Below are 41907 nucleotides of genomic sequence, written 5' to 3' on the forward strand. Positions count from 1 at the left end.
GTTTTCAAAGAGCATTTTTTCGCAACAACCACTTCATCTTATCAGGTTGTCCAGGTCGTGTCAACAAGTTTTTTTAACGTGTTTTTCAGCGACCTCATTAATCTATCACATACCTTGAAGGAAAAGCAAGAACTATTTTCACATCATTTTTTGTGATCGATTAAGTAAAAAAGAAGAACAGGTATTAATATAACACTTAACCTTTTTAAGTGCAAGTAAAAAAATAAAACCACCTGAGTTTTTCTCAGATGGTTCTATTCAGAAAGACTAGTCGCGGTTACGCATATGAGGGAACAGCAGTACGTCGCGAATAGAAGGAGAGTTGGTCAACAGCATTACCAGACGGTCAATTCCGATTCCTAATCCTCCGGTTGGCGGCATACCGTACTCAAGCGCTTCAATGAAATCATCGTCCATATCATGCGCTTCGTCGTTACCAGCTTCTTTTTCCAAGAGCTGTGCTTCAAAGCGTTCACGCTGGTCAATTGGATCGTTGAGCTCAGTAAATGCATTGGCATGCTCACGAGCTACGATAAACAACTCAAAACGATCCGTGAATCGCGGATCCTGGTCATTTTTCTTCGCCAATGGCGAAATCGCCACAGGATGACCGTAAACAAAGGTAGGCTGAATCAACGTATGCTCCAGCTTTTGCTCAAAGAATTCATTCACTACATGCCCGAACGTATGGTGAGGCTCAACGGATACGCCATGCTCTTTTGCCAAAGCACGCGCTTCATCGTCGCTCATTTCCTTCCAGAAATCGACGCCAAGATTTTCCTTAATCAAATCTACCATGTGTACACGACGCCATTTTGGTGTCAGGTCAATCTCATTGCCTTGGTACTGAATTTTCATGGTGCCCAATACTTCCTGTGCGATATGAGCAACCATTTCTTCAGTCAAGCTCATGATGTCCTGGTAGTCAGCATACGCTTCGTACAGCTCAATCATCGTGAACTCAGGATTGTGACGAGTAGAGATCCCTTCGTTGCGGTATACGCGACCGATCTCATACACCTTTTCCAGGCCACCGACAATCAGACGTTTCAAATGCAGCTCAATTGCAATACGCATATACAGCTGCATATCCAATGCATTGTGGTGCGTGATAAATGGACGAGCAGATGCACCACCAGCAATCGCATGGAGTGTAGGTGTTTCTACTTCCAGATAGCCAAGGTTGTCCAAATAACGACGCATCGAAGTCAGAATACGGCTACGAGTAATGAACGTATCACGAACCTCTGGATTCACAATCAAGTCCACGTAACGCTTACGGTAGCGAGTCTCGATATCTTTGAGGCCATGGTATTTCTCAGGCAGTGGACGCAGTGATTTGGTCAGGTAGGTCAGTTCCTTTGCTTTTACACTGAGCTCGCCGGTTTTTGTTTTGAAAACAACACCAGTTACACCGACCATGTCACCAATATCAGCCAAATCAAATACTTTGCTCAGCTCTTCGCCAACAGTATCCTGACGGACGTAGATTTGAATCTGACCGGAACGATCCAGCAGTTGAGCAAAGCTCGCCTTACCCATTCCACGTTTCGCCATCAAGCGGCCTGCGATCGTAACCACGTTCTCTTCCGTTTCCAACTCTTCCTTGCTCTTTTCGCTAAAAGCTTTCGTTATATCTGCAGCGTGATGCGTTTGCTCGAATTTTTTACCGAACGGATCAAAGCCCCACTCACGCAATTGATTCATTTTGTCGTGACGCACTTGAAGAAGCTCGTGGAGCCCTTCCTGTTGCTGTTCTTCTTGCTGTAGGTCTTGCTCGTTTGCCATTTCACTCACTCCTCTAGAAAATACCTGCATTAACAATTTTGTACAGACTTTTATAATAGCGATACGGCGTACCTCGCAAAAGGTACGCCATAGATCGACTGCTTACAGGTTAATATCAAGAATCTCGTACTGAATGACTCCTGCCGGTACGTTAACGTCAACAATCGCGCCTTTTGCTTTGCCGAGGAGCGCTTGACCTACCGGGGACTCGTTGGAAATCTTGTTGTTCATCGGATCGGATTCAGCAGAACCTACAATCGTGTAATCCATAACATCACCGAACTCGAGATCTTTCAGCTTCACGCGGGAACCAACGCTTACAACACCTGTATCTACATCTTCATTTGTGATGATACGGGCATTGCGCAGCATTTTTTCCAGGGTCAGAATGCGGCCTTCAATGAACGCTTGCTCATTCTTTGCTTCTTCGTATTCAGAGTTCTCACTGATATCTCCAAAGCTAATCGCTTCTTTAATACGAGCAGCTACTTCCTTGCGTTTAACCGTTTTCAAATCTTCAAGCTCTTGTTCCAGCTTTGTTAAACCTTCTGGTGTAAGGATGACTTCTTTTTCAGACATGGTTCAATTCCCCCGTTTTAAAAAATGATTCCATTTATACTGGGTAAAGTACAAAGGATTATATGTAGATGTTCTATACAATATACAGCAGAATGCAATCGTCTGTGAGGTTCAAAGGTAAAGCTGCCAGTGAGGACTGGCAGCTCGGCACCCAATATTACGGAGTATTATAGGATATGAAGGAACCCTTGTCAATGTCTGGAATGAACCACCAGTTTTAGTAGCTGACAGCCTCATCACGTGCTGTTTCCAGCGGTTCTTCGCTGTCATCGGCGTAGTTTTCAATCCAGTCGACAAAGTTCATGAGGACGCGACGAAGCTCCTCTTCTGTCTCAACTGCATTCACGAGATTTTTCGTGTGCGTCGAGCCCTTCAAGCCTTTCAAGTAATACGCCGCGTGCTTGCGCATCTCAAGGACTCCCACTCTCGGACCCTTCAGCGCGATTAAACGCTCTGCATGCAATAAACAAATATTCATCTTTTCACGTGCGGTTGGCTCTGGACCCAGCTCGCCCTTCGTCAGGTATTGAATGGTGCGATACAGCATCCACGGATTGCCAAGTGCAGCACGTCCAATCATGACACCATCGCAGCCCGTTGTATCCAGCATACGTCTCGCATCCTCAGGAGTAGCGACATCCCCGTTTCCGATTACCGGAATCGAAACGGTTTCCTTCACGCGACGGATCCATTCCCAGTCAGCTTGCCCCTTATACATTTGTACGCGGGTGCGTCCATGAACAGCAACCGCTTTGCCACCTGCACGTTCTACTGCCTTTGCGTTATCCAGTACGTACAGATGATCTTCGTCCCAGCCTAATCTCATTTTCACGGTAACCGGCTTGTCGACCGCATCGACCACAGCAGATACGACTTCGTAAATTTTATCTGGATCGAGTAACAGACGCGCACCTGCATCACAGCTCGTAATTTTCGGCACAGGACAGCCCATGTTGATATCAATGATATCCGCATTCGTATGCTGGTCTACATATTTCGCCGCACTCACCAAGGTTTCCTTGTCTCCACCAAAAATCTGCAAACTTAGTGGTTTTTCGCGTTCGTCGACAAACAGCATGTCTATCGTTTTTTTGTTTCCGTGCACGATGCCCTTGTCGCTTACCATCTCGGCGCAAACCAATCCAGTACCGAACTCCTTTGCAATCAGACGAAAAGCAGGATTACAAACACCTGCCATTGGAGCGAGAACTACGTTGTTTTTTAATTCGATATTGCCGATTTTCATCTATTTTCGCCTCCTTATTCCCGCTTAGTCGGGGTCTTGGAGAGGACAATCCTATCCAAACTTCATTACATCACTTATTTATAGCACATAATTCATCGTAGTCTACCTGTAAAGTGCTGGCGATCTTCCGTAATACAGGCTCTGTTGGCGTACGAGTTCCTCTCTCTAGTGATCCAACAAACGACAGTGACACTCCCATCTTGTCCGAAAGGGACTGTTGCGTATACCCTTTTAGCTTTCGGAAGGACCGGATTCGATTTCCCAATTGATTGCTCCCCACTCACGTACCCCCTTGTGATCCTCTACCAATAAGGAAAGATAATGATCAATGGTCTGGTTATGCTCAGGTAAAACGCCGCCTTCCCAAACGTCTCGAAGCGGCACGAGTACAAAAGCACGCTCACTCAGCCCGGGATGAGGAATCATGAGATTGTCTTGCGAAACACGAGATGTCCCGTACAACAGTAGGTCAATATCAATCGTGCGCGGTCCCCATCGAACCGTTCGTACACGACCCAGCTCTCGCTCTACTGACAAAGCCGTATCTAGCAGCTGATCCGGGGTCTGTTCTGTTTCCACAGCGATCGCCATATTCAGAAATGCGTCTTGTTCGACGTTACCAAATGGATCGGTCTCATAAACAGAGGAGACACGAAGCACGCGAATTCCAGGTTGCTCGTTCAATCTCTGTATCGCTAGGCGCAAGTTCTGTGCCCGATCCCCGAGATTGGAGCCTAGCGCCAAATACGCACAAACTGTCATGAAGCAAAATCCTCTCTTCTACGGATCATCTCAATCGCAACCGACTCATAATGCCCATTGATCGGCGGATTCGGCTTGGTCACTTTTGCTTTGACTTCATGCAAAGGGAATTGCGTAAGTAGACGTTCTGCTATCACAGCGGTCAGTTTTTCTACCAGCTGAAACCGTTCACCCTCGACAATTTTTTGCACACAAGTAAAGATATCGGCGTAATTGACTGTATCGTGAAGATTGTCACTAGCTCCAGCTTTGGATAAATCGAGCGATAGCTCTAGATCGACATAAAACCGTTGGCCCAGCTCAGCCTCTGCTCCAAACACACCGTGATATCCATAAAAAGACATGCCATTGAAGTAGATTTTATCCAAGGTTAAAGCCCCCTTTTAGCATCGCGTCCATCATCTTCGTCACTCTCTTCATTTCTTTGACATCATGCACCCGTACCATATGGCAGCCTTTTGCCGCCCCGAGGGCAACTGTCGCTGCGGTACCTTCGACACGTTCATCTACGGGCAAATCGAGAACATGACCGATCATCCGCTTGCGTGAAGTGGCAAGTAGAACAGGATAGCCCAGCCCTACCAGATCATCCAGCCTGCGCATCGTTTCGAGATTTTGCTCAACAGTCCTTACAAACCCGATCCCCGGATCAAGGATGATTCGCTCCTGTTTTACCCCTGCCTGCAAAGCGATCTGTACGGACTCACGCAGGTCTTCGATATAGTTTGGGAAAAAGTCGTGATAGTCCGTGTCTTCGCGATTATGCATCAGGATAATGGGCACGTCGAGACGAGCAGCTACCTCTGCCATCCGCGGGTCACGCTTCGCTCCCCATACATCATTAATGATATGTGCCCCTTCCAAAATAGCCCGTTCTGCAACCGCCGCTTTGTATGTGTCAATGGACAGCGGAACAGACAATTCCTGCGAAAGTGTCCGAATGACTGGCAGCACTCTATCCAGCTCCGTCGCCTCATCGACTGCTTCCGAGCCCGGACGTGTCGATTCTCCCCCGATATCAATCAGGTCCGCTCCAGCCTCAACCATCACACGCGCTTGTGCCAGTGCTGCGTCTACATCGACATAGCGACCGCCATCCGAGAATGAATCAGGTGTCACATTCAAAATGCCCATGACTAGCGTACGCTCTCCCAGTGGCAGGACATACTGGCCACAGTTCAGCTCGCGGCGCGCACGAAGCTTGGCAGGCATAGCTAAAACTTCCCGTACCTCTGCCGCCAACGCTCGTAGTTCTTCTGTTTGGGTTTTCATATGCTCCAACGCCAAATCTATCTTCTTTTGTGAAGCCAACAGCAGCACGTATTTTTTGTCGGCAGTACCTGGTTGGTCTGAAATAATGGCTTCCGCATCGAAAGAGTGCATAATCTCTCTCACACTCTGTGCTGTTGCCACACTCATGTTTTCCGTGTGAATCTTCAGGCTCGTCCCCGCTTCCGCCATGCGTTCGGCTTCTGGAACAGGAACACCCCTTTTGACAAGCTCCGATACCATCTCAGCGAAGGTCGCAGCATGGATTCGAAATGAATTGTATTTCATGATCAAACTCCCTTTTCCCGTCTTCGCACATTGAATAGTAGCATACCATAATTTACTCGCTAGCCGCTACAGACTGACGGTAGGCGCGGTGCAGTTCGCACGAATATGTACCATATGTCGAAGGGACGCAATGCCCGTCAATTTCGGTAATCGGAACGATCTCTTGCACGGAATTTGTCGTAAAGACTTCATCGGCGTTGAGCAGATCTTCCAAGCGATATCGCCCTTCTTCGACAGGCATCGATAATTGCTGTGCCAAAGTCAAAACATGTCGCCGCGTCACTCCATCAAGAATGCCCGTATCAATAGAAGGGGTAAACAACTGGCCGCTTTTGACCCAAAACACATTGCTCACAATTCCTTCCGCCACGAAGCCATCATGCGTCAAAAATAGACCTTCCACATCAGGACGGGCACCGAGTTCTTGGCGAGCAAGAGCATTGTTTAAGTAATTGTGCGATTTAAAGCGCTGGTGGCCTTCTGCTGTCTGCCTAGCCAACGCCAATGTCTGCAATCGTTTTGACGGAGGAGGTACCGCTAGAGGTGCTACGGGTTTGGCAAATACGAATAAGGAAGGACGCTCGTACTCCCCTGCTACCAAGCCCACTCCTTCTGCGCCAGCGGTAATACTCAAGCGGACGTAAGCATCACGCAACTCGTTGGCATCTATGGTCATTAAGATGGTTTCAGCCAGCTCTTCCTTTGTCCAAGCAGGTTGAATCTGCAACGCAAAAAGCCCGGAACAAAGCCGGGCGTAATGAGCATCCCATAAAAATAGCTTGCGGTCGTATACACGTAACGTTTCAAACAAACCAATACCGTACAAAAACCCGTGGTCCAATACCGAAACTGTAGCCTCGTGAGCCGGACAAATCGTCCCGTTAACATAAACGTGCATCTGCGCTCTCTCCCGATAATATAGTCGAGAGCATCATATCATATTTTCCGAGGAAACCGCTGTCTCCTGCACACGTTTGCCGTGTACGAAACGCGAGATAGTAATGGAGATTTCATATAAAACGATGAGTGGCACAATTACCATAATATCGGACAGAAAATCAGGCGGCGTAATGGTAATCGAGATAATCGCGAGCACCAAATAGGCGGGTTTGCGCATTTTAGCCAAGCGATGCGGGTTGAGAATCCCCAAATGGCTCAAAAACAAAACGACAACCGGCAGTTCAAAAAGCAACCCAAACGGCAGACACAGATTGAGCATAAAGGTGAAGTAATCGTTCGCTGTTATGACCAGTTCAAAATTCCCGTTGGATAGCCCTAAAACAAATTTGTACATCATCGGAAAGAGCACAAAGTATGCGAAGGAAAGCCCGAAAATAAACAGCAGGAATAGAGCCGGGATATACATGAGCGCCACTTTTCGCTCTCTTTCTTCCAATGCGGGCACCACGAAGCGCCAAACTTGATACGCGGCAACCGGGATTGTTATCGCAATCGCACCGACTGCGGACAACTTCACATAGATCGAAAGGATATCTCCCGGCCCAAGAATCGCCAGCTTTTCCCCTGAATGATTCGCTAACGCCAAATAAATATGATCCACAAACAAAAAGCAGATAACCATACTGACAACCAGAACGGACAGCACAATCAAAATTCTGCGGCGCAGGTCTGTAACATGCTCAAGTATAGGCATCTCTTTGCTCACTCGAACTCCTCCTCATGCGCGGAAAAAGGCAGTGCGTCACGTGTACGCACCGCCTTCTCTCTGGCTGGATTAGTTGATTCGTTTCAACGCTTCTTCTGGAGCCTTCTCTTTTTCATCATCGTCTTTGGTCAAATCTTTTGCTGCAGTTTTAAATTCGGTCAAGGTTCGTCCAAAAGCACGACCGATCTCTGGCAGTTTACTCGGCCCGAAAATCACCAAAGCAATGATCAGGATCAGAATTAATCCAGGAATACCGATGCTCGACAGCATAATCTGTTACACTCCTTGTCCTAGAAACCTGTAATAGCAATCACGCTCGGCATGGCTACTGCATTTCCACCTTTAGGCCAGTGGCTGGTCGGCTTGTCATACGACTTCAGGTTTTCACCTGGATGCTGCACCGCCAGGAACAGTGTTTTTTCATCAGGGGTGAACCAAGGACCTGTCATTTCAGCGCCTACTGGTGCAGACGCGAATTGTGCGGCTTCTCCCTTGCTGTTACCCGTTGTTGGAATGAAAAACACCCCATTGTTTCCAAAGGATTTATAAATACCGCTGTTCATCGACGAGGACGAGATATCTGTCACGACCCACAGGTTACCCGCGCTGTCGAAAGCCATGTTGTCTGGCGCCGCAAAACCGCTTTGTGGTCCACCTGCTGCAAAAATCTCAAACGTAAACTCCAAGCCTGCATGGTTGTTGTCTTTCTCGAACAGGCGAACGATTTGTCCGTAGAAGTTGCCATGCTTGTCATTGTTGGTCAAGGCAATGAAGACGGAACCATCAATCGGATGCACTTCCAGGTCTTCTGGGCGATCCATCGGGGTAGCCCCTACTGCTTTGGATGCATCTCGGCAGTTGAGAAGCACGTCAGCCTGAGAAGCAAACATCGGTTTGCCATCTGCATCGACTGCTTTTTTCAGTGCTTCGTTAGTTGCGAAATCCAACGCAATCCACTTGCCCTTTCCGAAGTTGGCAACGTACAGTGTACCCTCTTCCAGCAGCTTGGAATTGTTTTTCCCTGCCTTCGGATCGTACTTGCCTTTGGATACATACTTATACACGTATTGGTCTTTCGCATCATCCCCCATGTAGACGACCAATTGTCCAGATGGAGCCAGAACCATTGCCGTGTTTTCGTGGGAGAATCTGCCCAGTGCTGTATGCTTTTTCGGAGTCGATTTCGGATCAAATGGATCTACCTCTACAACCCAGCCATAATGCTCGGCTTCAGGCAGCTTGCAATCACCGACGACGTCCTTGTAGTTTTCCTCGCAGGAAAGAATTGTATTCCACATCGTCACGCCGCCAGAACAATTCGCAAATGTTCCGGTTACTTCTTTGGCAATAGAAGCTGCTGGGCCAGTCAACACATGCTTGGTCAGTCCGCTCACCCGACGGCCATATTCGGAATCGGAAACAAGCTTCCAGCTGCCATTTTCTTTTTTGATTTCAATAATGGAACCGCCCAGTGCATACAAGTACTTCTTGATTTGCTCAGGGGTACGTTTGTTGTCATCTGCATCTGCATTCAGATAGTCATAGCCATTCACGTAATATTCCAACTCACCTAAATATTCGTGATTCACCCACAAGAGGCCATGATCGGACTTGCCTTCGATTGGTAAGAAACAGGTGAAGTCATTGTTGAACCCGAAGGTATCTCCTACTGCATTGATTTTATCGCCATAGGAAGCCACTACATCGTATTTGAAGCCGTCCGGCAGTACAACATCGTCTTTCGTAGTCGGATGAATTTCTTTGAATTTCGGATTGAAGTTATGTTTTTTTGTATCGAGACCAAACAGATGGTCGGCTGTTTTTCCTGATAGGGTATTACCAGCTGCCAGGGCAGGAATTCCTGTTGCTACCGAAGCCAACGCCGCTGTCCCTACACCGAGATAAGTCAAAAACTGTCGACGATTTACATCCATTTACTATCTCTCCTTTTTCGCCTTCTTCTGTTTCATTGTACAATCCGTATATCGAGGAACCATGAATGTTATATAAAGAGTATGTAAATAAAAAAACCGCCCTCGAAAAAAGGCGGTTTTCCTGTTCTATCTATGCGTTAACCTGTCGTTTGGCGCGCGTATGCGGTAAGGAAGTTCTTCAGCAATTGCTTGCCGTGCTCCGTAATAATCGATTCAGGGTGGAACTGGACGCCTTCGATTGGGAACTCCCGATGGCGCACAGCCATAATTTCACCTTCCGCTGTCCGTGCGGTTACTTCCAGCTCACTCGGAATGGACGCTTCCTCAATAATCAAAGAATGGTAGCGTGCCGCCGTAAACGGGGAAGGGATGTCCTGAAAGATGGTTTTGCCATCATGGAAAACTTCTGACGTTTTTCCATGCATCAAGCGCTCGGCCCGAATGACTTTTCCGCCAAACACTTGCCCAATGGACTGATGGCCCAAACAAACACCCAAAATCGGAATTTTTCCGGCAAAATGGCGGATCGCATCCATGCTGATCCCCGCTTCATTTGGCGTGCACGGTCCTGGAGACACCATCAAATAATCCGGTGCCAACCGTTCGATTTCTTCCAGTGTAATTTTGTCATTGCGATACACTTGCAGCTCTTCCCCAAGCTCTCCCACATACTGCACCAAATTGTAGGTAAAGGAATCGTAGTTATCAATCATCAATATCATCGTACACTCATCTCCTCTCAACTCATCGTTCTCTGCTCGCTCAACTCAAGCGCTTTCCACAACGCTTCTGCCTTTTTCAATGACTCGGCATACTCGGCCTCTGGAACCGAGTCAATCACGATACCCGCTCCAGCCTGCACATGGGCTACGCCATCCTTGATCACCATGGTACGGATGGCAATGTTGACCTCGATATCACCATTGAAGCCAAACCAGCCGATTGATCCCGTATAGACGCCTCGCTTGACGGGCTCCAGCTCCTCGATGATTTCCATCGTGCGAACTTTTGGCGCTCCGGTGATCGTCCCTCCCGGAAAAGTCGCTTCGATCGCATCAAGCGCATCCTTGCCTGCTGCCAGCTCTCCTTTGACGTGAGAGACGATATGCATGACGTGGGAATATTTCTCCACGACCATGAATTCGCTGACCTCTACACTGCCAAAGCGACAGACACGGCCCATGTCATTGCGTTCCAAATCAACCAGCATGACATGCTCTGCGCGTTCCTTTTCATTATCAATCAGCTCACGTGCCAATGCATCGTCTTGCTCGTCCGTTAATCCACGAGGACGTGTGCCGGCGATTGGACGCGTATGCACTTCCTTGCCTTTTACCTTTACAAGTAGCTCTGGCGAGGCACTAACAAATTGAAATTCAGGGAAGCTCAGATAGCCCATATAAGGAGAGGGATTCAGCTTGCGAAGCACATCGTACACTTCTGGGGCTGTCACCTGCACCGGCTTGCTTTGCCGTACCGACAGATTGACCTGAAAAACATCCCCTTGGGCGATGTACTCCTGCACCCGACGAACGGCATCCTCGAATTGGTTTTTGGCAAAGGATACGGACGCTGGCACTAGCTTGGCAAGCGGTCTTTTGCGCAAAGCTTCCCAATCTGTCTCATCGCGATCCATTGCCAATGAAGCAATCAAGTCCATGCGTTTTTCCAGGTGGAGTGCTGCTTGTCGATAGCTCTCTTCGGTCAAATTGTCCGCGCGCAAATGCGTCAGGCAAATGATCTCTCGGGTCTCATGATCAAAGACAAGAAGGTCTTGCATTATCATAACATACAGGTCTGGCAACTGTAAGTCGTCAGTCGCTATCTGTGGCAAGCTAGGCTCAAAAAAGCGGTTCATCTCATAGCTAATATAGCCTACGGCGCCTCCAGCAAAATCTGGCATACTTGGAAGCATCGGCGTACGGTAACAAGAGAGCAGCTCTCGTAAAGCATTCAATGGGTTGTGAGTCTCTATGCTCTCCATTTTCCCTTCTGGATACGAAACGATGGTTTCTCCTCGCTGACTGCGCAGCGTAGCGATAGGCTCATATGCCAAAAAGGTATACCGCCCAGCTCGTCCACTTTCCAACAGGACAGCATTTTGCAGAGAAGGCTGTAGCTTTGTGAGCACCTGCCACGGATCAATCGTCGAAGACCACGGTTTACGCAGGGCAAGGGGAACCAACGGATAAGATAACGCATACGTCTGGCAATCAGCAAAGGTAGGGAACATTCTTCCTCTTCACGCTCCGGTTTTCACTATTTATCCGTTCATTATATAGTTGCCTGACACAAAAAGAAAAGACCACGTCGCCAACGTGGCGCTCCGTGGTCTTGCGGTATCTTTTTACCATTAGTCTTCGAACTGATACAGAGGCGTGGACAAATAGCGCTCACCATTCGAAGGAATGACAACGATCACTTTTTTGCCTTTGCCGAGCTTCGCTGCTACTTGCAGAGCCGCATGGATCGCTGCTCCAGAAGAAATCCCGCCGAGAATACCTTCCTGACGAGCAACACGACGCGCGGTTTCAAAAGCGTCCTCGTTTTCTACTTTAATGATTTCGTCGTAAATTTGTGTATCGAGAATATCCGGGACAAAGCCAGCCCCGATACCTTGGATCTTATGTGGACCTGGTTTGCCGCCAGACAAAACTGGCGAAGCAGCAGGCTCAACAGCCACGATTTGAACATTCGGATAGTGTTCACGAAGAACCTGCCCTACACCCGTAATCGTTCCGCCTGTACCAATACCGGAAATAAACGCATCTACGCCGCCGATTTCCTTCGCTTGGTCCAACAGCTCACGCGCAGTTGTCTCACGGTGAATGGCTGGGTTTGCCAGGTTTTTAAATTGTTGCGGAATGAAATACGAGCTATCTTCTTTCGCCAGCTCTTCCGCTTTGCGAATCGCTCCGCCCATCCCTTCGCTGCCTGGTGTGAGAACCAACTCCGCACCATACGCACGCAACAGGTTGCGTCGCTCCATACTCATCGTCTCTGGCATGACCAGAATAGCACGATATCCTTTTGCAGCAGCAACCATCGCGAGTCCAATACCGGTATTTCCGCTCGTAGGTTCAATGATAGTATCACCCGGTTTCAGACTTCCATCTGCCTCTGCTGCCTCAATCATCGACAACGCAATTCGGTCTTTTACACTGCTGCCCGGGTTGAAGAACTCCAGCTTCAAGTAAATGTCTGCAATATCTTCGGTGACAACACGATTCAGCTTCACAAGCGGAGTAAATCCAATCAAATCGGTAATGGAATTAGCCACGCGCATATGTTCTGCCCCTCCTATTTTTAATAACCGAGTAAAACGCTAGGATTTATTGACATAATTATATCAACGGTAGCCTATTTGGTCAATGAGGCATTTGCCCAGAAATCTGGACCCCTACCGATGTTCGCAACCGCTCCAGCACGACATCCAATGACTCGACCTGGGCAAATGCGATCTCTCGGCGTAACTCATCTTTTACTTCTTCAAATGTCCGTTGACTGGCTTCCCTGCGCTCTATCAGTTGGTAAATGACGTATTGATCTTCTATTTTGATCGCTTCGCTATATTTGTCTTTCTCCAGCTTTTCTACGATGGGCTTCGCCTCGTCAGGCAATCGATTATCCTTAATGGAAACCCAGCCTACATCGCCGCCGTTCACAGCTGTATCCGCATCAATCGAACGCTCTTTGGCAATCGTCTGAAAGTCGGCCCCGTTTTTTAAATCAGCCAAAACTTGTTCCGCTTCTTTTTGTGACGCCACGACGATTTGTCCTAAACGCATCTGCATCGGCCGGGTATAGCGGTCAGATCGGCTATTGTAGACGTTTAGCACTTCTTCATCCTTGATGGTCATGTCCTTCGTTGCCAGGGTTTGCAGCAGGATTTGGTAAGAAATCTCCTGCTTGAGGGCTTCCACGGTCGTTCCCGCTTGTTTTAACAGCGCAGCCTCAAACTCGCTGTCTGTCCGACTGCCATAACTGTCGCGAATCTGGGAAAGCTCTTGCTCCAGCTGTTTCTGATCAACCGTAATGCCGGATCGCTTCGCCTCTTGAAAAACGACTTCCCGATTAATCATGTCGTTTAGCACTTGCTTACCGAACTTTTGTTTCAGCACCGTTACATACTCATCGTTGCTAATCGTCTTATCCCCTACGATGGCGGCAGGCTGCAGCTTGCCTGATGCCTGGTACCATGCCCAGGTAACGGCAAGCAGCAACAATACAAGCGCCCCAATGAATGCCCACAACCCTTTTACGTTGGTCATGCCAACACTCCCCTACTTGACGCCGCGCTTACATGTCTTTCAGGATGTCTTCCAACGCGGATCTGTCATAATGGTAACGTTCATTACAGAAATGACAGTGTACTTCTGCTTCGCCCAGTTCTTCAATCAGACCTTCCATTTCTTCGCGTCCCATGCTGATCAGTGCCTGAACCACCTTATCCGCTGTACATTTACAGCTAAATTGAATCTCCGTGCGGCTCAGGATTTTTGGCTCATCCAATACGCGGGCCAAAATCTCTTCCGGAGTCAATCCTTCGCCAATCATGCGAGAAACCTGCGGAAGCTGCCCCAAACGTTCTTCAATTGCTGCTACAACCTCTTCTGGTGTATTCGGCAACAGCTGAAGAATGAATCCACCCGCAGCCAAAACAGAACGGTCCTCAGGATTAACCAGTACACCCACACCTACTGCTGAAGGCGTTTGCTCGGACATCACAAAATAATAAGTGAAGTCTTCCCCAATCTCACCAGAGACGATCGGCGCACTGCCTTGATACGGCTCCTTGAGACCGAGATCTTTCGTTACGTACACAAACCCGTCTGTTCCCACTGCACGCGCTACATCGAGCTTGCCTTTATCGTTTAGCTCAAAGTGGACCTGAGGGTTGGATACATAAGCGATTCCTTCACCATGTGCGTTTGCTTCCGCGATGATCTGCCCGATTGGTCCGCCTCCTTTTACTTTGACATAGAGGCTCTCGTTTCCTTTTAGCATAGCCCCCATCATCAAGGTAATGGTCAGCGTACGTCCCGCTGCTGCTGTCGCTGTATTCCACATGTCGTGACGACGACGCATATCTTCGACAGATTCTGTCGTGCGTGCGGCAAATGCACGAACATGCCCATTAAAACCAGTTGCTCTTATCATATAATCGCCCATGTAGCGATCCTCCTTTTCAAACTACCTCTTTACATAGTGAAAAAATCATGAAGCTATCTTACCAGTTTACCACAAGGAGAAAAAGACTACGCTTCTCCCACTGTGAGTCTGACACTTTGTGAATTCGACCATTTCTGACAGAAAAAACCCCTCTGTATAAAGAGGGGCTGAAATAACCAAATCCTATGTTAGGTTAAATAATCTTTTAATACGTGTGAAGCTTTTTGCGTTCGCAATCGGTCAATCGTCGTCGCTTCAATTTGGCGAATACGCTCGCGGGTAAGACCAAACATTTTCCCCACTTCCTCCAGCGTATACACTTGATCATCATAGAGACCATAACGCATAGAGATAATTTCTTGGGCGCGGGGACTAAGTCGCTCCAACGCTGCACGCATCTGCGAGCGAAGGTCTACCTTTTCAATCCAGTCGTCCAGAGAGGACAACCCATCATCCATGATTTCTGCGTAGCTCAAGCTCTCGTCTTCATGCCAAGCCTGCCATTTCTCACTATCCAGCTCAGCGTCGATGGATTCCATCTTCATCATTAAAGCCAGTTCGATGGCATCCACCTTTTCTAGTGGGATATCCAAGAGTACGGCAATCTCCTGCCGATCAGGCGTACGATTCAAAGCATGGACGAGATGTAGTACTTGCTTCTGATACTGGCGAATCTGCTCATGCATGTGGACAGGAATGCGAATCAAAGTTGCTTTGTCGTTGATGGCACGGGTGATCGCCTGAGAGATCCACCAGTGTGAGTAATGATAGAGACGCACGCCACGTCCCACATCAAATTTGTCAATCGCGGTAAACAAACCTATCGTGCCCTCCTGAATCAAATCCAGGAACGGCATCCCTCTTTTCAAATGGCGCAAAGCGGTACTAACTACGTATCGTAAATAGGCGCGCACAATCGTTTCACGTGCTTCAAGATCGCCATCCCTTTGATAGCGAATCAGGCAAGCAAGCTCTTCTTCTTTGTCCAACATGGGTGTTGCAGCGACGCTTTCCAAAAACAGTAGAGCAGAAGTGTCCGATCGAAGCGATCTAGGGACAACAATTCCCAACTGTGTCTCCACTTCCCGCCAGCGACGGGGAGTTGAATGGAACGAGGAGGTACTCAGAGTCATATGCAACCCTCACTTCTCTGGAATGAAGTTCACGATGAAGTAGGTGAGTCACGGAATGTTTTACTGTATCCGTATTTCGACAAAACCTGTTCGATTCCTGCCAGTTAACAGAATATTAACAGTTCTCCTCTCCGAATAGTTGATGAAAGCCCTTTCATAGGTTAAAGTTAAAAGTTTATGTAGAAAAAGCCATCCCCATTAATCAAGGATGGCAAAAAAACAATGTCGAATCTTCTGATAAAATAGAAGACTATTGATACAAGTGACAGGCGACGAAGTGGTTGATGTCTACTTCCTGCCAGATTGGCTTCTTTTCGGCGCATACTGCTTTGGCTACCGAACAACGTGTACGGAACACACAGCCGCTAGGTGGATTGATTGGGCTGGGAACGTCACCTTCGATAATGGTGCGCTCACGGCTTTTCTCCAAGTCGGGATCGGGGACAGGAATGGCCGACAACAACGCCTGCGTGTAAGGGTGCTTCGGTGATTCGTAGAGAATTTCACTGGCACTCAACTCGACCATATTACCCAAATACATGACGCCAATACGGTCACTGATGTGCTTGACCATCGCCAAATCATGCGCGATAAACAAATACGTCAGCTTTTGTTCCTGCTGCAATTTCTTCATTAAATTAACGACCTGTGCCTGAACCGAAACATCGAGTGCAGAAATCGGCTCATCGGCAATGATGAATGGTGGATTCACGGCAAGCGCACGGGCAATCCCAATCCGCTGTCGCTGACCACCACTGAACTCGTGCGGGAAACGGTTGGCATGCTCTCTCTGCAAACCAACCATCTCCAACAGCTCAATCACACGGTTCATCCGTTCCTTCCCTTTATATAGCCCGTTCAGATACAGGCCCTCCGATATGATTTCCGCAATGTTCATTCGGGGGTTCAGAGAAGCATACGGGTCCTGAAAAATCATTTGCATTTGGCGTGTCAGCTTACTCCGCACAGCAGATGATGCCTGATGGACGTTTTGCCCGTCAAAAATGACCTCACCTGTCGTCGGTTGATACAATCCGATGATTGTACGGCCTGTGGTCGATTTGCCGCAGCCAGATTCCCCTACCAGTCCAAACGTTTCCCCCTCGTATATATCGAAGGAAACATTGTCCGCTGCCGTAAGTGAGAGCCCTTTACCCAACGTAAAGGTTTTTGTCAGGTTCTTTACCTGAACCAGCTTCTTTCGTTCCATCTGGCCACTCCTCCCCGTTATCCGTTTACCAGTATCGTCTGGAGACGCAATGTTCCTTTTCGAGCTTGTAGCCATCTAGCTTGACGATCTCGATGGCACTTCTCGAATCCGGAGAATGAATCATTTCGCCATTGCCCATGTAAATGCCCACGTGATGGACTCTACCTTTCCCTTCTTCATGGGCAAAAAACAACAAATCGCCTGGAAGCAAAGCTTCTTTTTCCACAAGCTGTCCGGCTTTTGCCTGATCAGATGCATCACGCGGAATCTGGAGACCGACAGAACGGTGCATGTTGTACGCAAATCCTGAGCAGTCATACCCGTAAGAGGACATGCCGCCCCATAAATAATGCAGATTGAGGAATCGCTTACCCGCTTCTACGATTGCCTCTCCGCGATTACCGGAAAGCTCGATGGGCTCGTTTGCTTTCACGATTTGGACGTCTGCTTTTGGCAAAAGTCCTGTGCCGTTCGGTGTCGCTACCGTTACCCAGTCCGCGGTTTCCTCGATTAGCGGTAGTTTGGTCAAGAAGGCAAGCTCCATGTCTGGCTTTTGGTCAGGTGTATGTAGACGGGTAAACGCCGCCGTGACCATCGCCAGCTTTTGGCCTTGCTGTACCTCAAAAGCATCTGACCACGGTGCTAGCTGGCGAGACGGCATCCAGCCCGGATAGCCTGTTGTGTTTTTGTTCGTAGTCTGATCAGGAATCAGAATTTGTGACCATTCCCCTTGCTCCTCGACTACCTCCACACGCGTACCGTACAGCGCTTGAGTTTGAATCGCATTTTGGTCGTAAAAACCAAGCTTCTCCTCCACAGTAAGGGAAGCGAGCCAGCTTCGTACATCTACCGGGGATTGGAGTGCTACTTGGTCAATATCACGCGGTGACTCCGGCTTGGTCCACACAGTGGCAACAGAGACAGAAACAATGGCAGATTTCATCTTAGTTCTCCCCCTCCCACAGGCTGACGGAACGAATACCGAGCCCAGACTCTTCTGGCATGCGCATCACGCGGCCCTCGTACGTTACGCCACCTTCTATGCCATCGTGCAAAAGCATCAACGGAGCATCGAAATCAAAGCGGGTGATGTTCTTCTTACTGGCTGCAAAATGTGCTGCTGCTGATACAGCCAGACGTGATTCGATCATGCTGCCAACCATGCATGGAATACCGTACTCTTCAGCCAATTGGTTGATCAATTGTGCTTTGTAAATGCCGCCAGCTTTCATCAGCTTGATATTAATCATGTCAGCCGCACGGTTTTGCAAAACCTGCAGGGCCTGCGCTGGTGAAAACACACTCTCGTCAGCCATGATTGGCGTATCAACCGAATCTGTTACCCGCTTCAAGCCTTCCAGATCATGCGCTTTTACAGGCTGCTCAATGAGTTCGATGCCAAGACCCATGTCCTCCATTTTTCGAATGGATTGCACCGCTTCTTTTACATTCCATCCCTGGTTGGCATCAAGACGAATCTTCACCTGATTGCCCACGGATTTGCGAATTTCCTGGATGCGCAAAATGTCATCCTCGATATTGTCCTTGCCGACTTTGATTTTCAGTACGTTGAAGCCTTGCTTGAGATAGGCAGCCGCATCCTCGCCCATTTCTTTCGGGGAGTTTACGCTGACGGTATAGTCCGTCTCCAATTGGTCACGGTAACCACCCAGGAATTGATACAACGGCATTCCTGCGCGCTGAGAAATGAGGTCGTACAATGCAATGTCTACTGCTGCCTTCGCACTCGTATTCCCTACCATGGATTGATGCAAGGTTTGGAAAACTCGTTCATAGGCAAGCAAATTCAAACCGATGAGCTGAGGTCTCATCGTGTTCATAATCGCCGACTCGATGCTCTCGATGCTGTCTCCGGTAATGACGACAGTAGCCGAAGCTTCGCCCCACCCGACCATACCGTTGTCGCAGGTGATTTTCACCAGAATCGATTCCAAGCTATGCACCGTACGCAAAGCCGTTTTAAAAGGCTTTTTCAAAGGAACAGATATTCGTTTTACTTCGATGGCTTGAATAATCATGTTTTCCTCCATCTTCTCCAGCACTTGTGCTTTCTTTAACTGTTTTTTCTAATAGACATACTAAATTATAGCACTATTAAAAATTCTAGCAAAAAAGGGGGGAGAGTCATTCCAGCCGTCTGAAATGACTTCTCCCAACTCACTCTTGTTACTTCACGACAGCTTTTCTCAGGTCTGTGTAGCTAAGTGAAGAGCTTTGTACCCCACTCACCTTGTCGCTTGAGAGCAAGGAAGTGTTGTAGAAATACAGCGGTGCGATTGGCGCTTCATCCAACAAGAGTTTTTCTGCATCATGCAGCAGCTTCAGACGTTTTGCATCGTCTGGCTCTTTGTATGCGTCTTGGATCAGCTTGTCGAATTGCGCATTGCTCCAACCCGTACGATTGCTTGCTGCCTTCGATTGGAAAATGTCGAGGAAGTTGATCGCATCACCGAAGTCAGGCAACCAGGAAGAACGAGCAATTTGATACTGCAATTGCTTTTGCATATCGGTCAAAACTTTTCCTTCTACCTTTTGCAGCTTCACATCAACGCCCAATGTTTGCTTCCACATTTCTTGTGCGGCTTGTGCCGTTTTTTCGTTAGCCGTTCCGCTGCGGTACGTGAGAGTAACCTCTGGCAGCTTTGTGTAGCCTTTTTCTTTCATTCCTTGTTCCAGGAGCTTCTTCGCTTCTTCTGGGTTGAAGTTTACCAGTTCTCCGCCCACTTCACGGAATTGTCCTTCACCGTTGGCATCAGGCAAACCAAAAGATACGAAGCCTGTTCCCGGTTTTTGCTGACGCATCAGCACCAGGTCGACCAGTGTCTTACGGTCAATCGCCAAGCTAAAGGCTTTGCGAATATTGGCGTTATCAAATGGCTCCTTCGTTACGTTAAATCGATAGAACTCTGTACCTGCTCCGTCACGCACGAATACTTTGCCTTCTTTGAACAATTGGTCCGCCATGTCTGCAGGAACGGTTGTTGTTCTGTGCAGCTCTTCGTTTGTAAACATTTGATACTCGGTATTCTCGTCATCAATCATTTTCCAAACGGCACCAGGAAGAGTTACGTTGGCTGCATCCCAGTAGGTATCGCTCTTCATGATTTTCAGTTCACTGTCATGCGCCCACTCTGTCAGCTTGAAAGGTCCGTTTCCGACAAAGCTTGCTGCTTCTGCTGCCCATTTCGGATCTTTTTCTACTGTTGCTTTGTGTACAGGGAAGAAAGCTGGGTTGGATGCCAACAGGAGCGTCCAAGAAGCTGGTTGAGCGAGCACAACCTCTAGTGTCTTGTCATCCACGGCTTTTACTTTTACGCCATCCGCCGGTCCTTTCCCGCTGTTATATGCCTCCGCACCCTCAATAATGTACGCAAGGGATGCTGCCGGAGATGCCAGGGCAGGATCAAGCATGCGTTTCCACGCGAATTCGAAGTCCTGAGCCTTTACCGGCTCACCATTGGACCATTTATTGTCACGCAGGGTAAAGGTGTAGGTTTTTCCGTCCACAGAGATTTTCCATTCGGAAGCGGCCGCTGGTTGAGGCTTTTGATTTTCGTCCAGGCGAGTCAAGCCTTCCATCAAGTTGTTCAAAATGTTATAGGACGGCTCATCGAAACCAATCGGCGGGTCCAATGACGTCGGTTCCTTGATATTATTCAGCAAGAGGAGCTTTGCCGCTTGATCGCCCGGCGTCGGAGCGTTTGGCTGAGCCGTGTTGCCTGGTGCAGGCTCACTCGGTGCAGCTGGTTGACCCGATGTACATCCAGCCATGAGCATGGACACACCCAGCGTAGCCGTCAGCAACAATGTTGATAGTTTTTTCACTGTTTCTTCCCCCTTATTTATTTGTTTTTGTATGACGTAAAAGGATAGCGCCGTCAGACGACACCCTCTTTTACACGAAAGCACTGCCCTCCAAAGCTATGAATCAGGTCCCCGTTGGCGGTTGCATCGACGCCAGCAACTTCTTCGCCCGTGGGTCCTGCAACCAACAGGAAACCGCGTGTTTGCTATGGACATGGGTCTCCGCAGGCTGGTAATTCCGACATACTTCCAACGCATAGTCACAACGCGCAGCGAATGCACAGCCAATTGGCGGACGAAACAAATCTGGAGGTGTTCCAGGTATGGGGCTCAGCGGAATAGAGCGATCCGCATCCAAACGAGGCATCGACGCCAGCAAGCCTTTGGTGTATGGATGCTGTGGATTGTAAAAAATGTCGCGAACAGGACCGGACTCTACCACTTTTCCGGCATACATGACATTGACCCGATCCGCAATCTTGGCGACGACTCCCAAATCATGCGTGATAATAATGATCGAGACTCCCGTCTTTTGCTGAATGCTTTTGAACAGCTCGATGATTTGCGCCTGAATCGTTACATCCAACGCTGTCGTAGGCTCATCCGCAATCAAAATGGACGGCTTACAGACAAGCGCAATCGCAATCATGATCCGTTGGCGCATCCCGCCACTGAACTGATGGAGGTATTGCTTGAGACGACTTTCTGGATTAGCGATCCCGACCAAGGTGAGAATTTCAATCGCTTGCCGCTTGGCTTCGCTTCTGGCGACCTTTTGATGGCGAATGATTCCTTCCATAATCTGTTCACCAATGGTGATGGTCGGGTTGAGCGACGTCATCGCATCTTGAAAGATCATGGAGATTTCTTTCCCACGCAGCTCACGCATTTGCTTTTCCGGCAGCTTTGCCAGATCCTGCCCTTTAAAACGAATACTTCCACCTGCGATTTTTCCGATATGCTCTGGGATCAGACGCATGATGCTCCTTGCAGTCACGCTTTTCCCACATCCGGATTCACCAACAATCGCCAGTGTCTCCCCTTTGTTCAAGGTAAAGGTCACGTCCCGAACCGCGTTCACTTCACCGCCATGCGTCTTGAATGTGACCCGAAGCCCACTGACTTCCAGCAGCTTTTCCGTTTTATCCATGTTGCCTACCTCCTTGACTTCGGATCGAACGCATCGCGCAAGCCATCACCGAGCACGTTGAATGCGAGCATCGTCAGCGAGATTAGGAAAGCAGGGAAAAAGAGCCGCCACCAATGACCGGACAAAATGGTGGGGAGTCCATCGTTCGCCATCACACCCCAGCTAGCCATTGGCGCCTGAATACCGAGACCGAGGAAGCTCAGAAACGCCTCTGAAAAAATCGCAGATGGAACAGATAACGTGACATAGACAATGATGATGCCAATTGTGTTGGGCAGCAGGTGCTTGCGAATGATGTAGAAAGGCTTTGCCCCCATTGTTTTTGCCGCCAGTACGTACTCCGAGTTTTTCATTTGCAGGACCTGACCACGCACAGTCCGGGCCATCCCGATCCAGCCTGTCGCACTTAATGCGATAATAATGGTTAAAAGTCCCGGTCCCATGACGACCATCAGCAAAATCACAACCAACAAATAAGGAAGGCCGTACAAAATATCGACGAAGCGCATCATGATATTATCGATTCGCCCACCCAAATATCCGGCAATTCCTCCATACAAGACACCAATGAAAAAATCGATAAGAGCTGCTGTCAAACCGACAAACAGAGAAATGCGAGCACCATACCAAACACGTGTGAACACATCCCGGCCAAAATCATCAGTACCAAACCAATTCGTTTCCGATGGCGGTTTGTTTTTCATAATAATCGACTGTTTGGCGTATTCATGACCAGAGATCATCGGTCCAATCGTAGCCATAACCCCAAGCAAGATAATAACCACCAACCCCATCAGGGCCAGCTTGTTTCCTCTCAGACGAAGCCAAGCTTCTTGCCAAAACGTCAGTTGAGGTCGCACAATCGCTTCCGCATTGAGGTTGTCTTTACGCATGGGGATAAATAAATCATCAGAAACGATCATCCTTCGCTCTCCTTTCGATGTAGCTTAATTCGTGGATCAATGATGCCGTACAGGACATCGACGACAAACATCAGGAAAATCAAAAGTGCGCTATAGAAGACAGTCGTTCCCATGATGACGGAATAGTCACGGTTATTAATACCAGCCACGAAATATTTCCCCATCCCAGGAATCGCAAATATTTTTTCGATCACAAAGCTTCCCGTTAAAACGTTGGCAATCAATGCACCTAAAAGCGTGACGACAGGCAAAATTGCATTACGTAGCGCGTGCTTCAACACGATCGTCGCCGGAGACAGCCCTTTTGCACGAGCGGTTTCAATATATTCCTGGGTCAGCACTTCCAGCATGTTGGTACGGGTCAAACGAGCGATAATCGCAATCGGACCAAATGCCAATGCAAGCGCTGGCATAATCACATGCTGCCAAGTACCCCATGTTGCGGTCGGCAACAGCTTCCATTCGACCGCCAAATATTTGATTAATAAGGAAGCGACAACAAAGCTGGGAACAGATATCCCGATAACAGCAATAATCATGGCAAGGTAATCAATGAGACGGTTATGTCGTAGTGCGGCGATCACACCAAGGGCGATACCAGTGACAATCGCAAAGACGACAGAAATCAGACCGAGTTGAAAAGAAACGGGGAATCCACGGGCGATCATTTTGTTGACCGTATCTGAGCTGTTGGCAATCGATGGCCCAAGGTCAAACTGCAACAGCTTTTGCAAATACAGCCCATATTGGACGAGTAGTGGCTTATCCAGGTTGTAGTAGGCATTGAGGTTGGCAGCAACGGCTTCGTTTAATGCCTTTCCTTCCTTTTCAAAAGGAGATCCTGGAACGGCATGCATCAGGAAAAAGGTGAGGGTAATGATGAGCCATAACGTCACGATCATGGAGATAAATCTGCGGAAGACAAAAGATAGCAAGGACTCTCCTCCTTTTCATCAAAAATCCGTAAAACCATGTTGGTGGCAGGGACTTACCTCTCGTAATAAGCAAAAAACCCAGCAAATGCACGCGATCATGGCATTTGCTGGGTTTTACTTACGTGTATGCCGTGCATACGAATAAATAAAGCAGCGGGTGTATTCATTTGGTGACTGTGGCTTTATTTCTCGTGGAAACTGCTTGTTTGTACTTCTTTTGCGCGTCCTTGAACGCTGCGATCAATGTTTTTTGGGAAGATCCAAAATACCGAAAGCGAATCTCTTCGCCAATTTCCTCCGACGCCATAATAGAATGACCGATAAAGATCGACCGAGCAAAATCAGACGTCAGTTGAACCGTGGAGGAACAAGCCGCATCTACGATCTTGTCGTTGGAAGTATCAACAACCAATCCGATAAAAAAAGCACTGAATTGCTGTGTAATCGGATTGTTCGAAGAGGACTGTGCATCGCCTACGATATAAATGGTATCTTTATCAAACAAATCAATAACCCCACTTTTACTATGCTTAACGGACCGGCAAACGGGATGTTCGGAGAGCGACTTCCTCACAATCGCAAGCTGGGTAAGCACTTTCCTACATAGTACCAGAAGAATTTGCAATTTGTAAATAAGTCTGACTAATCTTTCAGTTCTTCTACAGATACGACTGGAAACGAATGTGGGGGCAGCATTGGTAGAAACGGTTGCTCATCGATGTAGGCAACTACTACATGGGATGGACCGACCATTGTTTTCGGTGCGAGCTGCAGTTCTTCCCCATGCTCAGTTACGACGGTAATCTGTAGCATGCCACCTCCAGGACGAGCTGGCCCTTCCGTTGCTCGCTCTGTCACGAGGGTTGTCCCATTGTACTGTAGGCGTAATTGGAGGTCATGGCGCCACGAACGGAAATCCACATAATAGCGCGAGAAAGGAATGGGATCAGTGGTCACACTGTCTGCTTGAGGGACGAACATGGCTTGCTCACGACGGTATCCACCATTCTCGTACATTCTGTCATCAAAACGTTCAAGAGCCTCGTCTTCAAGCAGATCAATCACACCCTCTGTTTTCAATACAGGATCAACAGCAAAGGTGGCGTGATGATTAGACAACTCCAGAAGTATCTTCACTTCTGTTTTTTTCTGCATGGCGATGTCTGCATCGACAATAAACATACCTACCAGCAAAAAGAACAGCATCGTAGAAATCGATAAGATGTTTATACCCGTAACGATAGCCTCCTAACGGGAGCTTTTACAGATCGTAGTCCATGATGTTAACTGTACCTATTCTTTGAACTTGCAAGGAATCAGCCGGCATTGGAATCCATGAGGTAAAGCGGGGGTATGGAATTGCCAGCTCCACAACAAATTCATCTTCATGGCTCCATAGGACGGGATCAAGTGAACGAGTGCGAGTGACACTGACAGACAGGTCCTGATCTGACACGGAAAACTTTTTCTCCCTCAACTCCCGAGTGATCAATGCCCGAACCTCTTGTTGCAAGTTGGCTTCACTCGTCCCCCCGTGGTTGCTGACGTATTTTGTAGCGGCCGCGCTCACTTCCAATAATTCGTTTCTGGCCTGAACAACCGTATGTACCTGTAAAAGTCCTAATGGAACGAGTAGCATAACCATAATGTTCAGAATCACAGCGATTAATTGACCCATTAGCCTGTACCAAAACGCGTGACTTCAGCGAGCAAATCACCGAAAAACTGCGTGCATGCCGAAAGGAGATTTTGCGGACCGGTGAGAAGCAAGCCTACCGTCAAAGGCAAAACAATAGCCATTACAGCCAAAATGCTAATCATTTTATTCATGCACTACCACCCTGGATCAAAGTATTCGGACGGCCGGCTTCCCGTAAAGGAAAAGGATGTATCCCCCTCCACAAATTTGTGCAGCCATTGGGTCACTTTTGAAGGCTGGATGGTAACCGACAAGGTAATCGCCTCCTGCCGCTCTTTGCGAGCTCGCTCTCTCTCAGTTCGAGGCCAGCTCCCAGCAAACGCATCCTCTGTCACTTCCCAACCCAGTTCTTTCATTTTCAGAAGATAGTAATCTGCTAACGTCGGCTCCAAATACCCGATGTCCTGCATATCATCCAGTAAGTCAGCATAGATTCCACGGGCAATCGCCCTTTCCATTGCGTACAAGTGGTAAGCTCCCAATGCGGAAGTGACCAATAGAAGGACCAGTAGACAAATAAGAAAGACTTTTGCTTTCACCATCGTTTTAGAAACGCCAGCTCCTCTTTAATGGAAGATGACCGTCGCTGCTCGATACACCCTTTCTTTTTGTGTCTGTTTAAGCTGCTCCTCTGGCTGGAGATTCCAAAGTACCGCGCACAAACTCCCTACCATAATCGAAATGATGAGAAGAACGTGGATGTGCAGCATCACTTTGACGATGTATAAGATGTGCCGTTTTGCATCCTGAAGTTGATGTTTTCATTTCGGGTATCGTAATTCAGCGATGTGATGGATTGGTTAATGCTCTCGGCAGAATCGTTTGCCGCCGGGCTTAACTCATTGCCATAGCTGCTGACACCGATCCCTAACACCATGACGCATGCTAAAAAAATAAAAAACATTTTCGACATCTCGAATTTCCCCTTTTCTCTTACGTGATTTAAGGTATGGCTTTTTCGATCCACCCAACTGCTCGATCTCTCAGCCCGTCTTCTCTCACTACCGATGTGTTTATTTCGGACAAGCTAGAAACGATTATTCCTAAAGAGAAAACGATGCACATGATGATAGATAATAGCTTGGTCATGAGTTTTCTCCTCTTCAGATTAAATATTTATCCAGAATTTCTGTAAGCAGCTTGTACCAGGGAAACATGGCGACCAATAATCCCATGTAAAATGCCGGGTAGACAATAACCGTGTAGCCGATCCCCAAAGACTTTATCTTTTTTCGATGACGGAACATTCGTCGATGATCGACAGCCCACTCCATTCGTTGCATAGTTGCACTTACTTGTCCTTCGCTCAGCGTCTCAATTGTACGCATGCTCGATACGAGGATAATTCCGTCGTCGACGCCAATCTTGCGTTTAAAGCTCTCAAGTGCTTCATTAGAGTCCCTGTTCCACTCAGATAAAGTAGGGATATACTCCTTTAGCTTTCTAGTCGGTCTTGCTGCCTTGACCATGGCATTGTAAATGGGCACCTGATTTTCTAGAAGGGTCACATAGCGATTGATAAATCTGGCGATATCTGTGCTCAGCATATCCTCCCTGTGATTTGCCCACATCTTCAAGCCCATGTACGGAAGCATGTAACTCCCTGCAGATGCCAGGCACATCGACAGAAGTGGAAATGATTCCATTCGACTCACGACGACCCACATAAGAATCAGGATGCAAACGGTACTTCCAGTCAACAATTGCAGAAACACCCACTCCGGTTTTCCCCATTTAAAAGGCCTTCCTGCTCGTGATAGTAACTGATCCCATTTGTCGTTTTCGTCAGGCTTGAGTGCCTGCTCCCACTTTCCCCACCACGCCCCGTAAACAAACAGCCTCGGCTTTTGCTTGTGAAACAAATACTTCCCGATCATAAACGTCGCACTAAAAACAAATAGAGCGCCTAACCCAAGGTAGGTATACATGACTAGCATTGGCATTAACGATATCTCCTTCCCCAAATAAACGCCAACAGGATCGAAAAAGTCCACACAGTCGCCGCAATTGCTAATATGGCCTGTCCATCTGGCGTGTAGAAATAGAGACGATAGGAATCTCGAAGCAACCCCTGGTTGTAGGGGATCAAACAAATGCAAATCGCTATGACGATAAGCAGGCTGATCCAAATGGAGTATATTTCACTATCACGCTCATGCTTTTCATCTTGTTGTACAAACATCTCATTCGTTAACCGGTTTAAAGGTGATTGAATATCTTCTGTTTCTCCTTCCAAACCGCTGGAAATATACGTTGCAAAATCAAAAGCCCACGGATGGTCCAGTCTCTTCGCAAATTGTTCTACTGCCGCAACCGAGTTTCCCCCATCCGAAAGGCTATTGTTTAGCAGAAGGAGGTCAGGTAATAACTCTTTGGGGCATTCCTCTATCATTTCGCGAAAGGTAAGAACGATGTTTTTGCGACTGTTATAATAACGGGCAAACAACTCTACGAATCGACAGAAGGAGCTGATTTTTTTATTCATTTGTACGGTATAGCGTGCGTATAGAATCAGTGTTGGCAGCAAGAAGAATAAGAGAAAAAGCGACAAGGATACAATCATATTTCCTAACAAAATACCCGAGATGAATCCCGCTATCCCGCCAATCATGGATAGTAATAAGTACCCTTCTGGTGTACCTCCCACGATTTGACACCAACGCTCACAACGTTCATACATCATGCGCCGGGTTGAATGCCTTAAAAATTTCTCTCTCCATACCTCAACTGTACGCGGGAAGAATACGCGTGGACTTCTCCATCCCTTATACAGGTGTAAGCCGAGAAACAGAAAGCCAGAGAAGAGACATAGAAACACCGGGAAAAGAAATGTGTAAATCATAGCTGCCTGCCTATATCGGTAAGACGTAGCTCTTTCAACACTTCAATGTCTGCTTTGCCGACGTAACACATGTATTCAACTAAATGTGGGCTCAGTTGATTTCCCGTCCATTCATAAGCTCCCGTCTGCATGTTGCGACCTACTAGTGGAATAGATTCCACTCGGTTAAAAGATGAATTCCACTCCGTCGTATGAATGGCATCAATAAAACGGTGACCACTGTTGCGGTATGTAAGCGAATTGACAAAATTGACTGCCCTGCTAATCCGCTCCTGGGTCAATTCTACACTCCGCCCTCCGTATTGATAAACAAGATCGGTCAAATCATGTAACGCTCTATGCGCAAATCGTTCGTGCATCGCTCCGATTGTAGCGTCCGTCCCTCTGATTCCGGCATTTATAAAATGGTACGCTTCTATGGGCTCGCGAATTTCTCCAATCAAAATCGTATTTGCGGTTGATCGGTACATGTCTTTGAAGCAATGCTCTAATTCAATGCCGATTTCCTCCACGTTTTGGAGTTCAATCACTTCACCTGGCCAAATATCACCAAATCGCATCTCATGTTCACTTTCAAAGATCGTGACATATTCTGTCTGAGGGTCCTTCAGCTTCATCATACACATCATCAATGTTGTTTTCCCTGCAGCCATCGGTCCAATAACCAGTACATTGCTGCGTCCGTACACTTGCTGTTCCATTAGCCATTGAATTCTTTCGTCGAAGGCTGGCTGTTGCTGTGTACGGAGTTGGTCGAGTGAAAAGGTAGGCGTTGTAAATCGTCTAACCAGAATGGTCGGTACTCTGGAATAAGGGAAAGTAAACATAGTCAGTCTCGCTTTTAGTGAATGTAAGTATCCGCTCAATCTAGGTTTTTTCTCGTTAAAAGATAGCCCCGCTGTATTGGTCAACTTTTGTTGGAGGGTTTCAACCTCTTTCCAGCTTGGTGTGTAAGAGAGAAATTTTTTGACCCCTTGCTCCAAGTAGGCAATGTTGCGATTTGCAGAAATTCGCACTTCCTCTACCCACGGAGACAAATGGAGGACCGCATCGAGTATGCCCCACCCGTATGTAGAAAAGGTGAGCCCTTCGTAACCGTTGACATGCGGCAAAATTTGTTCGGTTACTGGTCGTTGGAGGACTTCCTCAAAATAATGCTGCAAGCGAAGAATAATATGGTTGTGACTATCACGATCTCCCTGTTCTGCCAAAGCGAGAATTCGCTGCATCTCTAGCTTCTCTTCTCGCGTTTTGCCAAAATGATTTAAATAATCTCTTGCTGCTTGTTTAATGTCCTCGATGGTTTGGATGCCCGATCCAACTGGTTGTTCTCGTTCTATCCCTCTCATCAGCAAAACACCGCACTTTTATCCATATATTGTGCCTTAGCAATTTCCTTCAAACTGCTGATGTAGGATTTGGGAGGGAAAAACTCTTCTATTAATACACTGCAGCTCTGATGAGATTGATTGAGCCTGCTCTCCGAAATTCGTGGTACTACACCGTAGACCGAAACATCCTCCCCGATTCGAAAGGGTTGCCCAGGCTCTAAATGACTGAGCAGAACCTCGCATTTCACTCCTCTTTCTCTCCATTTATACAGCCACTCTCTGGCACTATCGATACTAAAGGGATCAGCTCTCACGAATAAAAGATTGCGGTCAACAGTATGAAGCAATCGCTGTAGAGTCTCAGACTCAGGAAAGCAGTAACCCCAATCGACGTAGACAAAGTCAAATTGCATGCGAAACACATTAATTAGATTGCTTAATTCTGAGCTTTTCCATTTGCTAGCAGCATGTGCGTAATACAGATTAGGCAAGTGTGCGCTCTGTTTGCAGACCTTGCTCCAGTTACGCTTGGCAGTTGTTTGTATATCGATAAAGTCAGGACGAAATGAAGATAATTGATGTTGTTGGAGTTTGAAGAAACGTGTTAAATCCGGCTTAGCGTTATTCATATCAAGTACGACAATTCGCTTTTCAGGATGCTGTCTCGCTAGTATGACGGGATAATTAATACAAAAGGTAGTAATGCCAGAAGCTCCGTAGCTCAATAAAGCGTAAACCAGCCCCTTTTCTTTTGACGATCTGATATCTGCACACTCTTGCACAAGGCCTAGAATCAGACTGATTTGATGGCGTATTTCTTCTTGAGATAAATGGGCTGATAACAGGTATACATGCTCTAGCTCAGACTCCTCCGCTACCTTCTCAATCATCTTCTCATCCCGATAGAGAGGAACAATAATTAACGGTGAGTTAGGCGGGAGCTGTGCTTTCAGAGCCGGAAGCCATTCCCAAACGGGAGAGGTGAACATTTCAGAAAAGATCACGGTAGCTTCTGGCATATAAAGCTGCACAAGCCGCGAAAACTCCTCCGCCGACTCAGCTACCAGTACATCACTGTACACAGGCATATACGTCTTGGCGAGTGACTTCATCGGATAACAAACTAAAATTTTCATGACGCTTGCTCCTTTGAACCCATGATATGACCTACCTGAAGCATCCCATATGACATTGCCTCGCTTACTATCACATACTCCTCGTCTGTCAAATTAAAGCCGATAAAAGCTGGTAGTGCTGTTGGCTGAACCCGGTAGTCACGATATCGTTTTTCGCCATTCTGCAACGGTTTTTCTCGTGATCCATGAAAGATGGAATCCATCTGATCAGGCGATGGCAACAAGCTCGGCTTTAATGTATAGATCTCAATACCATTACTGTCCCTCACGCTTGCAAGCTGACTTTCAAATAACAAATCTGCCGTATCATTGGTTTTTCGAAAATGCAGTGGTGCAGGATAGTCTTGCAGCTCCGAGAGATTCTTGTATTTGACCCAAATTTTCACATGATCGCCTTTGCGTAATTCCGTTAAAGGATGAATGGATAGTAGGGGGAACTCGTAGCGCGCCTCCCCTTTTTCCGGTAAAAGCTGCGTATCTGTCAGCTTTTCCACTAATAATTGTTCGCCTTCATATATAGTCTGCGTGCTCCTTTTCCCCAGAACAGTATCCAAATCACGCGCTGAGCCTGGAAGAATTTCATCCACTTCTTCCTGTACAAGTATCACATCATCTTGTGTAATCGGCTCGAAGGCTGATATTTCTTTCCCTGCAGCTACTTTTACAACTGGGGCAAACAGCTTTTCCGCAGCCATCGCGTCAATATATTGAGTGGCTGCATAAAAGGACGACCCTGCTAGCAGAAACGAAATTAAGCAAATAACAAGTAATGTTTGCTTCTTCATAACATCCTTCCTTTATAAGCATGAATCAATGACTGAAACTCAATCTCTTCCTCTGGGAAAAGCTCCAATAGTAGGTTGGCTTTAGCACTTGCCATTGCTGTTTTCTCTCCATCCATCAACGGAATCATGTCAGTTACCTGTGCAGCTCCAGGCTGCTGATCCCATAATGAGAGCGTTCCTTCTACTTTTTTCATAATGCTTGTCCGAGACAATTGGCTATTCCACTTGTTTGCTATCATTTTTATTTTTCTTCTTTCTGTCTTCCACCAAGCAGGGGCTTGATCTACCAGGAACAAACGGGTAAGTCTAGCCAAATCTGCATCAAATACTACCCATATTTCGTCGGCATGCTCAAAAATTTGTTTAGAGTAGAGATCATTCCAGTAGGAAGAAACATCAATGACAACAAGGGGACTATCCTTACAAATCCGTAGTAACCAGTTGGCTGTATCTGTTTGAGAAGATTCGTGCTGAAGTTTTGCTGGGGAATCTATCTGGATGCGAAGATGGTTATTCTGCATGAGGAGCGATGGTGTAGAAGAATCTCTTACTTGTTGTCGAACTCTACGTTCAAAATCAAGTGCAAAATAATAATAGGAAGTCACTTTTGGTAACTCGCAAAGGGTGACAGGAATGCCTTTTCCTGACCATGCATACGCTAGGTTACTTGCAAGAAAACTAGCTCCAGCCTGTGCATACAAACTCATAACAGCAATACATTTACGCTGATACGACTCCTGTTGCTCAACTATTTGTGGCGAAGCAAGCTTTTCTTTAAGCACTCTCCAATGCCGCTCTTCCTCAATTGACTGTGAAAACTCCTGTTGCTCCAAATCTCGGAACCTGGAGACAAAGCGGCTCATTTGGTGAAACATGATTATCCCACCTGGGAATCATTTGATTTATTTTTACTGGCAATGTATTTCTCAAATTTCTCAACCATCTCTCGAACAGTGAGGGACTTGCGATGATAATAGTATATTTTGCGCAGCCGCTCTCGTTCCTGAGCTGTCATTTCTGGTCTCACTTTCATGGCTAGCTCGATTAACAGAGCGAGCTCGACGTTGTTAGGTCTTCCTCTTCTCGGTGGATTGGCAAATAGCTCCTGCTGCTTTTTATTAAATGCGTTTGGGTACTCTACCAGCCACATGTCTACCAACGTTTCAATATCTTCATGTGTACGTACTCCAAGCTTCATCAAGTATTTAAAATATGTGGGGATGGGACGCTCACGTATCTGCCCATTTTGCCAACGGGCAAGGAATCCATTTGGCATAGTAAGGAGCTTGGTTACGTCCCGGATGAGTGCTATCCGATTGGGCGATTGATATTGAACGACTGCTTCCTTTACTAGCGTAAACAAAATGTCATGATAACTGACGCCTTTATACCCGCTTCCATACTCTGTGATGTACCATTCCTCAACTGCTCGATCAAAATCTCTCCGGCAATTCGATAACTGAAGCTGATTCAGATGCTCATAAAACTCTTCCAGATCATACTGAACCATAAACTCTTCCTGGTAATCTCCAAAAACAAAAGCAATAAAGGATTCCTTAAACTCTTCCAATGACAACAATGTCAGCTTGTTTGTCTCCTCATAGCAGCGGTTGACTAATTCGATTGCACTCTTTGCCAACACGTCAATATACCCCCATTTTCCTTATTATAGAGCGATAGATATTCTCCAACAGCATTCTCGACTCGTCGAATCTTATTTAGCCTGATAAACCAGGCATTTCGCTTTATGGGTCGCCTCACACGCACCCGTGCAAGGCGATTAAGAGAACCTACTCAGTTACAAAGTAAAGTTCTTCTCCGGTCGCGAAAAGAAGAGCGATCCTTCCCCCGCGCTCCATGACGGTTGGAGCATTCTCCATTACAATCAGTCCGTCATTGAGTACTACTCTGTCTCCAAATCGATGTACGGATTCGATCTGGAACGCTCCCTGCGGAACTCTTTCCACTGAAAGATACCTGCCGGGTTTGTGCTTCTGGTAGCGTACTTGTCGCCCTAGAAGCTGCTCCACGGATGCTGAGCATTTCTGGTGAGCCTCTACTGTTGCCATACGCAACGCCTCCTTCTCTCACCTGTAGAGTACGGCCGTTTCATCTGCTTATAAGCCTATGAAACTATCTCTACCGTAAAAAAAGACAGCAGGGTTGTGCAAATATTTTTATAACTCTTCCCAATAAGAGGGATCACTAAGTTCGGGATACATTTCAGTGACCATATCAAATGGTGAAAAGTAGAGTGTATCGACGAGAATCTTGAGTTTATATGTTTTCAGGAGCGTATATGCTCTCTCTGTTTTGCTGAAGATACTTGGCAGTTGACGCAAATCTGTCAGCTTTAGTAGATGCCTGCACATATAGTCGACGCAAATTTTTGCCCGTTCCTCACCCTTTATGCTCTGAAAATAAGATGGGGGAAAATGACGTCTTATGCCTGAAAGCACTTCTTGGTAAACCCATAGCACTCGTTGCTCTTCTGAAAGCCGAGGTAAATACGGATAAGCAAATTCGACGAAATAATACACATCCTCAGCCTTTGCCTCGATAGGCGGTTCAATAAATTCCCTTACTAAATGCAGCTTCAATTCTTTAACATCTTGCAAGCTCAATTCACGCCGCGCCTGCTCTGGCGTCCATCTTTTCACATTTTCAATCGCATATCTGACAACTAATTGGACTTTTTGCTTACGGTACTGCACATCTTCGAACTCATACGGGGAAAAACGCTTTTGCTCTCCGTTAAGAATTCGTTTGTACCGATCGACTATTTTTGAAGGCACTGTCATCTCACTCCTATCCCCATTTCTGGAATATACTACTAAATTACCATGCGGGATTAGGACAAAAATAACAGTACCTTTGTTCAAAATTGTGACTTTATTCATAGACTCCAGACTGGGAGACTCTGTTCATTTTTACAAACAGCTCATCCCAAAATACAGGTATATTCTTCTCAACCTTTACTTCTAAATGATAGATTCCTTGCAAGTACAAATAAGGCCGTTCACCTTTTTGGTGAATGACAGAGACCCCATCACTTGTCCCCTCCAGATTCGGCCTGTTTAATCTCCAAAGAATCCCAGCTTCTTCACGTGCCCCGCGAATGATATCTGCATCACGCCGTTCTGCTTCTTCTGTTGTCGCAAACAATCTGATTTGCTTATCACCGTTTGAATCCTCGTATTCCCATTTTCCAGCCGCACGCGATCCTTTGGTAATCAGATCTGCTGTATGTTGCATCTTCATTTTTAGATAATCTGTCTGCTCCAAAAATAACAGGATAGAGAGCAGGCTGCCTAAGCAGAAGAGAAAGAAGAGCATAGTAATCATGGTTGCCCCGCGCTCTTCCCTCACTCGAAACAAAAAATGGTGTAACTGATCATTCATTGCTTCTCCTCCGCATTTTCAACCATCATGTGATAGCTTTCGGTTATCTCGTATAATTCCCCCGTAGCGAGAAGCCGAAATGAAACTGTTGCTTCAGCTTTTACATGACTGCCTTTTCTCCAGCCGTTCCCATCAAGCTCCAGCTGCACATCTTTGTGAAGGACTCCAATACCTTGTTCTAATTCTGATGTACCTCGCTCTTTCGCATGGAATTTGGCCAACCCGAAATTGGGCTGCACTGCAGCAATTCTCCCTGCCTCATACGCAGCCGCCAATGCCTTTTGCTTGTTGTACATCATGCTGAATTGGTCAAAGGAGAATACGATCAAGATCCAAACTAAAGGAAACACCAAAATAAACTCAATCATTTGGCTGCCTCGCTCATCTTTCACCCTCGCACGTATCACTCGTCCCATGCGTGTGATCATCCGCTTGCTCCGATGACATCTCGTACGGATTGGAACACAAAAGCAACCAGCAAATATACCGCGTAGGGGAATGAAAAGGCTGTTTTTTCCCTGCCTGGAAGCCATACTTGTCGATGAGCTGACCATCCGGCTGCTATGATTAGAAGATTGTTGCGTAAGCGAGCCCAATTTTGCGGATAAAACACCATAACAAGCAGGCACAAAACGATGGAATGCAAAAACAAAGAATACACCACACTCCAGCTCGTCCAAGCACCAACAGCCATCAGCAACTTTTGATCCCCCATCCCCATCCCTTTTAAGATTACGGGACCAACTGTCAACAAAAAGGCTCCTGCCACGCCTAACAATGCTCCGGCTAATAACTCACCTTCCCACTGATACCATAAGCCGACAGTAATCGCTGGAAAAACAAGAGTATTCGGTATTTTTCTTTGTCTCCAATCCGTCCATGCTGCCGCTCCTAACACGCCCAGCAAGATTACGTTTGTCATTTGCTTATCTTTTCTTGCAGTTCCTTCAGCTTCTCGTCTTCGGCAGTGCCTAGTTGTGTCAGTGTCGGAATAAGTACAATCAAGATGACGGCAATAATAATGACCATTTCCACGATCGTAACACCGTCCTCCTCATACCAAAAACGCTTGACGTAATCTGCGATGGTTCCCATTCCATTCACTCCTCATTGAGATTTTGGTTCTATTTTCACTCTGCCAAAAGACAGTGCCTCTCGCAAAAATATTTACATTCGCTAATTTTTCTACAAGCTTTCTCCGATGCCGATGAATGCAGGACCCATCACCAAGAACAACAGCGGCAGGCCCATTAACAAAATGACAAAAGGCAATAACCTGATATTTAACCGATTCATATGGGTAGCAGCTTCGTCTTCTTGTTGTCTCACTTGCTCCTCTACTTGGACAGACAACATTTGTGATAGGCTAACCCCTTTTTTCATCGCCTCGTTCATCTCCAGCGCGATGGTAGTCAACGAATCTACCTCCCACCGAAAGGCCAACTCTTCAAGCGCCTTTCTCCAGTTCCCATGCCTTTTCTCTCCCATTTCTAGGCTCGCAAGCTCTCTGCCCAGTCTTGCATCAAACCGTCTCGCTGTCTGCTTAACAGCCTGCTGCAATGGCATGCCTGCTTCCACCAGTGATTGCACAATGCTGAAAAAAATAGGAACCTGCGCACGAATTTCAGCTTTTGCCCGCTTGTCCGCCCAATCTAGCAGCATGTTTGGAAGCAAGTACAAAAATAAGCTAAACGTTAAGGGGAGACCATTTACCGTACCGATTTTTTCACCGTTAACCATGCTTGTTGCCAATGAAGCTAGAGATGAAGCTATGAAACACATACTGATGAGCCGAAACAAGACAATCTCTGTCAGGCTTATCTCGATCCCCAAACGAGCCAATGTTTCCTCTATTTTTTTCTTATCGACACCCGTCCATTTGTAAAAATGCTGTAGCAGTACCTGGTTTTTCTCCAAGCCTCGAACCAGTGTCCACCTTTTTCGTCCATGTTGAAAAGATTGCTCAAGCTTGGCTTGTTTCTCGGAATCAATCCTGCCCAAAAGCGTGGCGGAGAATGGTTCTTCCTTACTCACACATGACGGAAGACCGTACAGAAATATAGCAACACTCACCAATATACTAGTAACGAGAACGAACATTGCACCCTCTCCTATGCTCCCCTGCTTATGCTTTTTTGCGCAACATAACGAATTGCTTCTCCCCCAATCAAAATAGAAGCCAAGCTTCCCAAAATAAGCAATCTTCCCCCCACTGTGGCCGTTAGTGGGTCGAAATGATTGGGATTATTCACATACAACGCAATGACAAAAACAAACGGCATGACACTTAGTAAATTCACTTGTGCGACGATCTGCGCCATTGCTGCTTTTTGTCTACGGAGCGACTGTCGACGCCGCAATATCGAAGAGGCAGCCAAATCGAGCGTTTTGGCCATATCTCCGCCCATCTCACGTTGAATGTGGACAATGGTCGCTAAATATTTGACATCTGCTGATCCTGTACGTTCAAAGAATCGATTCATTACGTGCTCCAACGGGACTTGTGCCCGCAATAGCTCTACAATACGCCTGTATTCCTCTAATACAATTTCTGATAAGAATGGACTAGCCGCTACCTGTTCAAACGCATGCAAATACGATGGAGAAGTACGTAAAGAACTGGCCATGAGACGAATCGCTTTTACATTGCCTGCTTCGAAATCGTCCTTTCGACGAGCTCCCCATACACTCACCAACCGTTCGGTAAACATAATCCCTGCCAGCAAAGCAGGCAATGCCATCCACCAAGACTGTAGGATCTGACTACTCACACCAAAGGACGCGATCCCCAATAAAAAAGAGAGGGTCACATACTGGTTTATCCCCCATCCTGAGCGCGATTTGGCCAACCTCTCCTCAAACTGCTTCCAAATTGTTTTTCTGTCCTGTTGCAGGACTTCTACAATTTCGTGCTTCCCCGTCGGTTCTCGCATATACAATTTGTTGGGCATGATCAATAACAGGATGGCCATCCCCATCCCTATCGCAATAGGTAAGCTAATATCCATGCCTTCTCCTCCTATAGTGGTATTGGTGTGGTGAAAAAGACTTGCTCAATCTCCTCTCGTGACAGGCCTTTCTCTAGCCATCGCTTAATCAGTCGCTCTGGGCGATAGCCTGTCCATTTGAAGTGGCCCTTTACTCTCCCATTCTCCACCCCAGTTGCTTCGTACACGTAAATATCCTGTAAGTACACCCGATCAGGGAGAACCTGTTTAATGTTGCAAGCTCGTTTTATCCATTCTTCATGCGATTGACCCGTCCCCACTACCTCCGTTATCGCAACCACCTTGCGACTGCCGTCTTCTTCAAAACGTTTTACTTGAACAATCAGATCCAGTGCTGAACCGATCATTAAATTGCGCTCCTCAGCACTATACCCTTCATCTGCTTTTCCAAATAAAATGGGCAATGTTGAATCGACCAAAGCTCGCGGTGAGTTTGCATGTGCTGTGCTCCAGCTACCAGGGTGATCCGTATTCATCGCCCAAAGCATATCTACGATTTCGCCACCTCGTGTCTCACCGACCATAATGACATCCGGCCTTTTTCTTAAGGACAAACGAACACAATCCTTGATCGAAAACCCACCCTTCCCCTCATAATTCGCAGGTTTCGCTAAAAATCTGCGCACGAAAGGATGCTGAAGCTTCATCTCCAAAACATCCTCGATCGTAATAATACTTAAATGATTAGGAACATATTGGGAGATGAGATTGAGCATATGTGTCTTGCCTGAGCCTGTTCCTCCACTAACAATGCCAGATGCACGAGATAATCGGACGGCTCTGTTTAAAAAGAGAAGCATCGGCTCGCAAATGGAACCATACCGCAAATAGTCGGACTCGCTGAATAACTCACGGTGTTTTCTGATCGTGAGCATATGACCATCAGGAGAAATAGAGCGATGCGTAGCAGCAACCCGGGAACCGTCCGGAAGCTGTGTATGCAGCTCTGCTTTTGTTTCATTAAACTCACGCCCCATTGTCGCTGCAATTTGTTCCAATAAGCGCAGCAGCTCTTCCTCATCGCGAAAAACAGCAATGTCTGGCGATTCAAGACGACCAGTACTTTTTCTTTCAATGACGAGATAGTTATAGCGATGAAAAAGAATCTCCGTAATGTCGTTATCCTCTAACAAAGCATCTAATGGCCCCCAACCCGTCAAAGAATGCAGCAATCGTTTTACTTCTGCTTCCATTTGTATGGATGTCAGTGTCGTTTGCGACTCCAACAGCATTCGAAGATCTGTCATCAACTCATCTAAAAAGAGTGGGGACTGCTTTTCCTCCCATAATCGTTTTCCGTATTTCTCAACAATCTGGGTACGAATCGATGTTTCCCTATCTGTCCCGACCCATTTTTCATTCGTCCGCTCGTGGTCGGGGGCATGCATTTTTTCGTGAAGCGTCGAAGGTACTCCCGCCATTCCCCTCCCCGCTGACCGTAATTCTTGCGCTGTGCGGACTTGATTAGAAATGCCTAGTAACTGTTTTTTATCGAACATGATACCCTCCCTTATCCCCATAACCACTTGAAGAGAGATGTTTTCTCTTTTTGTTTCTCTTTTCCAATAGCCTTAACTTGTTCCCCATCTACAGGAAACAGTGCTTTTCCTAGTGTCTCAATGGCTTCCTTGGCCGGAATTCTCCCTGACTGGAGCATGACTGGCGTTCCGGTGTTAATCGATTTTTTTACTTCTACATCGTCAGGTATTGAGAAGATTTTTTTGCTAGGGTGAAGTTGAAAGTAGGCACGAATTTCATCTAAGGTAAACATTTCTTTCCGTTGCAAACGATTCATGCAAATTTGAATGCGTTCTTCAGGGTACTCTGCTTCTCTCAACAGTTTCAGCAATCGTTGAATATTTTCAATGGAGTCTACCACCGGATTTCCCACCATCACGACATGTTCTGCAAAAAACAGAGCTTGAATCGTTGCATCTGTTGTATCAGGAGCCGTATCGATCAGAATGACGTCGTAGTCGCTTTGTTTTAACGTTTCGAGAATCAGATATAAATGATAGTCACGGATTTCAAAGCTTTGTCGAATATCACGGGGGGAGGTAAGTACATGCAATCCCGTATCAGGATGAGCAACCACATATTTCTCGATTTGTTGTGGAGATAACGGCAAGGCTTGTGCGTATTCCTGCCATTCCTCACTGCTTATGGAATAAGGGTCATTTTCTTGACTCTGAATAAACGAATGCAACTGAGCATCAAGATCCTTTACCCACGTAAAAAGATTAGGGGTACGAGGGAGATTCAAGGTAGTTGCAAATGTACCGAGATCCAGATTGAAGTCAACAGCAATTACCCGCAATGGGAGACCTTCTTTTTTTTGCATGGAAAAGAAAACCGCTAGCTCACGAGAAATAAATGTTTTTCCTACGCCACCTTTTGGACCGTAAACAGTAATAAGCTGTTTGGAACGAGTCATTTCAGGGACTTGTCTATCTGTAATCGGCTCTGAGAATGAAGGCGGCTGGCTCGGATAGCTCTTGGTTTGTTCCTGGATTACATACTGGTGTTGTTGTGGCGTAGCTTCTGCTCCCATGCCTTGAGGCTGTATCATCATGGCTAACGCTTCGATTTGCCCTGGTTCAATGGGCTTGGCAATAACCCATAAGCCTAAGTTCCGGAAAAACGGCTCCCACATCAGTTCATCGCTTGAGCAAGCGGCAATAAATGAAAGATGAGGAAAGGCTAGCCGAAATTGCTGACACAACACACCTCTTTCCGTTCCCTTTATACCACCGAGCAATACCAAATGGGGTTGGTTTGCCTGTAATTTTGCCCATGCCTCTTCCACTCCGAGTGCTTCCCCGCACACTTCTACCCATCTGCTGTTAATAAGTTGAGCCGTTAACAAACGAGCTGAATCTCGATCATCATCTACTATGAGCAAACGCCTTTTCACTCCTGCTCCTCCTTTTGAATACCCCAGCGTGTTTTCGTCTTCATTAACTCTGCAGCGAATTTTGCGTCTCCTATTCCCGGATTTCCCCCATCCTTCACTGCGGCCAAGCCCAATCTGATTTTTCCATAATGAAGTGCGTGTGTTAGCAGAACAGCCTCATCACGTGTCAGGGAGAGAGTAACAGCTACCAGATTGGGGTGATCACCTTCCATTTCGCGTTGAATGCCAATGATCGGCATATTTTGCAATAGGAGTCCAGAATGTGCTCCTGTCTCATCTTCAAAAGAAGCATAGACGTGTACCCTTTCTCCGCTTGATACATGCGGTGAAACTCCTGCTACATTGTCTATGGGAATGCTCATACCTGTCATTTCTTCTGTTATCACCCCACTGCCTTGTACACTACTTGTTTGCTCCAAATCACTTTGCAATAACGGGCGGCCTCCCTTCACGTGACGAGTGAATGCTAAACCGACAAGACTCTGTCCTTCTTCCCATGGAATCAAGCCTGGAATTGGAGCAAAGGGTCGTTGAAAAATCCCTCCCAGTCTCAATGTCAATGGCTCCATATCCTTTGCTTCCAGTAATTGGCCACTTTCTTTTTCTACTGATGAACGTAATTGTATATAGGTCACCTGATGTGGTTTCAAAATGGTGAAAGACGCTATACCTATACATGTAGCGAGAAGCAATATAGCCAACAGTCGTAACGGATGAATAGACATTCTCCCCCTCCTCTCCATTGTTTCTAGCGTAGGGGATGATAGAGGGACAAAAAAAGAAAACAAAAAAACCGTGCATTCATTCTGCACGGTTACACTTATTACACAAAAAAAGCTGTATTCCCGATTATTTTTTACAAGTAATCGGGAATACAGCTTTTCGTCTCATTCCTTCAAAACTGAATACG

General features: G+C 46.9%; 49 protein-coding genes. All 49 read right to left on the minus strand.

All coding sequences use genetic code 11. The features are described from left to right. Positions 1–267 precede the first annotated feature (267 nt). Positions 268–1788: a lysine--tRNA ligase gene (gene lysS / locus C7R92_RS22645; protein WP_069852969.1), complete on the minus strand. Its 1521-nt coding sequence runs from the start codon at positions 1786–1788 to the stop codon at positions 268–270. A gap of 102 nt (positions 1789–1890) precedes the next feature. Continuing rightward, positions 1891–2367 carry a transcription elongation factor GreA gene (gene greA, locus C7R92_RS22650; RefSeq protein WP_007725265.1) on the minus strand — a complete coding sequence of 159 codons (477 nt, stop codon included), beginning with the start codon at positions 2365–2367 and terminating at the stop codon, positions 1891–1893. A 217-nt stretch (positions 2368–2584) separates the two neighbouring features. Further along, on the minus strand, positions 2585–3613 hold the full coding sequence (gene dusB / locus C7R92_RS22655) for a tRNA dihydrouridine synthase DusB (RefSeq protein WP_106835722.1): 1029 nt from the start codon (positions 3611–3613) through the stop codon (positions 2585–2587). Positions 3614–3683: 70 nt separating this feature from the next. Further along, a complete protein-coding gene (locus tag C7R92_RS22660) occupies positions 3684–3893 on the minus strand; it encodes a helix-turn-helix domain-containing protein (protein ID WP_012683949.1) in 210 nt (69 codons plus the stop codon). Then, the gene (folK, locus tag C7R92_RS22665) at positions 3845–4375 is read right to left on the minus strand and encodes a 2-amino-4-hydroxy-6-hydroxymethyldihydropteridine diphosphokinase (RefSeq protein WP_106835723.1); all 531 of its coding nucleotides are present in this window, start codon (positions 4373–4375) and stop codon (positions 3845–3847) included. Before folK ends, C7R92_RS22660 begins: the two co-directional genes overlap by 49 nt. Continuing rightward, on the minus strand, positions 4372–4743 hold the full coding sequence (gene folB / locus C7R92_RS22670) for a dihydroneopterin aldolase (protein WP_106835724.1): 372 nt from the start codon (positions 4741–4743) through the stop codon (positions 4372–4374). The genes folK and folB overlap by 4 nt, the downstream gene beginning before the upstream one ends. Then, entirely contained in the window at positions 4736–5932 is a 1197-nt protein-coding gene (gene folP / locus C7R92_RS22675) for a dihydropteroate synthase (RefSeq protein ID WP_208636226.1), read from the minus strand. Before folP ends, folB begins: the two co-directional genes overlap by 8 nt. A 52-nt stretch (positions 5933–5984) precedes the next feature. Then, the gene (gene pabC / locus C7R92_RS22680; RefSeq protein ID WP_106835725.1) at positions 5985–6830 is read right to left on the minus strand and encodes an aminodeoxychorismate lyase; all 846 of its coding nucleotides are present in this window, start codon (positions 6828–6830) and stop codon (positions 5985–5987) included. A gap of 33 nt (positions 6831–6863) precedes the next feature. Continuing rightward, complete coding sequence (gene tatC / locus C7R92_RS22685) at positions 6864–7598, minus strand: twin-arginine translocase subunit TatC (protein ID WP_017247014.1); 735 nt, start codon at positions 7596–7598, stop codon at positions 6864–6866. A gap of 69 nt (positions 7599–7667) precedes the next feature. After that, positions 7668–7868: a twin-arginine translocase TatA/TatE family subunit gene (gene tatA / locus C7R92_RS22690; protein ID WP_017247013.1), complete on the minus strand. Its 201-nt coding sequence runs from the start codon at positions 7866–7868 to the stop codon at positions 7668–7670. 20 nt (positions 7869–7888) lie between these two features. Further along, positions 7889–9532, minus strand: a complete 1644-nt coding sequence (locus C7R92_RS22695; RefSeq protein WP_106835726.1) for a PhoX family protein — start codon at positions 9530–9532, stop codon at positions 7889–7891. Between the two features lie 137 nt (positions 9533–9669). Then, positions 9670–10254: an aminodeoxychorismate/anthranilate synthase component II gene (pabA, locus tag C7R92_RS22700; protein WP_017247011.1), complete on the minus strand. Its 585-nt coding sequence runs from the start codon at positions 10252–10254 to the stop codon at positions 9670–9672. Positions 10255–10271: 17 nt separating this feature from the next. Beyond that, positions 10272–11765: an anthranilate synthase component I family protein gene (locus tag C7R92_RS22705; RefSeq protein ID WP_106835727.1), complete on the minus strand. Its 1494-nt coding sequence runs from the start codon at positions 11763–11765 to the stop codon at positions 10272–10274. Positions 11766–11885: 120 nt separating this feature from the next. Further along, the gene (cysK, locus tag C7R92_RS22710; RefSeq protein ID WP_017247009.1) at positions 11886–12818 is read right to left on the minus strand and encodes a cysteine synthase A; all 933 of its coding nucleotides are present in this window, start codon (positions 12816–12818) and stop codon (positions 11886–11888) included. A gap of 82 nt (positions 12819–12900) precedes the next feature. Beyond that, on the minus strand, positions 12901–13803 hold the full coding sequence (locus C7R92_RS22715) for a peptidyl-prolyl cis-trans isomerase (RefSeq protein ID WP_106835728.1): 903 nt from the start codon (positions 13801–13803) through the stop codon (positions 12901–12903). 28 nt (positions 13804–13831) lie between these two features. Further along, positions 13832–14704 carry an Hsp33 family molecular chaperone HslO gene (gene hslO, locus C7R92_RS22720; RefSeq protein ID WP_017247007.1) on the minus strand — a complete coding sequence of 291 codons (873 nt, stop codon included), beginning with the start codon at positions 14702–14704 and terminating at the stop codon, positions 13832–13834. A gap of 188 nt (positions 14705–14892) precedes the next feature. Continuing rightward, positions 14893–15837, minus strand: a complete 945-nt coding sequence (locus C7R92_RS22725) for a sigma-70 family RNA polymerase sigma factor (RefSeq protein ID WP_017247006.1) — start codon at positions 15835–15837, stop codon at positions 14893–14895. Positions 15838–16087: 250 nt separating this feature from the next. After that, positions 16088–17047, minus strand: coding sequence for an ABC transporter ATP-binding protein (locus tag C7R92_RS22730; protein ID WP_106835729.1), 960 nt, complete (start codon positions 17045–17047; stop codon positions 16088–16090). 25 nt (positions 17048–17072) lie between these two features. Next, complete coding sequence (locus C7R92_RS22735) at positions 17073–17990, minus strand: C40 family peptidase (protein WP_106835730.1); 918 nt, start codon at positions 17988–17990, stop codon at positions 17073–17075. A 1-nt stretch (position 17991) separates the two neighbouring features. Further along, complete coding sequence (locus C7R92_RS22740) at positions 17992–19086, minus strand: dipeptide epimerase (protein ID WP_106835731.1); 1095 nt, start codon at positions 19084–19086, stop codon at positions 17992–17994. 148 nt (positions 19087–19234) lie between these two features. After that, positions 19235–20893, minus strand: a complete 1659-nt coding sequence (locus C7R92_RS22745) for a peptide ABC transporter substrate-binding protein (RefSeq protein WP_106835732.1) — start codon at positions 20891–20893, stop codon at positions 19235–19237. Between the two features lie 103 nt (positions 20894–20996). Then, positions 20997–22022 (minus strand): ABC transporter ATP-binding protein, encoded by a 1026-nt coding sequence (locus tag C7R92_RS22750; protein WP_106835733.1) that lies wholly within the window; start codon positions 22020–22022, stop codon positions 20997–20999. Between the two features lie 5 nt (positions 22023–22027). Continuing rightward, on the minus strand, positions 22028–22915 hold the full coding sequence (locus C7R92_RS22755) for an ABC transporter permease (protein ID WP_412679009.1): 888 nt from the start codon (positions 22913–22915) through the stop codon (positions 22028–22030). A 26-nt stretch (positions 22916–22941) separates the two neighbouring features. Continuing rightward, positions 22942–23880: an ABC transporter permease gene (locus C7R92_RS22760; protein ID WP_017246999.1), complete on the minus strand. Its 939-nt coding sequence runs from the start codon at positions 23878–23880 to the stop codon at positions 22942–22944. A gap of 163 nt (positions 23881–24043) precedes the next feature. Then, entirely contained in the window at positions 24044–24385 is a 342-nt protein-coding gene (locus C7R92_RS22765) for a DUF3870 domain-containing protein (RefSeq protein WP_012683929.1), read from the minus strand. A 137-nt stretch (positions 24386–24522) separates the two neighbouring features. Continuing rightward, a complete protein-coding gene (locus C7R92_RS22770) occupies positions 24523–25086 on the minus strand; it encodes a hypothetical protein (protein WP_106835735.1) in 564 nt (187 codons plus the stop codon). Between the two features lie 55 nt (positions 25087–25141). Then, positions 25142–25558 carry a hypothetical protein gene (locus C7R92_RS22775; protein WP_069853008.1) on the minus strand — a complete coding sequence of 139 codons (417 nt, stop codon included), beginning with the start codon at positions 25556–25558 and terminating at the stop codon, positions 25142–25144. Then, a complete protein-coding gene (locus tag C7R92_RS32410; protein ID WP_007725191.1) occupies positions 25558–25710 on the minus strand; it encodes a hypothetical protein in 153 nt (50 codons plus the stop codon). The genes C7R92_RS22775 and C7R92_RS32410 overlap by 1 nt, the downstream gene beginning before the upstream one ends. Positions 25711–25713: 3 nt before the next feature. Further along, complete coding sequence (locus tag C7R92_RS22780) at positions 25714–26037, minus strand: hypothetical protein (RefSeq protein ID WP_244195798.1); 324 nt, start codon at positions 26035–26037, stop codon at positions 25714–25716. A 251-nt stretch (positions 26038–26288) separates the two neighbouring features. Continuing rightward, positions 26289–26492, minus strand: coding sequence for a hypothetical protein (locus C7R92_RS22785; RefSeq protein WP_016738853.1), 204 nt, complete (start codon positions 26490–26492; stop codon positions 26289–26291). Between the two features lie 29 nt (positions 26493–26521). Continuing rightward, a complete protein-coding gene (locus C7R92_RS32415; RefSeq protein WP_167403229.1) occupies positions 26522–26668 on the minus strand; it encodes a hypothetical protein in 147 nt (48 codons plus the stop codon). A 14-nt stretch (positions 26669–26682) separates the two neighbouring features. Beyond that, positions 26683–27522 (minus strand): hypothetical protein, encoded by an 840-nt coding sequence (locus C7R92_RS22790; RefSeq protein WP_106835737.1) that lies wholly within the window; start codon positions 27520–27522, stop codon positions 26683–26685. Next, positions 27522–28226, minus strand: coding sequence for a type II secretion system F family protein (locus tag C7R92_RS22795; RefSeq protein ID WP_244195797.1), 705 nt, complete (start codon positions 28224–28226; stop codon positions 27522–27524). Before C7R92_RS22795 ends, C7R92_RS22790 begins: the two co-directional genes overlap by 1 nt. Before the next feature lie 191 nt (positions 28227–28417). Next, positions 28418–29770 (minus strand): ATPase, T2SS/T4P/T4SS family, encoded by a 1353-nt coding sequence (locus tag C7R92_RS22800; protein WP_106835739.1) that lies wholly within the window; start codon positions 29768–29770, stop codon positions 28418–28420. Continuing rightward, positions 29770–30888 carry a hypothetical protein gene (locus C7R92_RS22805; protein WP_106835740.1) on the minus strand — a complete coding sequence of 373 codons (1119 nt, stop codon included), beginning with the start codon at positions 30886–30888 and terminating at the stop codon, positions 29770–29772. The genes C7R92_RS22800 and C7R92_RS22805 overlap by 1 nt, the downstream gene beginning before the upstream one ends. Beyond that, a complete protein-coding gene (locus C7R92_RS22810; RefSeq protein ID WP_017246990.1) occupies positions 30885–31673 on the minus strand; it encodes an SAF domain-containing protein in 789 nt (262 codons plus the stop codon). The genes C7R92_RS22805 and C7R92_RS22810 overlap by 4 nt, the downstream gene beginning before the upstream one ends. Then, a complete protein-coding gene (locus C7R92_RS22815; RefSeq protein ID WP_106835741.1) occupies positions 31670–32548 on the minus strand; it encodes a CpaE/TadZ family protein in 879 nt (292 codons plus the stop codon). The genes C7R92_RS22810 and C7R92_RS22815 overlap by 4 nt, the downstream gene beginning before the upstream one ends. Positions 32549–32550: 2 nt before the next feature. Further along, positions 32551–33315, minus strand: coding sequence for a hypothetical protein (locus C7R92_RS22820; protein WP_069853023.1), 765 nt, complete (start codon positions 33313–33315; stop codon positions 32551–32553). A gap of 148 nt (positions 33316–33463) precedes the next feature. Continuing rightward, positions 33464–33742, minus strand: a complete 279-nt coding sequence (locus C7R92_RS22825) for a hypothetical protein (protein ID WP_017246987.1) — start codon at positions 33740–33742, stop codon at positions 33464–33466. Positions 33743–33850: 108 nt separating this feature from the next. Next, on the minus strand, positions 33851–34468 hold the full coding sequence (locus C7R92_RS22830; protein ID WP_069853025.1) for a DUF4046 domain-containing protein: 618 nt from the start codon (positions 34466–34468) through the stop codon (positions 33851–33853). A gap of 97 nt (positions 34469–34565) precedes the next feature. Continuing rightward, entirely contained in the window at positions 34566–35075 is a 510-nt protein-coding gene (locus C7R92_RS22835; RefSeq protein WP_106835742.1) for a hypothetical protein, read from the minus strand. Continuing rightward, positions 35072–35503, minus strand: a complete 432-nt coding sequence (locus tag C7R92_RS22840; protein WP_106835743.1) for a TadE/TadG family type IV pilus assembly protein — start codon at positions 35501–35503, stop codon at positions 35072–35074. The genes C7R92_RS22835 and C7R92_RS22840 overlap by 4 nt, the downstream gene beginning before the upstream one ends. Next, positions 35500–35997 (minus strand): A24 family peptidase, encoded by a 498-nt coding sequence (locus tag C7R92_RS22845; protein ID WP_106835744.1) that lies wholly within the window; start codon positions 35995–35997, stop codon positions 35500–35502. The genes C7R92_RS22840 and C7R92_RS22845 overlap by 4 nt, the downstream gene beginning before the upstream one ends. Further along, complete coding sequence (locus C7R92_RS22850; RefSeq protein ID WP_012683911.1) at positions 35994–36170, minus strand: hypothetical protein; 177 nt, start codon at positions 36168–36170, stop codon at positions 35994–35996. The genes C7R92_RS22845 and C7R92_RS22850 overlap by 4 nt, the downstream gene beginning before the upstream one ends. Positions 36171–36260: 90 nt before the next feature. Further along, positions 36261–37175, minus strand: coding sequence for a type II secretion system F family protein (locus tag C7R92_RS22855; RefSeq protein ID WP_106835745.1), 915 nt, complete (start codon positions 37173–37175; stop codon positions 36261–36263). Between the two features lie 11 nt (positions 37176–37186). Beyond that, on the minus strand, positions 37187–38083 hold the full coding sequence (locus tag C7R92_RS22860; RefSeq protein WP_106835746.1) for a type II secretion system F family protein: 897 nt from the start codon (positions 38081–38083) through the stop codon (positions 37187–37189). Between the two features lie 11 nt (positions 38084–38094). Then, complete coding sequence (locus C7R92_RS22865; protein WP_069853041.1) at positions 38095–39582, minus strand: TadA family conjugal transfer-associated ATPase; 1488 nt, start codon at positions 39580–39582, stop codon at positions 38095–38097. 11 nt (positions 39583–39593) lie between these two features. Next, positions 39594–40997, minus strand: a complete 1404-nt coding sequence (locus tag C7R92_RS22870) for a CpaE/TadZ family protein (RefSeq protein ID WP_106835747.1) — start codon at positions 40995–40997, stop codon at positions 39594–39596. Next, positions 40994–41722, minus strand: a complete 729-nt coding sequence (gene cpaB / locus C7R92_RS22875; protein WP_069853045.1) for a Flp pilus assembly protein CpaB — start codon at positions 41720–41722, stop codon at positions 40994–40996. The genes C7R92_RS22870 and cpaB overlap by 4 nt, the downstream gene beginning before the upstream one ends. Positions 41723–41907: the final 185 nt, after the last annotated feature.

The organism is Brevibacillus porteri (assembly GCF_003013475.1).
GTDB classification, from domain to species: Bacteria; Bacillota; Bacilli; order Brevibacillales; family Brevibacillaceae; genus Brevibacillus; species Brevibacillus porteri.

What these genes read in the sequence shown, in the direction of transcription:
- lysS (WP_069852969.1), bottom strand. Translation starts at nt 1,788, where the DNA reads ATGGCAAACGAGCAAGACCTACAGCAAGAAGAACAGCAACAGGAAGGG.
- greA (WP_007725265.1), bottom strand. Translation starts at nt 2,367, where the DNA reads ATGTCTGAAAAAGAAGTCATCCTTACACCAGAAGGTTTAACAAAGCTG.
- dusB (WP_106835722.1), bottom strand. Translation starts at nt 3,613, where the DNA reads ATGAAAATCGGCAATATCGAATTAAAAAACAACGTAGTTCTCGCTCCA.
- folK (WP_106835723.1), bottom strand. Translation starts at nt 4,375, where the DNA reads ATGACAGTTTGTGCGTATTTGGCGCTAGGCTCCAATCTCGGGGATCGG.
- folP (WP_208636226.1), bottom strand. Translation starts at nt 5,932, where the DNA reads ATGAAATACAATTCATTTCGAATCCATGCTGCGACCTTCGCTGAGATG.
- pabC (WP_106835725.1), bottom strand. Translation starts at nt 6,830, where the DNA reads ATGCACGTTTATGTTAACGGGACGATTTGTCCGGCTCACGAGGCTACA.
- tatA (WP_017247013.1), bottom strand. Translation starts at nt 7,868, where the DNA reads ATGCTGTCGAGCATCGGTATTCCTGGATTAATTCTGATCCTGATCATT.
- C7R92_RS22695 (WP_106835726.1), bottom strand. Translation starts at nt 9,532, where the DNA reads ATGGATGTAAATCGTCGACAGTTTTTGACTTATCTCGGTGTAGGGACA.
- pabA (WP_017247011.1), bottom strand. Translation starts at nt 10,254, where the DNA reads ATGATATTGATGATTGATAACTACGATTCCTTTACCTACAATTTGGTG.
- C7R92_RS22705 (WP_106835727.1), bottom strand. Translation starts at nt 11,765, where the DNA reads ATGTTCCCTACCTTTGCTGATTGCCAGACGTATGCGTTATCTTATCCG.
- cysK (WP_017247009.1), bottom strand. Translation starts at nt 12,818, where the DNA reads ATGCGCGTGGCTAATTCCATTACCGATTTGATTGGATTTACTCCGCTT.
- C7R92_RS22715 (WP_106835728.1), bottom strand. Translation starts at nt 13,803, where the DNA reads ATGACCAACGTAAAAGGGTTGTGGGCATTCATTGGGGCGCTTGTATTG.
- hslO (WP_017247007.1), bottom strand. Translation starts at nt 14,704, where the DNA reads ATGGGCGATTATATGATAAGAGCAACTGGTTTTAATGGGCATGTTCGT.
- C7R92_RS22725 (WP_017247006.1), bottom strand. Translation starts at nt 15,837, where the DNA reads ATGACTCTGAGTACCTCCTCGTTCCATTCAACTCCCCGTCGCTGGCGG.
- C7R92_RS22730 (WP_106835729.1), bottom strand. Translation starts at nt 17,047, where the DNA reads ATGGAACGAAAGAAGCTGGTTCAGGTAAAGAACCTGACAAAAACCTTT.
- C7R92_RS22735 (WP_106835730.1), bottom strand. Translation starts at nt 17,990, where the DNA reads ATGAAATCTGCCATTGTTTCTGTCTCTGTTGCCACTGTGTGGACCAAG.
- C7R92_RS22740 (WP_106835731.1), bottom strand. Translation starts at nt 19,086, where the DNA reads ATGATTATTCAAGCCATCGAAGTAAAACGAATATCTGTTCCTTTGAAA.
- C7R92_RS22750 (WP_106835733.1), bottom strand. Translation starts at nt 22,022, where the DNA reads ATGGATAAAACGGAAAAGCTGCTGGAAGTCAGTGGGCTTCGGGTCACA.
- C7R92_RS22755 (WP_412679009.1), bottom strand. Translation starts at nt 22,915, where the DNA reads ATGCGTAAAGACAACCTCAATGCGGAAGCGATTGTGCGACCTCAACTG.
- C7R92_RS22770 (WP_106835735.1), bottom strand. Translation starts at nt 25,086, where the DNA reads ATGCTGTTCTTTTTGCTGGTAGGTATGTTTATTGTCGATGCAGACATC.
- C7R92_RS22775 (WP_069853008.1), bottom strand. Translation starts at nt 25,558, where the DNA reads ATGGGTCAATTAATCGCTGTGATTCTGAACATTATGGTTATGCTACTC.
- C7R92_RS32410 (WP_007725191.1), bottom strand. Translation starts at nt 25,710, where the DNA reads ATGAATAAAATGATTAGCATTTTGGCTGTAATGGCTATTGTTTTGCCT.
- C7R92_RS22780 (WP_244195798.1), bottom strand. Translation starts at nt 26,037, where the DNA reads ATGGAAAGGGCGATTGCCCGTGGAATCTATGCTGACTTACTGGATGAT.
- C7R92_RS22785 (WP_016738853.1), bottom strand. Translation starts at nt 26,492, where the DNA reads ATGTCGAAAATGTTTTTTATTTTTTTAGCATGCGTCATGGTGTTAGGG.
- C7R92_RS32415 (WP_167403229.1), bottom strand. Translation starts at nt 26,668, where the DNA reads ATGACCAAGCTATTATCTATCATCATGTGCATCGTTTTCTCTTTAGGA.
- C7R92_RS22790 (WP_106835737.1), bottom strand. Translation starts at nt 27,522, where the DNA reads ATGCCAATGCTAGTCATGTATACCTACCTTGGGTTAGGCGCTCTATTT.
- C7R92_RS22800 (WP_106835739.1), bottom strand. Translation starts at nt 29,770, where the DNA reads ATGAGAGGGATAGAACGAGAACAACCAGTTGGATCGGGCATCCAAACC.
- C7R92_RS22805 (WP_106835740.1), bottom strand. Translation starts at nt 30,888, where the DNA reads ATGAAAATTTTAGTTTGTTATCCGATGAAGTCACTCGCCAAGACGTAT.
- C7R92_RS22810 (WP_017246990.1), bottom strand. Translation starts at nt 31,673, where the DNA reads ATGAAGAAGCAAACATTACTTGTTATTTGCTTAATTTCGTTTCTGCTA.
- C7R92_RS22815 (WP_106835741.1), bottom strand. Translation starts at nt 32,548, where the DNA reads ATGTTTCACCAAATGAGCCGCTTTGTCTCCAGGTTCCGAGATTTGGAG.
- C7R92_RS22825 (WP_017246987.1), bottom strand. Translation starts at nt 33,742, where the DNA reads ATGGCAACAGTAGAGGCTCACCAGAAATGCTCAGCATCCGTGGAGCAG.
- C7R92_RS22835 (WP_106835742.1), bottom strand. Translation starts at nt 35,075, where the DNA reads ATGAATGATCAGTTACACCATTTTTTGTTTCGAGTGAGGGAAGAGCGC.
- C7R92_RS22840 (WP_106835743.1), bottom strand. Translation starts at nt 35,503, where the DNA reads ATGATCACACGCATGGGACGAGTGATACGTGCGAGGGTGAAAGATGAG.
- C7R92_RS22845 (WP_106835744.1), bottom strand. Translation starts at nt 35,997, where the DNA reads ATGACAAACGTAATCTTGCTGGGCGTGTTAGGAGCGGCAGCATGGACG.
- C7R92_RS22850 (WP_012683911.1), bottom strand. Translation starts at nt 36,170, where the DNA reads ATGGGAACCATCGCAGATTACGTCAAGCGTTTTTGGTATGAGGAGGAC.
- C7R92_RS22855 (WP_106835745.1), bottom strand. Translation starts at nt 37,175, where the DNA reads ATGTTCGTTCTCGTTACTAGTATATTGGTGAGTGTTGCTATATTTCTG.
- C7R92_RS22860 (WP_106835746.1), bottom strand. Translation starts at nt 38,083, where the DNA reads ATGGATATTAGCTTACCTATTGCGATAGGGATGGGGATGGCCATCCTG.
- C7R92_RS22865 (WP_069853041.1), bottom strand. Translation starts at nt 39,582, where the DNA reads ATGTTCGATAAAAAACAGTTACTAGGCATTTCTAATCAAGTCCGCACA.
- cpaB (WP_069853045.1), bottom strand. Translation starts at nt 41,722, where the DNA reads ATGTCTATTCATCCGTTACGACTGTTGGCTATATTGCTTCTCGCTACA.